Below are 55,644 nucleotides of genomic sequence, written 5' to 3' on the forward strand. Positions count from 1 at the left end.
TATTCCTTGACGGATGTTGTTTGTACTTACCAAGTCCCCTACCCCGCTAAAGGTAGAGGCTTGCTGTCTGTCAATATGTCAATGACCTTCCGGTAAACCCAGGACCTAAGCCCTCTCGTTACCTCACTCCCATATCCTCTCGGCCTGAAAGCGGCTGCAAATATATGATGGTTTTTTAGAAATCCCACCAAAAAAAACAGTAAAAATTTTTGACTTTTTTTCGGTCCAGAACCTAATCCGCTTAGAATTAGAATTTTGACCAAAGGTTCCTCAAAAAAAGGACATGGAAGATACAAAAAAATTTAAGTTCCGGCAATTATTCTGTCTTCTTTTTGGCTTTATTCCACCGGTTGGTCAGGGTGGCATAGTCAAAGTCAAGGGCCGATTTCTGGGGTTCTAACTGGCCGGCCGCAAAGGCCCGCTGCAGGATGTCCTCAATAAGGTAGTCCTCGTGGATATCGGCCGGGTGGAATTCCTCCTTGATGCTGATGTCGAACATCCGCGCTGTGGTCTGGTACCAAAACGCCCGCCAACCACTACGCAGTTCACGCACCAGTTCGAATGCGGTAATCCCCGTTTGCCTGTAGATGAGTTTTACCAGGATCTGCCCTTCGGTACGCGTGAGTTTTTTGAGTTCGGCCGAAAACTCCTCTTCAATATACCGCTGCACCACCTTGGTATAACGCCTGCGTTTCCCTTTGGATTTAATTTGTTCCAGCCTGCTGTTCAGTTCGGTTAAACGTTCGGAGGCCAGCTTGGCATACGGATATACTTTAAGGGTTTTGCGCCTGAGGATATAATACCGGAGTTTGTCCTGGTAAGAATCGAACTTGAGTTCCCCGAAAATATAGACCTGGTCCAATTCAATGGAACTGCGGAAAATGGAGTCGCCCTCCAGGATAATCATCTTCTCCTGGGTGGAATCCAGGGGCTGTTCCGGCACCTGCGCGGTAAGGGGGGCAGTCAGGCCCAGCCCGAATAGCATCAACAGATCAAACCTTTTCATCGGTTATGGTTTGGGGGCCTTCAAAAGTAGGTATATTGGCGAGCATGTGGTATTAAATAAGTGTGAAAATGGCTAATTTTGACCTAAACCTTTTTGAAATGAAAACCGATCAGATCCTCGATTCCAAAGCCCTGGAATTCTTTGAAGCCTACCTGAACAATGCCTCGCCTACCGGGCACGAATGGGAAGGCCAGAAACTCTGGATGTCTTACCTGAAGCCTTATGTGGACACCTTTATTACTGATACCTACGGCACAGCGGTAGGCGTAATCAACCCGGACGCCCCTTACAAGGTGGTCATCGAAGGGCACTCCGACGAGATTTCCTGGTATGTGAATTACATCACGGACAACGGACTGATCTATGTTATCCGCAACGGCGGGAGCGACCATCAGATTGCCCCTTCCAAGTGGGTGAACATCCATACGGAAAACGGGATTGTAAAAGGGGTGTTTGGCTGGCCGGCCATCCACACCAGGGACCGGGCCAAGGAGGAACCCCCGAAACTCGAGAATATCTTTATAGACATTGGCGCCAAAGACAAGGAAGAAGTGGAGAAGATGGGGGTCCACGTGGGCTGTGTCATCACCTACCCGGACAGTTTTCAGGTCCTAAATGGAGATAAATTTGTCTGCCGGGCCATCGACAACCGGGCCGGCGGCTTTATGATTGCCCAGGTAGCCCGCCTGCTTCATGAAAACAAGAAGAAATTGCCATTCGGATTGTACGTGACCAACTCGGTTCAGGAGGAAATCGGGCTACGGGGTGCGGAGATGATTACCAACCGCCTTAAGCCCAATGCCGCCATCATTACCGATGTCTGCCACGACACTACCACCCCCATGATCGAAAAGAAAAAGGAAGGGCATATCGAGATCGGCAAGGGGCCTGTTGTTTCCTACGCCCCGGCGGTGCAGCACAAGTTGCGGGATAGGATCCTGAAGGCCGCAAAAGAATCGGAAATCCCTTTCCAGAGGCTGGCCGCCTCCCGGATGACCGGGACGGATACAGACGCCTTTGCCTACAGCAATGGCGGTGTTGCCTCTGCCCTGATTTCCCTGCCGCTGCGCTACATGCATACCACCGTGGAAATGGTGCACAAGGAGGACGTAGCCAACGTTATACGGCTGATCTACGAAACCCTGCTCCGCATTGAGCCCGGGGAGTCTTTCAGTTATTTCGACTAAGTACTATGGAGGAGCGCATCGATATCTGGGATGAGCACGGCCGGCCTACCGGACGGACCGCCCTGAAATCGGAGGCGCACCAAAACGGGTGGTACCACCCAACCGTACATATCTGGTTCTACAGTCCCCGGGGGGAAATCCTCTTACAGAAAAGGGGGGACGATAAAGACACCTACCCGGGGCTGTGGGACGTTTCGGTAGCCGGTCACATCGGGGCCGGAGAATCCACCCACAGTGCAGCCCTCAGGGAAATCCAGGAAGAAATAGGCCTGGAGGTGCCTTTGGAACTCCTGCAATCTGTATTTGTGGATAAGGCCAGCCACCGGCACCCCAACGGGATTCTGGATAATGAGTTCCGCCACGTATACCTGTGCCCCTTACAAACGACCGTTAGCAAGCTTATTCCACAACAATCCGAAGTTTCGGAACTAAAGCTCCTGCCGCTGTTGCAATTTGCTGAAGAAACCTGGGGGCTGGCCCGGCCTGGGGTATACGTTCCGCACGGGGCCGATTATTACGGGAGGGTTGTCCGGGAGGTACGGTTACGCCTGTAGGCGGTCGGCAAAGGTGGTCCAGGCATTCAGGGCGTACTGATGCTGCTCCCCGCTGCGCATGTCCTTTACCATGAACTGCCCTGCCTTTAACTCCTCCTCCCCAATAGAAACTACAAAAGGTACGCCCCGCTTGTCTGCGTACTTAAACTGCTTCTGCAATTTGGCCGGACTTGGATAGAGGTCGGCTTTGAGGCCCCTGGACCGTAGCTGCATCACCAGACGCAGGGCCGCCCGGGCCTCCGCATCTCCGAAATTCACGCAGAAAACATCGAGGGATCGCTCCAGGGTTTCCGGGAAAAGCCCAAGCTGCTCCAGGACCAGGTAAATCCGGTCCAGGCCAAAGGAAATCCCAACCCCGCTCATATCTTTCAGCCCGAAGATGCTGGTGAGGTCGTCGTACCGGCCTCCACCTCCAATGGACCCCATCTGCACCCCTTCCGGTGCAGCTACCTCAAAAATGGCACCGGTATAATAATTAAGCCCGCGGGCCAGGGTAATATCCAGGGCAACAGCCGCTGCCGAAAGGCCCAGTTCATGGGTTTGTTCAAACAGGGCTTCAAGCTCCGCAACGCCTTCCAGCCCCACCTGGGATTCCGAAAGCAACGTCCTGAGGGCGCCGAGTTTTTCCGCAGGACTCCCAGACAGCTCAAACAAGGGGGCCGCCCGCTCTATGGAGCCGCGGGAGATCCCCCGGCCTTCCATCTCCTGTTCCACTTTTTCACGCCCGATCTTGTCCAGCTTGTCCAGGGCCACGGTAAACTCGGTGAGTTTTTCCCCCGCACCAATAACTTCCGCGATGCCGGAAAGGATCTTGCGGTGGTTGATTTTGATGGTAACCCCATGGAGTCCCAGGCTGTGGAACGCCTGATCGTAGAGCTGGACAAACTCCAGTTCCTGGACCAGCCCGCTGGCCCCCACCACGTCGGCATCACATTGGTAGAATTCGCGGAAGCGCCCTCTTTGCGGACGGTCTGCCCGCCATACAGGCTGTACCTGATAGCGCTTAAAGGGGAATTCAATCTCGTTCTGGTGCATCACCACATACCGGGCAAAGGGAACCGTCAGGTCGTAGCGCAGGGCCTTTTCGCTTATTTGTGGTGCCAATCCGCCGGCGTCCCGGGCATCGAGCAAGGCCGGATCTGCCTTGGAGAGGAAATCCCCGGAATTGAGCACCTTAAAAATCAACCGGTCCCCTTCCTCTCCATACTTCCCCATAAGGGTGTCGGTATTCTCCATGGCCGGCGTCTCTATGGGCTGGAAGCCAAAGCGCTCGAATTGTTCCCGGATCCGGGATATTATGTAATTCCTGCGCGCTACCTCTACAGGAGAAAAATCGCGGGTGCCTTTAGGGATGGAGGGTTTCTGGGCCATAGTGGGAAATCGTACTGCAAATATAAGGGTAGCGATCAGAATTCAATAACCTCCTCGAACCAGCGGTACAACTCCCCTTTGGTAATGACGGCGCCCTTCTCGATCAGCTCGAATTTATCCTTGTTGGGGTCGTCGGAATAGGCCTTGGAGGCGGTCAGGTATTCCACGTAATCCGATTGCCAGTTTATCCGAAACCACTCGAACCCTTCGCGGGTGGACAGGTCTATGGCCGGGTTGGCCACCTTTACGGAAATAAGTTTCATCTCCTTGGGGGGGAGGTAAAACAAATGCATCTGGGCAGGCCCGATATTCTCGAGGTATTCCACCCGCCCCAGCACGCCTTCCCATACCAGGTCGCTGAAAATGTCCAGCTCTTCCTCCGCTACGTGAGGTTTGTTGGTTTTGATCTCGTCCCACTCGGCCGCAGTAATGGACTGGGTGGCGAGGAAATTGATAAACTCCTGGTGGAGTTCCTCAAGCTGTTCTTTGGATAGCCTTCTGTACTTCATCCCTTTGCGTTTAAATAAAAAAATCCACCCTGCCAGGCAAGGTGGATTTCTATGTACCTGTTACAGGTCTCAGGCTTTTTCCGGAACCACTTCGAACCCGAAGTTCACCACCACCTCGCGGTGCAGGCGGATTTCGGCCTCATAGGGGCCGGCGCGCTTGATGGCGCCTCCTTTGATGCTGATATACTTCTTGTCGATTTCGTGGCCTTCCTTATCCAGGGCAGCAGCCAGGTCGATGTTGGTTACAGATCCGAAGAGCTTGTCTCCTTCTCCAACTTTGGCGGCGATTTTCACCTCAAGAGCCTTCAGGGCTTCTGCGGTTTTCTGGGCCGCATCCACGACTTGCTTCTCCTTGTGCGCCTTTTGCCTGAGGTTCTCAGCCAGTACCTTCTTCGCGGAAGGGGTAGCCAGGATGGCTTTCCCCTGGGGAATCAGGTAATTGCGTCCGTAACCGTTTTTAACTGTTACCACGTCGTCTTTGAACCCGAGGTTCTCAACGTCTTGTTTTAAGATCAATTCCATGCTTCCTTCCGATTATTTTAACAAATCTCCTACGTACGGCATAAGGGCCAGGTGGCGGGCCCGCTTAATAGCCTGGGCCGCCTTGCGCTGATATTTCAGTGAGGTACCGGTAAGCCTGCGGGGAAGGATCTTGCCCTGCTCGTTTACCAGCTTCATCAGAAAATCCGGGTCTTTGTAATCGATATACTTGATTCCGGATTTCTTGAAGCGGCAGTACTTCTTCTGTTTCGCCGTTTCGATATTCAGAGGGGTCAGATACCGGATCTCCCCGTCTTTCTTTCCTTTTGCCTGTTGTTGTAATGTGGCCATACCCTTTACGCTTTAGCTTTTAATTTGGTTCTGCGTTTCTCCGCCCATGCGATGGCGTGTTTGTCCAACTTCACGGTCAGGAAGCGCATGATGCGCTCGTCGCGTTTGAACTCCTGCTCGTAGGGGGCGATGACTTCGCCCGGGGCAGTAAATTCGAACAGATGGTAGAATCCGCTCTTTTTGTTCTGAATGGGATACGCCAGCTTCTTAAGCCCCCAGTCTTCTTTGGAGACCATCTTGGCACCATTCTTGGTCAAGAAATTTTCAAATTTCTTAACTGTTTCCTCTACCTGGGTGTCAGATAGAACGGGATTTAAAATGAAAACAGTTTCGTAATGGTTCATAAAATGAATGTTTAAAAAGGTGGGCAAAAGTAAGAAAACTTAAACGCATTCACAAGAAATCCAAAAAAACTTCGTTATAGCCTTAGAAATGCAAAAAGCAGGCTTAACCTAAACCCAAATCAAGTTATGCACAATCATTGCCAACCACACAGGATTGCATGCGATGTTTACAACTTTAGTTGTAATTCATCGGTAGTTTTGTGTACTTTGTCGATGATTTAACCCCACAAATCAACCCACTTATGAAACTCAGAAGTATTGTGGTTGATGATTCATCAATGCAGCGTATGGCGGTTGCGAAATTGGTGAATAATCATCCCAACCTTGCCCTGGTTGCCGAGTACAGCAATGCGATCGAAGCAAAAAATGGCATCAAAAACAATGAAATTGACCTGATTTTCCTCGATGTGGAAATGCCCATCATCAACGGATTCGACCTACTGGAATCCCTGGAAAATCCCCCGCAGGTAATCCTGATTACCGGAAAACCTGACTATGCCCTTAAGGCATTCGATTACGACGTTACCGATTACCTGCACAAACCCATTACGATGGCCCGTTTCGACGCCTCCGTAAAGCGTGCGGTAACCAAGTTCGAGCAACTCCACAAGGTAAATGAAGACGAGGAGCACATCTTCGTGAAAAGCAACCTGAAAAAGCGCAAGGTATTCCTCAACGAGATCAAATGGATCGAGGCTCTGGGGGATTATATCAAGCTGGTAACGGACGAAGCCAACATCGTGATCCTTAGCACTATGAAGGCTTTCGAACAGCAACTTCCCGCCGATAAATTCCTGCGCATTCACAAGTCCTACATTGTGAACCTGGAGAAGATCGAAAAGTTCAATAGCAAAAATGTGGAAGTGGGCGGACGTTCCATCCCGCTGAGCCGGAACAAGAAAACCGAGCTGGCCGAGGCATTGAGCAACGTTTAATCAGATATAGTCTACGTTATAGATTACACGAATACTCCTGTACTGGGAAATAGCATCGAAAGACCTGTGGATTCTTTTGATGCTATTTTTCGTTTGTGACAGGGGCTGGCCCTGTGCAATCTTGAGCAGGATATTCATATGGTACTGGTTGCGGATCCGGGCTACCGGTGGGAATTCAGGACCCAGGACGGCCTGCCCGAACTGCTGGCGCATGGCTTTGGCAAACCACCCCGCCCCTTCGCTTACCCGGTTGTAGTCCTTGTGCCGGAAGGTGATCTTGATGATACGTACCACGGGCGGGTATCGGAACTGCTCCCGTTCATACACCTGCTCCTTATACATCTCCTTGTAATCGCCCGTAGATACTTGTTTTAAAATCTGGTGGTAAGGGTTGTAGGTCTGGATCAGTACCCGACCCCGCTCCCGGGTCCGGCCCGAACGCCCGGCCACCTGGGTCAGGAGCTGGAAGCACCGTTCGTGCGCCCGGAAATGGGGGAAATGCAGCAGGGTGTCCGCATTCATAATCCCAACCAGGGCTACGTTCCTGAAATCCAAGCCTTTTGTCAGCATCTGCGTCCCTACCAGGATGTCCGTTTCCCGGGCTTCAAAGGCGCCGATGATTTTCTGGTATCCGTATTTCCCACGGGTCGTATCCAGGTCCATGCGGTCTACCCGGGCCTCCGGGAATAGTTCCTTGAGTTCCGCCTCTACCTGCTCCGTTCCAAAACCTTTGGTGTCCAGGGTGGTATTGCCACAGGCATCGCACTGGGGCTCCAGGGCCCTGTGGTATCCGCAATAATGGCACCGCAGCTCCCCCCGGTACTTATGGAAGGTAAGGCTCACATCGCAATTGGGGCATTGAGGGGCATGCCCGCAGGACTGGCACTCTACTATAGGGGCATACCCACGGCGGTTCTGGAAGAGGATGACCTGCTGCCGGGCTGCCAGCACTTCCCCGATGGCTTCATGCAAGGGCTCGGAAAACCGCCCTTTCATTTTCTTCTTACGGAACTGCTCGGAAAGGTCCACCAACTGGATATCGGGCAAAAGGACATCTCCATAGCGCCGGTCCATGCGGGCCAGGGCATATTTTCCGCGCCGGACATTGTACATGCTTTCAATACTGGGGGTGGCAGACCCCAGCAAAACATCTGCCCCGTGGAAGCCCGCCAGTACGATAGCTGTATCCCTACCATGATATCTCGGCGCCGGATCGAATTGTTTATAGGTGTTCTCGTGCTCCTCGTCTACCAAAATCAGCCCCAGGTCTGCGAAGGGCAGGAAAAGGGAGGAACGCGCCCCGAGGACAACAGCTGCTTTCTCGGTACCCGCCTGAACATGATACCAAAGCTCGGCGCGCTCCATTATATTGAGCCGGGAGTGGAATACCACCACCCGAGTACCAAAAACGCGTTGCAAGCGCCGGATAAGTTGTTCGGTAATGGCAATTTCTGGCACCAGGTAAAGCACCTGCCGGCCGGCACTGATAACCTCCTCAATGAGCCGGATATACACCTCGGTCTTTCCCGAAGAGGTAACCCCATGCAACAGGACGGGCTTTCCCGATTCGAAGCCTGTATGGATGGCTGTTAGCGCCTGCTCCTGGTGTGAGCTGAGTACAGGTAAACGGCTGTCCGGCGCCTCCTCCCCTACGGCTACCCGGTCTTCCTCCAGGTGGTACTCCTCCAGGACGTCCTTGTCTATAAGGGCCTTTAAGGCGGCCCGCGATGCCCCGGCCTTCTCTTCGAGGACCTTGCTTCGCACGGGCTTCCCGGCCCCCTCTTGTAACTGGAACAATTGCAGGATTATGGCGGATTGTCGGGGTGCCCGGGAAAGGGTTTCCAGCAAGGCCTCCAATGCGGCTTCCCCCCGGAATACCTCGCGCAACCGGATGTACCGGGCGGTTTTAGGGTTGTATTTTTCCTGTAGGCGCTCCTGCAGGCGGATCTGCCCCTTTGCCAGCATGCCGTGTAAGAGGGGGAGTACATTTTTGCGGTCTACTATATCGCTGATTTCCTGGACGGAAAGTACAGGTTGGTGCTCCAGGGCCTCTGCCACCAGGTATTCGGCGTCTGTAGCCTCCTCGGGGGAAGGGTTGAAATCCGGCCCCTTCAGCACCCGTGTTTCACTTTCCAGCAGGAACCCGGAAGGCACCGCGGTGCGGAACACCTCCCCCAGGGTACACATATAGTACTCCGCCACCCATTGCCAATGCCGGAGCTGCACAGCGCTTACCAGGGGTTCCGTATCCAGAACCCGGTATACGGGCTTGGGGTCGTACGCTTGTGGACGTTCCCCATGGAGGCGGATGGCCAGGCCCGTGTAAAGCTTGGATTTGCCAAAAGGCACGGCAACCCGGGTTCCCGTTACTACCTCACCCATCATCTCCTCCGGAAGGATATAGGTAAAATTCCGTTCCAGGGGGATGGGCAACAAAACTTCCACAAAGGTATCCATGGGCCGGAAGGGTTTATTCTTTGCCGATTTGCTTCCTGAGGTAGGTCAGGGTTGCATTTAATTCAAACCCCAAAAGGAGGATGTTGGCATTAAGCCAGATATATACCATGAGGATCAGCAGGCCGCTGAGGGCCCCGTACAATTCATTGTAGCGGGCAAAACTGTCGATATAGATCCCGAACAGATAGGAGGTCAGGATAATAAGCAGAGTGGTCATCAGGGCCCCGTAGGAAAAGAACTTGGCCTTTTTGCCCTCTGCCGTCCCGAAATAGTACAGGATGGCAGTGGTGAAATAGGTGAGCAGGATAAAGAAGAGCACCTTGCCCACCTGCACCCCTAAAATCTCCCCCTCGTCCAGGACCACCCCGCTGGTGCGGGCGGTAAAGTCTGTGAGATATCCCAGGATGTAGAATTCGAAATACACATAGGCCACGGCGCCAAGGATGAGTAACAGGGAGAGGATAAGCCCTACCATAAGGGCATAGGCGTACTGCTTGAAAAAATTCCGGGTCAGTTCTATATGGTAGCTGTTTTCGAACCCCCCGAAGATGGCATTAACGCCATTGGCCATCAGCAGGATGGAAATCAAAAAGGAGGAGGACAGCCAACCGCCCCTTTTCTGTTCCCGGATTTGCTGATAAACCTCGGTAAAATAATCGCCCGTGGAAGCCGGCAGGAAGGATTCGAGGAAGCTGAGGAACTGCACATCGAAATTACTGTCGCCCACGCTGGCGTACGGGATCAGGAACGGGATCAGGGTTATCAGGAAAATCAGGAGAGGGAAAATGGCCATAAAGAGACTAAAGGAAATCGCACTGGCCCGGGTGGAGAGGGCGCCCTGGATAATCCCCTTGACATACATGGCCACCAGGTCGTAAAGGGAAAGGCCTTCGAATGCGGTAAGCTGGATCCTCCTGAGCAGCGCAATCACCTCGCGGACAACCGGAACCCGGGTCAGGCGTTCTTCCAGAGTACCCCCCATCTAAAGCGCTTTTAAACTTAGGTCCAGGTTGTGGACCGAGTGGGTAAGGGCACCAGAGGAAATATAGTCCACCCCGCATTCGGCATAGGCGCGGAGGGTTTTTTCATTGATCCCCCCTGAGGATTCGGATTGGCAACGCCCGCCGATCAGGGCCACGGCCTCCCGGGTATCCTGGTAATTGAAGTTGTCGAGCAAAATACGGTGGATCCCGGGAGATTGAAGGATTTCACGCACTTCGTCCAGGTTACGGGCCTCCACAATGATCTTGAGGTCCCGCCCGGTTTGCTGGAGATAGTCCCGGGTTTTCCGGATAGCGCCGGTAATCCCCCCGGCAAAGTCGATGTGGTTGTCCTTGAGCATGATCATATCGTAGAGGGCAAACCGGTGGTTCTCCCCTCCCCCAATCCGCACGGCCCATTTCTCGAGGGCGCGAATACCCGGAGTGGTCTTGCGGGTATCCAGGATCCGTGCCCCGGTCCCTTCCAACAGCTTTACATAGCGGGCTGTTTTGGTGGCTATGGCGCTCATCCGTTGCATAGCATTGAGTACCAGGCGTTCTGCCTGTAGGATACTGCGGGAAGCCCCCATGACCCGGAAGGCCACGTCCCCGTGCGATACAGGCGTCCCATCCGGCAGCACCACTTCCATCTCCAGGCCAGGATCTACCTGGGCGAAAACCTGTTGGGCGAAAGCTACCCCAGCCAGGATGCCGGTATCTTTTATGAGCAATTGTGCGGCTCCTTGGGCACTTGCAGGAATGCAGGCCAGGGAACTATGGTCCCCGTCCCCTATATCTTCGCGGAGGGAAGTATCGATAATCCGGTCGATTTCCTTTTGGAATTGCTCGGCTGAAATCATGGCGTGGCTTTGGCTTACTAAAGTAGTAAAATGTTCGGTGAAAGCCGGTGGCGTAAGCCCATTTTCAGGTCTGGCCCCAAAGGTGTACCTTGGCGGTTGTGAAACTGGTATTGCTCGCTGTTGGCCCCACAGACAAGGGGGCACTCTCCGACCTCGTTGCGGATTTTTCCCAGCGGATTTCCCGCTATATCCCTTTCGAAATAAAGTGTATCCCGGATATCCGAAACCGGGGGCAGGCAGACCCCCAGGCCCTGAAACAAAAAGAAGCCGAACAGCTCCTGAAGCACCTGGATGAGCGGGACATGATCCTGCTGCTGGATGAAACCGGCAAAACCTTTACCTCCCGCCAGTTTGCTGCCTACCTGCAGAAATGCATGAATGCAGGCCCGAAGCGTGTGGTGTTGGTGATAGGCGGGGCCTATGGCATTGGGGAGCCGCTTCGCCAGCGTGCGGCAGGCAGCGTAAGCCTCTCCAAAATGACCTTTAACCACCAGGTGGTCCGGCTCATGGCTGTCGAGCAATTATACCGGGGGTTATCCATCCTCAGAGGGGATCCGTACCACAACGATTAGGGAAATAAGGGTGTTGAAAGGCCGGAGGCATCCGTAGGACATGTGCGGGAAGATTAAGGGAACTGCAAGGAAGTTTCAGGGTCAGCGCCGATTTTTGTAGCGGGTGGGCGGGTGGGTCCCTAAGGCAGAAACACCTCCCGAAACCCCAAAACAACCCTCAAACCACACGATCTAACCAAACCCTAATCAGGTAAGGCCTGGCAGCCCCAAAAGCAACTACTCACAAAAGAGGACTCAAGGCGATTAATACAGCACCCGGAACTTGATGGTGTGATCTATTTCCTTGAGCGCCTTAATTACCTTTTTGTTGTAATCCTTGTCCAGGTCCGTAATCACGTAACCCACCTCCGGATCTGTGGAGAGGTACTGCCCCGTAATGTTCATATCGAAGGAGGCCAGTACCTGGTTGATATGGGCCATTATACCCGGGACGTTCTTGTGGATGTGGAGAAACCGGTGGGCGTTGCGCTGCTTGGGCAGGCGGATATTGGGGAAATTCACGGCATCTACTGTGTTCCCGGAATTGATGTAATCCATGATCTTATTGGGGACAAAATCCGCAATATCCCGCTGGGCCTCTTCGGTGCTACCCCCAATGTGCGGGGTGAGGATGACGTTTTCCAGGCCGGCCAGCTCCGTATGGTAAGCGCCGTTGCTGCTGGGCTCTTCCGGGTATACGTCAATCGCCGCACCGGCGAGTTTACGGCTTTTCAGGGCTTCCACCAGTGCAGGGATGTCTACCACAAAGCCGCGGGAGAGGTTTATGAGGTACGCCCCTTCCCGCATCTGGCCAATTTCGCGTGCCCCGATAAAGTTGCGGTTTGCCGGGTTGTCGTCCACATGGAGGGTTACCACATCGGACACATTGAGCAAATCCTCCAGGGCGTCGCACTTTACGGCATTGCCCAGGGCCAGTTGCTCATCTACGTCGTAGTAATACACCCGCATCCCCATGGCCTCGGCCAGCACGGACAACTGCTTCCCGATATTACCGTACCCGACAATCCCCAGGTTTTTACCCCGGATCTCCCGGGAATTAGCGGCCGTTTTATTCCATTGCCCGCCATGAATTTCCGTGCTGCGGGGGAAAATACTCCGCATCAGGACAATGATCTCCCCAATGGCGAGTTCCACCACGGAGCGCGTATTGCTGTACGGGGCATTGAACACAACCACACCTTTGTTTTTGGCGTATTCCAGGTCTATCTGCGTGGTACCGATACAAAAAGCCCCCACCACCAGGAGTTTGTTCGCCGCGTCCAGAACCTTCCGGGTTACCTGGGTTTTGGAGCGTATCCCCAGCACATGCACGCCTTTTATCTTTTCTATCAGCTCCTCTTCGGACAGGCTGTGTTTGATCAGTTCTACCGTAAAGCCATCTTCGGTGAGGTTCTCAAAGGCGGCCGGGTGTACGTTTTCCAACAACAAGATCTTAATCCGGTTCTTGGGGTAAGACAGGTTTCTGGGTAAATCGTTCACAAATAAAAATTCATCGAGGTTAGGCGCCACGTGGTCTGCATGTCGCGTGGCCTTGGCGCGGTGTACATTTTCGGTGTAGGCGAAAAACTTATGGGCGATGCCCGCCTCCCGCATCACATAGTCGCTGTAGCCATCGCCTATGACCTGCACCTCCCCTTCCAGGTTCAGTGCGCGCAGGCAGTCTATTTTTCCGTTATGGGCGGCCAGGTAGTTCTCGGTATCGAAGCCGATGATGTTCCCCTCCGCATCGAATTCGAAGGTATTGGCATAGACCCGGTCTTCCGGAATGTTGTACTCCGACACTATGGGCACGATAAATTCCTTGAACCCGGCTGAAATCACATAAATATCGTCGGCATAAGTGGCGAAGAATTCCCGGTTGGAGGTGATGGATTTGGAGATTTTCTGACGCAGGGCACCAATTAGTGGCTCCAGGTCATTTCGGTGGGCTCCGAGGAGGCGGATGCGGCGCTCCAGGGATTCGGTAAATGAAATATCCCCATCTATCCCGAGGTTGGTGATTTCCTGAATCTCACGGATAATCTGCTCCCGGTCTTCCCGGTCTCCCAGGGTTATCTCTGCCAGGACATCCAGGGCTTCTACCTGTGTCAGGGTGCTGTCAAAATCGAAGACGAATTTCCGGCTCACGGTCTGGCTGTTTTCAGGGGGTGAAGATAATCAGAAAAACCATCTTGCGGTAGTGGTGCCGCCCAAAATCGGGCTGGTGTTACAAAGCCGTCCGGCATTGTTACAGTCCCAACCCAACCCCCCGGAAAGGATTCCCCCCGGATAGCGTGTATCAGTTCAAACCCGTCACTATAAGGCCGGCACCAATGGCCATACCAAAACTGAGAAGGGTGCCAATGAGGATATACTCCGTCCATTTTCGGTTGTTGCTCTCCCTCAGGTCATTGAACCGGAAAACCGACTTGGCGGCAATCAGTAGTCCAATGGCTTCCCACCGGTCCAGCAGAATAAAAAGGAACACCAGCAACCGTTCCAAAATCCCGATAAACATACCCGCGCCGGGCAGGGAGGTATGGTCGAGGGAAATCTGGCGGGAAAGTCCTTCGAGGAGTTTGGCATTGATGATGGCAGCCGGGTAGGTCACGAAAAGCAATCCCGTAACGACGCGCCAGTCGAGTCCTTCGAAAAACCCTTGAACATAGTCCCATGTTCCCGGCCAGGTAGCGACAACCACCAACACGGCAAGATGGGCTGCCTGGTCCCACAGGAAAGGCAACAGCGGATTGGATTCGCGTTTAACCGCGTAGAGTTTCACCAGGTCTATCAGACCGTGGGAAAGTGCTATTGCCAGGGCAGGCTTCCAGGCCTGTACATCCCAGAGCAGCAGCATAACCAGGCCAAAATGGATGGCCGTATGGAGGTAGAAAAACCAGGATGCCGCCTTTTTGGCTTGTTTGTGAACCAGCCAGCGGGTGGGCTGCAGCAGGAAATCTCCCAGCAGGTGTGCCAGCAACAACTTTACGAACATGCCTCCAGGTATTTGAGGTAATCCTTCCGGTAGTACTCCAGCAATTCGAGAATTAGGTCCAGGCGGGCCCGGGACATGCGCTGGCTTACCGCAGATTGCCTGATTCCCAAACCTTCTGCCAACTCTTTTTGGGACGCCTCCGGGGCATCCAGGGCCAGGGCAACAATCTCCGCGGAGACCTGGCTCCATTGATCCATAATATGCAGCGCAAATTTCAGCAGCAGGTTCAGGCTGCGGTCTGCCATATGGCAATGGCTGGCCACCTGCATCCGGAGTTTTTGTTCTCTTAAGGTCCCGAAAACACGGCCGGAATAGTGATAGGCCGGCCCATTGGATTCCGCAATTCGGTCTGCCCGGTATTCCTCCTCGCCCAGCCCCAGGCCAATGCGCACATCCATCCCGGGCCAGGATCTTACAAGTGCTTTCAGAGCAATGGCCTTTTCCAGTGCTATGGGATAGGGCAGGCGGACCTGGAATTCATCCCCGCGGTATATTTCCCAATCGGCAGGTTCCTGGCCTAAACCGGAAAGGAACCGCTTCAATTGCGGCATCCACTGTGTTACTGGCTGTGCCGAGGAATGAATCAGGTCTGCTGTGAGAACGGCTATCAAAATATTATCTTTTTAGCTTATTTTTTATATTATTATTAAATATACTTATATATCGGTAAATAAGCAAATTTAAAACCACCGCCGTACCGCCTTACAATACTGCCGGTACTTCTCCCCGAAACGACTCCCAAGAACCCGCTCTTCCGGGATGATCTGAAATCGGTTCATATAACTGACAAACAACCCCGCTGTTACCGCATTAAAAGCATTGCCCAAATACAACCCCCAGGCCAGCAGGACCAGGAGTAGCGCCAGGTACATAGGGTTGCGACTAAAGCGGTAGAGCCCCCCGGTTACCAGTGCCCGGGCTTCCCCGGGCCTATGGGGGTTAACGGAGGTCTTGCGCCATAGAAACTGCACCAGGGCCCACCCCCCTACAATCAATCCGGCCGCCCCAAGGACACGCTGGAGCCAAATCCGGCCGAAAAAGTCGAACTCCCCCGCAGGGAGTAACCGGGCCAGGGCATACATCACGGCCGCAAAGCCGAGGAATACCAAGGCAGGCGGGATTTTCAATTCCAGGTTTTGGCCGGCAGACATACCTCAAATGTACTATTTTTGGGGTTCCGATAAACCCAGGGCAGTCACCATGGAAAAAGAACTGGTATTTGCGACGCACAACCCCCATAAATTTGAAGAGGTACAGCAAATGATGCCGAAAGGACTCCGGTTGCTGTCCCTTTCGGACATCGGATGTACGGAAGAGATCCCGGAAACCGAGCAAACCCTGGAGGGAAATGCCCGCCTGAAGGCCCAGCACGTGCGCCAGCGTTATGGCTATGACTGCATTGCCGACGATACGGGGCTGGAAGTGGATGCTCTGAACGGGGCACCGGGGGTGTATTCCGCCAGATACGCCGGCCCAGGAGCCGATGCCCAGGCCAACACCGCAAAGCTACTGCAGGCCCTTTCCGGCAATGCCCGCAGAAATGCCCGCTTCAGGACCGTAATCGTCCTGACCGAAGGCAGTGCCTTTCGCTATTTCGAAGGCGTGGCCGAAGGTGAAATCCTGGAAGCCCCCAGGGGACATGGTGGGTTCGGATATGATCCCGTATTCCGGCCCTCGGGATACTCCTGCAGCTTTGCAGAACTTACCCCGGAGGAGAAAAATGCCATCAGCCACCGGGGCAAGGCCTTCCGCGCCCTGCAGGATTATATGGCCAGGTATTAGTCCGGGCGATTTCCCCGGGAACCCGCGGCGGAACACCTGTAAAAAAAGGACGTTATGTCGAATATTAGCGGTATCTTTGCCCGAGAATTTCCATCGCCCATCCCCGCACCCTGAAACGATCAGGTAGCCGAAGCGCGGTTGATCCACCACACCACATGTCTACATTTACCGACTTGGGGCTTAGTGCCCCCGTTTTGAAAGCCATAGCAGCGCTGGGCTTCGAACACCCAACTGAAATACAGCAAAAAGCCATCCCTCAACTCCTCAGCGGCGATTCCGACCTGGTAGCCCTGGCCCAGACCGGGACCGGAAAAACGGCCGCCTTCGGGCTGCCCCTGTTGGAACGAATAGCCCCGGAATCCCGTACTACCCAGGCCATTATCCTGGCTCCAACCCGGGAACTCTGCCTGCAAATCACAACTGAAATGCAGTCCTACGCCCGCTATCTGAAAGGCGTTTCCATAGTGGCCGTTTACGGTGGCGCTTCGATTCAGGAACAGGCACGTGCCCTGAAGCGCGGGGCCCAGGTTGTAGTTGCAACCCCCGGCCGTATCAAGGACATGATTTCCAGGGGTCTGGCCGATGTCTCCCGGGTGGAATACTGTGTATTGGATGAAGCCGATGAGATGCTTAATATGGGTTTTTACGAAGACCTGACCGATATCCTGTCGCATACCCCGGCAGATAAATCCACCTGGCTGTTTTCCGCCACCATGCCCGATGCGGTCGCGCGGATAGCCCGGGATTTTATGCACCACCCCTCCGAGGTAACCGTGGGGGGGCGTAATGAATCTACGGCCACGGTACGCCATGAATACTATGTGGTTGGCGGCCGTGAGCGGTATGCTGCCCTTAAGCGGTTGGCCGATGCCAACCCCGGGTTGTTTTCCGTCATTTTCTGCCGCACCAAACGGGATGCCCAAAAAGTAGCTGAGAAACTCATCGAAGACGGGTATAATGCCGGTGCCCTGCATGGCGATCTTAGTCAGAACCAACGGGACCTGGTTATGGGTGCCTTCCGCAAACGCCAGCTGCAGTTGCTGGTGGCCACGGATGTGGCCGCCCGGGGAATCGATGTGGACGATGTGACCCACGTAATCCACTACCAGCTCCCGGACGAAACGGAGACCTATACCCACCGCAGTGGCAGAACCGGAAGGGCCGGAAAATCCGGGATTTCCCTGATTATCCTCACCCGATCCGAACGCGGCCGCATCCGCGCCCTGGAGCGCATCACCGGAAGGCCTTTCGAAGAAAAACCACTTCCCTCCGGGATGGAAATCTGCGAAATACAGCTCTACCACCTGGCCGATTCCATCCGCAATACCGAAATCCACCCGGAAGTCAAGACCTTCCTCCCGGCCGTTAAGGACTTGCTGGAAGGCCTGGATCGGGATGCCCTTATTGCCAAAATGGTCTCCGTGGAATTCAGCCGGTTTGCCGAATTCTACGCCCGCAACGAGGACCCAAAGGGAAGTACCGAAGGCCAGAGGGGCGAAACGCCGCTACCTCACGGCGGGCAGGCGCGGTTCTTTATCAATGTGGGAGAACGCGACGGCCTGGACTGGATGATCCTCAAGGATATGCTCAAGGAAGCTACCGGCCTGGGCAAGGAGGATATCTTTAAAGTGGAAACCAAAGACAGCTTTTCTTTCTTCAGTACGGAAGCCGATGTCGCCCCGCTCATCCTGGAAAGCCTGAAGGGCGCCCATCTGGAAGGCAGGGCCATCAAGGTGGAACTCACAGACGGACCGCCTCCGGGAAAAGGGGGCAAAAAACCCTGGAAAAAAGGCGGAAAAAAAACCTACGGCAAAAAGGGGAAACCCTATAGCAAAGGCCCGGGTGCAAAAGGAAAAAAGCGCAAAAAAACCACTGGTAAGCGGTAGTTAATGCCGTCCTAAAATTTGGCAAAGACCCGGTTTTTTTACGTTCTTAGCGGGGACAATCCAAATGGTTCTATGAGGAAAGTTGCGGTCTTATCCATGCTTGTTCTGCTCTGTTTCTGGCAGGGGAATGCGCAGGATTCCTCCGGTGAAGTCTTTTCGGCTGTAGTGGTCAATGCCCAGACCCAGCGCCCCATGGAAAGCGTGCATGTTATCAACCTGAACCAGGTGGTGGGTACTATTACCAACCCCGAGGGGCAGTTCTCCATCCGGGCTGCTGTTAACGACACCCTTTATTTTTCCTACCTGGGTTTTAAATCCCAGAAAATCCGGGTAACCAACGACATGTTCCGATTCTCGGATACCAAAATTGCCCTTACCGAACTGGCCTATGCCCTGGAAGAGGTTATTGTGCGGCCCTACCAGCTTACCGGATATCTGGAAATAGATGTACGCAACCTCCCGATCAATACGGCCTACCAATACAGCATTTCAGGGCTCCCGGTGAGCTATGAGGCAGGCAGTAAAAACCCCGGGGCGGTAACCAAGGTGCTTGGGGCCATCTTAAACCCCGCAGACCTGCTGCGCAACCTCTTCGGAAAACAGCCCAACCAGATGCGAAAACTGCGTCAGATTAAGGAAGACGACCGTATCCGGGACCTGCTGGCTTCCAAGTTCGATCGGGAAACCCTTACCGAATTGCTTCAATTGGAGAAAGTGGACATCGAGGATATCCTGACCAACTGCAACTATTCCCGCTCCTTTATCCAGACTGCCAACGATTTACAAATCCTCGATGCCCTTAGCAGCTGCTACGAGGAATTCAAAGTGCTCAATCGGCAAAATTAGTTTTGTATTTGCGGCGCGTTTTATAGTTTTAAGCATAAAACCTGCCGAATGAAATATATCCTCCCGCTGCTCACCCTCTTTTTGTTTTGCCAATGCAGGGAAACCCCTCCCAGCGAGGGTCCGGTGGCCGCCAATGAGCCGCAAGTAGAAACCCTCCAGGCGGCAGACAGCGTCCTCTTTCTGTGGGAGGCTGCCAATGTCTACTTCCTGCTAACCGACCGGTTCAACAACGGGGATACGGAAAACGACCTGCAGTTTGACCGCAGCAACCCCACAGGCCCGCTTCGCGGATTTATGGGGGGAGATCTGGCAGGGATTACGCAAAAAATAGAATCCGGCTACTTTACGGATCTGGGTGTAAACGCCATCTGGTTCACCCCTGTGGTGGAACAGATTCACGGGGATACTGACGAAGGCACGGGAAACACCTACGGTTACCACGGCTACTGGGCTAAGGACTGGACCGCCCTGGACCCGAATTTCGGGACCCGGGAAGAACTCGAAACCCTGGTTGCAGCAGCCCACCAGCGCGGCATCCGCATCCTGATGGATGTAGTGCTCAACCACACGGGGCCGGTAACCGAAGAAGACCCGGCCTGGCCTGAGGACTGGGTGCGCCTGGAACCTACCTGCTCCTTCGAGTCTTACCAAACCACTACCGCATGTACCCTTGTGGATAACCTCCCGGATATCTTTACAGAGTCGGATACCCCGGTAGAACTTCCGGATGCTTTGCTCGCCAAGTGGAAGAATGAAGGCAGGCTAAGCGGTGAACTGGACGAACTTCAGGGCTTTTTTGAACGGACCGGTTACCCCAGGGCGCCCCGCTATTACATCATCAAATGGCTTACCGATTACGTCAATGATCTGGGCATAGATGGTTTCAGGGTAGATACGGCCAAGCACGCCGATGAAAAGGCTTGGGCGGAACTCTATGAGCAGGCGGCCTACGCCTTCGATACCTGGAAGAAACGCAACCCGGAACGGGTACTGGACAACCAGCCTTTCTTTATGGTTGGGGAGGTCTACAATTACGGCATTTCCGGGGGGCGCAGTTTCGATTTCGGGGATCGGAAGGTAGACTACTTCGACTATGGCTTCAAGAGCCTGATCAACTTTGAACTCAAAACAGATGCGGCCCTTCCGTACGAACAGATTTTCCGCAAATACAACCGGTTACTGCACTCAGACCTCAATGGCAAAAGTGTGATGAACTACCTCAGCTCCCACGACGACGGCAGTCCTTTCGACCCGGAGCGTGCCCAGCCCTACCGGGCCGCCAATGTCCTGTTGCTGACCCCGGGGGCATCGCAGATTTACTATGGGGATGAAACCTCCCGCCCCCTGGTTTTCGAAGGCGCGGTAGGGGATGCCAACTTAAGAACTTTTATGAACTGGGAGGAACTGGATAGCCTGCAAGCCAATCAGGAGGTACTGGCCCACTGGCAGAAGCTCGGACAATTCCGAAACAGGCACCCTGCGATCGGGGCCGGCAAACACCGGCGGTTAAGCGCCTCGCCTTATGTCTTCAGCCGGACGTATACCGATGGGGACTACAGGGATAAGGTGGTCGTCGGGCTAGACCTGCCCATTGGTGCCAAATCCCTAAGGGTACAAGGGTTCTTCGGAGACGGCACCACCTTGGTAGACACCTATTCAGGCACAGAAGCCGTAGTTAAAAACGGAAGGGTTGCCCTGGATACCCCCTTCGACACCGCCCTTCTGGAAGCCAAGGAATAATCCCGACAAGTAATGGTCGCCCATCAGGCGGGTATACCCATGGGGAGCCCCCTGAACAAGTGCTTATTTTTGGGAATACAGGGCAAGGCGGTTGCCCTCGGTATCGGTAAAGAGGGCCATATAGCCCATCCCTTCTGCAATGAGTTTTTTGGGTTGGAGGATTTCGCCCCCGGCACCGGGAATGCGGTCCAGTTGCTCCTGCAGGTCCGTACAGCTGAAATAGAGTACAGGCCCCTTTTCGCGGTCCGGATAATAAAACCCCTCGTGCTTTACCAGGGATCCGGCTGCCCCGGGTTTGCCCTGGGCTGAGGGGAACCAGCCCATTTCCAGCTGGTTCATCCTGTGCACCTGAATCTCAATCCCGAAAACGCGTTCATAAAAGGACCTGGCACGGGCCATATCCGTGACCGGTATCTCAAACCAGCCCACCATATTGGTTTCCATAGCCATACCTATTTTTCCTGCTCCAGGATTTCCTTTAAAGACGCGAGACCTTCCTCAAAATCCTTACCCACCATTTTGTCCATATTCATAAACAGCATAAAAAAGCGCATGGGGAAGCCGTTTTTACCTGCAAAACCCCAGCGCACCTCACTCCCCGAGCCCGAGGGTGCTACTTCTATAAAGGCATCGGAGGTAGATTTCCAGGGTTTTAAAAACCGCAGCTGGGTTTCGATTCGCTTTCCGGGTTCTATTCGGGTGATCTCCTGTTCCCCGGAGCCTACTTCCTTATTGCCTTCCCAGGCACTTACCGCACCCACTTCCCCGTCGGTTCCACGGAATTCCTGTTTCATATCGGGGTCGCGTTTCCCCCAGGGAGACCAGGCGTCCTGGTTTTTTAATAAACGTAGGTATTGGAAGACCTCAGCGGGTTGGCGGTTAATTTCGATGCTGCGCGAAACCTCATAGCGCGAAGGCGCCAGCACATAGAGCAGGAGCAGCAGGAGCAGTATTCCAGCCAGCACATACAGGGTGGTCATCATGGTTCTGGTTGTTTTAGTGGTTGCTTAACCTGTTGAGGTACACAGGTTCAGCTTTCTGAAGATACGAAAAATCAGGAACGCTCCTGGTATCGCGCAAGAATTTCATCGGCGGACTTCACTGTTTTCCGGGCCCAATCCCACCTTTTGGCCAGCTTATCGTCCTCTGTGAGCTGCCAGGGCCGGTCCGAAGCCCGCAACCTCCCGGTAAGGTGGTGCAACAGGATGGCAGCTGCTACCGAAATATTCAAACTCTCGGTAAACCCAACCATGGGGACATGTATGGTCGCATCCGCAAGCCCCAATAACTCTTCGCTGAGACCTTCCTTCTCGGTACCCATAAACAAGGCTAGCGGCTGGTCCAGGGGAAAGGTCTCCGGGGTATGGCTTTTCTGGTGGGGGGAGGTAGCAACTATGCGATATCCCCGGGCCCGAAGCATGTCCACACACCCCCGCGTTGTGCTGTGCCTCTGGATGTCTACCCATCGCTGGGCGCCCATGGCGATATTCTTATCCAGCCTGTGACCGTACCGGGCCTCTATTAGATGAGCCTCCTGCAACCCGAAGACATCGCAGGAACGAACCACGGCACTGGCGTTGTGCATCTGGTAAACATCCTCCAGGGCCACGGTAATGTAACGCGTACGGTTTTCCAGCACGGTTTTGAACCGTTCCAGGCGCCGGGCACTGACAAATCCCTCGAGATATTTCAGTAATTCCGCATCCATACCTATCTTTTACGGGAAATCGCTTTTCATCTGTTAATGATACAAAAACCCATTGAATTCCTCCTTTTGGCCCTGGCGCTGGTCCTGGCCTCCTGCGGGGGCGAAGCACCACAGTCTCCCACCCCGGAGAAGGCCTTGCTGATGCGGGAAACCCCGGAAAACGACTCCCTGGTCCAGGCCTTTGGGGTCCGTTTGGCAGAGGCCCTTTACGAAGAGGATGCCGATACCTTCAACGCCATGTTCCACTGGGACCGTTTCATGGACCTGGCCCTGGAACTCCCAAGGGAACACCAGGACCTGTCCAATTACAGGGAGCAGTTCAAAAAAGGCCTTACCGCTAAAATCAAAACCTTTCCCCAGGAACTGATCGAGAACCTGAATGAAGGGGGCTTCTACGATTTTCTGTACTTCTACTTCGACGAAGGGCTCCGAACCTACCGCCTGATGTACCGGTTGTACTCCGAATCCGGGATCAACTATCACGACTATATCCTGCGCAAGTCCGAAGACGCCCTTTACCTGGAAGATTTGTATATCTATGCAAGCGGGGAGACCCTAAGCACCTCCACGCGCAACCTATTCCTGGCGAGCCTTCCCTCCGGATTACTCGGGCGGATTATGAATCCGCAGGAACTCAAGGACACCAGCCGGATGCTGGAAGCCATGCGGGCTTATGAAAGCGGCTCCTTCGGGCAGGCGTATTATAAGCTCAGCATGCTGGAAGGCCCCATGCGCAACCTGAAATCCATCCTGGCACTGCGGATTCAGATGGCATCCCAACTGGACCAGGAAACCTATATGGAGGCCATGGCGTCTATGATGGAGATCCTCCCGGAAGACCCCACCATGGCCCTGCTGACTCTGGATTATTACGTCCTCAACCAGGACTTCGAGAGCGCCCTGCGCATCCTGGAGATCCTCGAAACGGAGACGGGGGATAGCTTCCTGAACCTCATGCGGGGGAATCTGTACTACCAGTCCGGGGATTATCCGGCTGCAGTAGCGCGTTTCCACACCCTGGTTGGGGAATATCCCGATTTTATGGAGGGACGCCTGAGTTATATGTCTGCCCTTGCCATGACAAAGGACTATTCCGCCCTGCTGGGGCAGCTGGACACCCTGAAAAACACCTATGCCGTGCCCCCGGAAGATTTACAGACCTATATAGAATCGGAGGAGGAGGGAATGGAAAACCCTTTTGCGGTGTTTATGGAAACCCCCGGATACCGCCAATGGAAAGACCGGCACCTGTAAGATGAAAAAGATCGTAGTCCTCAGCGGCGCCGGCATGAGCGCAGATAGTGGCATCAAGACCTTCCGGGATGCGGACGGGCTCTGGGAAGGGCACGATGTTATGGAAGTGGCGTCCCCCGGAGGGTTTGCACGCAACCCGGAGCTTGTCCTGGAATTTTACAACCAGCGCAGAAGGCAACTCCGGGAAGTAGCCCCCAATGCCGGCCACCTGGCCCTGGCCGGGCTGGAAGCTCATTTTGAGGTGGAAATCATTACCCAGAACGTAGACGATCTGCACGAACGGGCCGGGAGTACCCGGGTCACCCACCTGCATGGGGAGCTCATCAAAGCCCGGAGTACAGGGCCCTCACAGGACATATTTCTGCATCGGGGAGACATTTGCCTGGGGGATACCTGCCCCGCAGGCTATCAGCTCAGGCCACATATTGTCTGGTTTGGGGAGGAAGTTCCACTATTGGGTAAGGCGGCAGCCGTCACAGCCCAGGCCGATATCCTCATTATTGTGGGGACATCTATGCAGGTGTACCCCGCGGCAGGGCTGGTGCATTACAAACCAAAAGCAAGCCCACTATACTTTGTAGACCCCAGGCCCAATGTGATGCCCGGGGATTTTAGCGGCCTGGAAATCCTGGCCGAAAAGGCTTCCACAGGGCTGCCTACTCTTGTGAGGCAGCTGGTTCGTACAATGACCTAGATTGCTGGGCCCACGCGGCCACTGCCTCGCGCTGTTCCCGGGTCAGGCGCGCTCCTTCGTGGGTCCAGGTGTATTCCTTCAGGGGCATTTCCCCCTCCTTTACCGTTTCCACTACTTCCTCCAGTTTGTGCTCCTTCTTCTTGGCGTCATACGAAGTCCAGGCCGAAAAATTCAGGTGTCGCTTCCCGTCTTTTACGTGGTCCGCAAGCCAGTAGGATACCGGGGCCACCGCATTGTACCAGGGGTATTCGGTCTGGTTGCTGTGGCAGTCGTAACAGGCTGTTTTCAAAATTCCCCGCACGTCCTCGGGAGGGTTGGTTTCCTGCAGGAAGACCGCCATATGGTCTCCAGTGGCTTCGTTCTTTTCAGGACGGATAAACTGCATGCCGATAAAGACAATCAGTAGGGCCCAGGCTATTTTTTTTCCTATTTTCACAATGGTATACTTTTCACCTAAAGTACGGTTTTGGAGCTGAATTCCCAACTTCTATCGCGCCTGGATTATGTCACCTCCACCCGGGAGGCCCGGGCGGCCATGGCACGTGAAATCCTCGCACAACCGGAGACCCTGAAAGAGCTGCTGCAGATCGGGGTAGGGCGGCAGGATGCCATCGGCAGCCGGGCATTCTGGATCCTGGAATTTGTCTACAAGGCGTCCCCTACCCTCCTCCACGACCACCTCGATCCGTTTTGCGAAGGGCTGGGTGCACTCCGGGAAGAATCTTCTATTAGGCCGGCGGCTAAGGTCTGTGAACTGTTGGTGAAAGCCTATTACGGGAAGCAGAAAGCCCCCCCTTTAACCCTCCGGCACCGGGAACTAATCACAGCGGCCTGTTTCGACTGGCTCATTGGCCCGCATAAGGTGGCCCCCCAGGCCTACAGCATGGAAACGCTTTACCTGCTGGGGCAGGACATCCCCTGGGTACACCAGGAACTCAAGGCCATCCTGGACCAACATTACGCCCAGGGCAGCGCCGGGTACCAGGCGCGGGCGCGCAAGATCCTGGAGCGAATGGATAAATCCGGGTAATCCCTATCTTTGCCCTTTCTAAACTGACCACGCCTTATGGCTTCCGACCCGCTATTAGCCGTTTCGCCCATCGATGGGCGGTACCAGGGCAAAGTTGCTCCCTTGAGCGATTACTTCTCCGAGGCTGCCCTAATCCGCTACCGCCTCCGGGTAGAGGTGGAATACTTTATCGCCCTTTGTGAAATCCCTTTGCCGCAACTCCAGGGCATGGACCCGGCCCGCTTCCCGGAACTGAGGGCTATCTACACGGATTTTAAACTGGAAGATGCCCAGGCAGTCAAAACGATTGAAAGAACTACCAACCACGACGTAAAGGCCGTGGAATACTTCCTCAAGGAGCGCTTCGATGCCCTTGGCCTTTCGGCTTTTAAGGAATTCATCCATTTCGGGCTGACCTCCCAGGACATCAACAACACAGCTATCCCACTTTCGCTCAAGGAGGCCATTGGCGATGTATATATCCCGGCCTACCAGGCCGTGCTGGAAAAACTCGAGGCCCTTAGCCAGGAGTGGGAGGATATCCCGATGCTTGCCCGCACCCACGGCCAGCCCGCCTCCCCTACCCGCCTGGGTAAGGAGATTGCAGTGTTTACAGCCCGTCTGCGGGAACAGTTCGACCTGCTCAACGATGTGCCCTCCGCGGCCAAGTTTGGCGGGGCAACCGGCAACTTCAACGCCCATGCCGTTGCCTACCCCCAAACGGACTGGAAAGCCTTCGGCCGCAGCTTTGTGCAGGAGCGCCTCGGGTTGCACTACAGCTTCCCGACGACCCAGATAGAGCACTACGACCATATGGCGGCCCTTTTTGACGGTCTGCGACGGATTAATACCATCCTGATAGACCTGGACCGCGATATGTGGGCCTACATCTCCATGGATTATTTCAAGCAGCGCATCAAAGCCGGGGAAGTAGGGTCCTCTGCCATGCCGCATAAGGTAAACCCTATCGATTTTGAAAATTCCGAGGGGAACCTCGGCATTGCCAATGCCCTTTTCGGACACCTGGCCGGCAAACTCCCCGTTTCCCGCCTGCAGCGCGACCTTACCGACAGTACCGTGCTTCGGAATATCGGGGTCCCCCTGGCCCATACCCTTATCGCCTTCGAAGCCACCCTCAAAGGGCTGGGCAAACTCCTGCTGAACCCGGGCCGTATTGCCCAGGACCTGGAAGACAACTGGGCGGTGGTGGCAGAGGCTATCCAGACCATCCTGCGCCGGGAGGGGTACCCCAACCCCTACGAGGCCCTGAAAGGCCTTACCCGGACCAACGAGAAGATCACCGCGACCACCCTGGCCGCTTTTGTAGATACCCTGGAGGTATCCGAAGCTGTTAGGGAGGAGCTCCGGGCCATCCGTCCGGAATCCTATACCGGGATCTAATAAAAAAAAGGCCGCCTCCCGGCAGCCTTTTTCTCAGATTTCAGGACTTATCCCTGTTTGTGTATTTCCACGCTATGCGGATAGGGTATCTCAATACCGGCCTTGTCCAGGGCCAGTTTGCACCCCTCGTAGGTGGCAAAATAAACATCCCAGTAATCCTCGGGTTGGCAAAAGGGTCGCACCGCAAGGTTCACGGAACTGTCCGCCAGTTCCAGGACATTCACCGAAGGAGCTGGGTCCTGGAGTACCCTGGGGTTTGAGATGAGCACTTCCAGGAGTACCTCCTTGGCCTTTTTGATGTCCTCCCCATACCCGATCCCCACCACAGTGTCTACCCGGATTTTGCCCTGGGCCGTATAGTTTATAATATTCCCGTTGGCCATGGCCCCATTCGGGACAATGGCCAGTTTGTTCTGGGGCGTACTGAGTTTGGTGGTGAAAATCTCGATATCCCGGACAACACCCAGGACCCCCTGGGCTTCAATCAGGTCGCCGATGCGATAGGGCTTGAAGATCATAATGAGGACCCCCCCGGCAAAATTGGAGAGGGACCCCTGCAGCGCGAGGCCCACCGCCAGACCCGCAGCGGCTATTACCGCGGCAAAGGTGGTGACATCGACCCCGAGTTTCTGGATCACCACCAGGATCAGGACCACCCGGAGGGCCCAGGTGAGGAGGTTCAGCAGGAACCGTTGGAGGGATTCGTCGTAGGTGCTTTTGTTCATCATCCGGCGCAAGGCGCGGACCAGGCGCTTGATCACCCAGGCGCCGATAATCCAGATCAGCAGGGCTCCCAGGACCCTGGGGCCATAGTCGGCGGCAAAGTCAACAGCCTTGTCCCACCAGATTTGTGCTTCTTCCATAATGGTTTGTGTTTTTGAAAGGGGGATGGTTCGGGGGGGCGCCAACCCAAGGTTTATGGCTCAAAAGGTAGGCATTGGGACACAAAAAAAGAAATCCCGCTGCCTTAGAGGCAGCGGGATTTCTTTTTTCGGGTCGAGTTACCCTCCTTTTGGAAGGCATCTGTGTTTAGGCCTAACCTTTAAGCAAACCGGCGAGGTCGCCCAGCCCCTCCCCTTCCAGGTCGGAGTTCTGGATGGCCTGCATGACCTGCATAAAATGAGCCGGGTTCATTTTTTTGCCCAGCACGCGTACCAGGGCAAACCCTTTGTCTCGGCTGTCGCCGAATATAACCACCTCGTCGATGGCGTCTTCGGAGCCCAGGTATTTCACCACGCCTTTGCCGTATTGGGTATTGAGCTTCATCAGCTCTTTGAAATCCGGGTTCTTGAGGATGGCTTTGACCTTGGCGCTTTCCTCATCATAGGCGTCCTGGTTGGCCTCGGTTTTGCGGAATGCCAGGATATTGAGCTTACGCAGAGACCCGAGGGCTTCCCGCTCCGTTTCGTCCAGTTCCACCTGGTCCAGTTTCAGGATACTCGCAGGGATATCCAGGGAAAGGAAGTTGGGGTTTTCTGCATTGTCCACGTAGTATTCCTGCAGGCTTTGGGTAGAGGAACAACTCCCCAGGAGCATCAGCAGCCCCAGGGCTGCAAACATCCACGCTTTCAGGTCGTAAATTCGTTTCATGGTGGTTGGGTTTAAGCGGGCGGCGGTTACCCGCCGCCCGGCATTGTTGTTACTCAGACTTTTGTTTGCCTGCCTTGTTCAATTCCTCCGGCAGGTTCATCTTCTTGGTCAGGGAGCCGATCTTGGTCAGGTCGATATCGCCCGTAAGGGTAAGCAGTACGGTTTCCACCTGGCGGTCATTGACCTCTACGTCCATATTCTTGATCCCGGTCACGAACATGAGCAGTTCACTCACGTGGTCGCTGTCCTTGCCTTCGCGGATATAGAATTTCACGTTGGCATCCTTGTCCTTCACGCGCATCAGTTCGCTCAGGGAGGAGGACTTCAGGTAGCGGTCTACCGTGGCCTTCATGTCTGCAGAGATCTTGGAGTCTTCGGTAATAAAGACCTTGACCCCGCTCAGGCTCTTGGCGATCTCCATAAATTCCTTGGCTTCCGGCTCGTCCACATCCACATCCATCTTAACCAGGAGTTCGAACATGTTTTTATTGACGATCACCGAACTGACCTCATCCATATCCTCGTATTTGTCGAAGATGGACTGCGCGCCGGCCAACAGGGGGGTTACCAGCAAAAGGGTTAAGGCGACATACTTTTTCATTGTTTTGCGTTTTTTAATTGTTTTTGTAAATCTTTTGTTTTGCTTCTTCAAATTCACCCAGGTGCGCCACCTTGGCGGTGCCGCGGTCCAGGTTTTGGGCAATCATCCCGAGGGCTTTGCGGGTTTGTGCGTAAGCGTATTCCGCCCGCTGCTGCTCCCGGTACTCATACCCGAAATACAGGCCAAACATGAGGACTGCTGCGGCGGCGATGGATAACCACTGGTACGTGTACGTTCTGGGTTTTAGTGGTACCTGCCGTGTTGAGCGCTCTTTCCTGGCCTCGGAAAAGAAGGCGAACATGGGGGTGTATGCCTCCAGGTGGGGTGCTATGTCCCCGCCTGTGAAATACGCCCGGAGCTCGCGCTCCTCCGCTGCGGTAGTGGCCGCCTCGAAGTACTTCTCCAATAATTGTTCAATTCTATCCGATCCCATAACGGTGTTTTTCAATTAGTTTATCGCGGACGGCTTTTCGGGCCCTGGAAAGGGCAACCCTGATGGCCGTCGGTTTCATATCGAGCAATTTTTCAATCTCTTCGTAATCGTATTCTTCCACATCCCTGAGCTGCAGGATCATGCGCTGCTGTTCGGGCAACTCCTCCATGATGCGTTCCACCCATTCCACACTGTTGCGGGTTTCCACTTCGCGTTGCAGGGATGCCCCCTCCTCCGCGTAATTGCTGTGGACCAGCTTCAGGTTGCCGGACTGCTTGGATTTCAGGCGGTCCAGGCAGAAGTTCTTGGTCATGGTCATGGCAAAGGCCTCCACGTTCCGGTACCTTTCCATCTGCTTTTTCCCGGCCCAGAGCTTCATGAGCACTTCCTGGGTGGCATCCTCCGCTTCCTCCGAAGAGATCAGCAGGCGTTTGGCCAGCCGGTAGAGCTTGTCCTTGAACGGCATCACAATGTGTAAGAACTCAGATTGCGTCATTACAAGGGGTTGGGTCGTTTGTTTCACCTTCATTAGTGCGTTACAACAGGAAGACGAAACGCTAGGGATTTTGTTACAAAAAATTTTTTTTTAGGCCCGTATCCGCTAATTTAGGCCAAATAAAGCTATGGGATCGGAGCCCCGCAGCCGGTTTGTCCCCCGGCGAGGACCCATAAAACTGGAATGGTTTTTGCTCCCGATCCATAAAAAATTGACCATGAAAAAGTATGCCTACCCCCTGGCCCTGCTCGTCCTTGCAGGGTGCAGCAAAGATGACGATTCCATCATAGACCCCGGGGGGCCGAGCGCCTCGGGCGACCTCGATACCCAGGACTTCATGTGGAAGGCCATGAATATCTGGTATTTCTGGCAGGGCGATGTCCCGGATCTGGCAGACGACCGGTTTTCTGCGGATGCCGAATACACCGAATTTCTGGCTTCCGAATCGGATCCGGAAGCCTTTTTCTTCAACAAACTCCTTTTCTCCCAGGACCGCTTCAGTTTTCTCAGTGACGACTTTGTGGAACTGACCCAGAACCTCGCGGGGATCTCCAGGAGCAATGGCCTTGAATTTGGTCTGACCTACGACGATGATAATGACAACGGCCAATTGGATGCCTCCGACCCCGTATATGGGACTGTCCGCTACATCATTCCCAATTCGAGTGCCGCTGCCGCCGATATCTCCCGGGGCGAAGTATTTGTGGGTGTGGACGGGCAGATGCTCACGGGCGGGAATTACCGCGATCTGCTGTTCGGGGAGGCTACCTCTTACACCCTTATGATGGCCGATGTGGCCGGGGGTGTTCGTACCCCCAACGGAAAGGAAGTCCCCCTGGTCAAAGAAGAAGGGCTGGCTGAAAACCCGGTCTACATCGCCAAAACCTTCGAAATCCAGGGTCAGCGCATCGCCTACCTTATGTACAACGGCTTTACCAACGAATACGATGAAGACCTGAACGCCGCATTTGGTTCCTTTGTCCAGGAGGGTGCCACAGATCTGGTTCTGGACATGCGCTATAACAGCGGGGGCTCTGTAAATACCTCCCGCCTGCTTTCGAGCATGATTTTCGGAAAACGCACAGCAGATATCTACTTGCGCCAACGCTGGAACGACCGCATCCAAACCGCCTTTACCCAGGATGACCCGAATGCCCTGACGGAGTATTTCGCCTCGGAAACAGGAGCCGGGACCCCGATCAATACGCTAAACCTGAACCGGGTTTATATCCTTACCACCCGCAGCACGGCATCGGCCAGTGAGCTGGTGATCAATGGGCTGAACCCTTATATCGAGGTCATCACCATTGGCACCACCACCACTGGCAAAAATGAGTTCAGCCTCACCATGGTCGATGACCCGGGCAGACCGGGTGCGCCCTACATCTATTCAAAGACCCGGGAAAGCTCCATTAACCCGGATAACCGCTGGGCCATTCAGCCCCTGGTGGGCCGCAATGAAAATTCCGCAGGCTTCTCCGACTACACCTCCGGCTTCCCTCCCACCATTGAGTTACGGGAAGACATCGAAAACATGGGCGTCCTGGGCGATGAAAATGAGCCCCTGCTGGCCCGTGCCCTGCAGGAGATTACCGGCCTGGGCTCCAAACGGAGCTTTGAAGTTGGCACCCCTGATACCCCTTTCACCCACAGCGGGATGTTTACCCCCTTACGGGACAATATGTATCTGGATACGGATATCCGCCTCCCGGACCTGCTGCAATAATTCTGGTCAAAATAAACTTGTAAGCCCCTGCCATCCTGCAGGGGCTTTTTTCTTACCAGTTCAGGGAAAGTCCTGTCTGGACCGTGCGCCCGGGGGCCTGGAACCCGAGCACCTCGGTGAATTCCGTATTAAAGAGGTTCCCCAGGGCCAGGAATGCCCGCAGCCGGTCGGGGATTACCTGGTGGGAAATCCGGAGGTCCACCAGGGAAAAGGCCTCGAGTTCCACCGGGGTGAAAGTGGAAAAATCGGTATCCGGGCGCGCCCCGGTAAAGGAATAGGTCAACAGCCCTTCCCAGCGCTCCCCAAGGCGTGCTTCCAACCCCGCGTTGAATTTGTGTTTGGGGATCCGGATGGCAGCATCCCCCTTGCGCTCGGTAAAGGTGTAGTTCCCCGTAAGCCACCATCCTTTTGCTGCCCGAAAACGCACCTCTGCTTCAACTCCCGAAACCCGGATGGGGTCTGCCGCGTTGAAATACAGGGATTGGGCATTGTCGAAAATCACCGCTCCGGTCTCCTCCCGGTTGAAATAGAGCAGGGTCCAGCGCAGGGATTCCAGCCTACGGCCCTCCAGGCCAAACTCCAAGGTGCGGTTAGTTTCCGGCTCCAGATCCGGATTGGCCCCGAAAGCCCCGAACAATTGGTTGAGGGTGGGGGTAATATAGGCCGTAGACCAGGAGGCAAACACCTTGAGGTAGCCTGTATCGGTAGTCTTCCGCCAGGACGGGTTGAGCTGGTATACGCCCTTTGTCCCGTACTCCGAATGCAGGTTCAGGCGGGCCCCGCCGCTCAGGTTTAACCCGCCGGGGCCCTGCCATACCAGGTTAATAAAGGGATCTACAAAGGTGAAGGACTCCGGTTGCTGCAGGTCTGCCCGGTCCCGGTTAAAGCCTATGCCCCCTAAAAGAGTCGTGTTTTCGCCCAGGGACCGGCGCGCCAGGAGCTCCCCCGTCCAATTCCCCCCGGAAAAGGCAGACGGAAAATCGGACCGATTTTCGGAGGAGTAGGCCGCATAAGCCATGTGGCCCTCCAGCTTCAGGGCCGCAGCAGAATGCCGGAAGCGCACCCCCAGGCGCTCCTGGTCGGTCTGGAATTCAAAGGGGGCATCCAACCCGTTAAAGGCATCGTCGTAGTCTGCTACCACCCGGGTGCGGTCCGCAAAGATCCCGATCTCCGTTTTTTCCGAAAGGTCCCAACCCACCCGGGTGTTAAAACCGAGGTTCCGGTAAGGGTCCTTTTCATTTTCATCGGTATCCAGGGAGGAAAGTCCATTAGATAACTGGTAGGAGACGTTGGCCTGGTAGTGGAAGGCCCCCGACCTGCCACCTGCACCAACATGCGCGGTATAGCGGCCGAAGGTGACCAGGCGGTCTTCTGCGCTTCCCTGGGTACCGGCACTCAGGCGTACCTGCCCTTCCAGGGCCTTTTCCGAAGGTTTCCGGGTCCGGATATCGATTACTGCGGCAGCTGCATTGGTTCCGTAGAGGGTGCTGGAGGCCCCTTTGAGGATTTCAATGGAGGCCACCTGGTCCAGGGCAAGAAGCCTCAGGTCATACTCCTGGGAAAAGGAGGAAGGGTCGGTTACCCTAACCCCGTCAATCAACACCAGTACCTGACGGCCCCGTCCCCCGCGGGCGTAGACCCCGAGGACTTCCCCGGGACGCCCCCGGCCGCCGCCTATTTCGAATCCGGACTGCCGGTTGAGTACGTCGGCCACGCTTCCGCCTTGGTAGGCCTCCAGGGCCTTAGCATCGAGGCGGATGACTGCCTTACCGGACTGGGCCCGGGGCAGGGGAAGGCGGGTATCGGTTAGCACTACTTCGTCGAGCTGCGTTACCACGGTGGAATCGGGCCCGGTCTGGGCCAGGGAGGGGGCAACGGCCAACAATAGGGCCCCTACCGCCAATGGAATGGTTTTCATGCCTGTAGGAATTGAAAACGGGAAGGCATTTATGTATACGATGTACCTAAACTTTTATCCCGAAAGTTTAACTCTGCGTTTTGAAAAAGGCAGGTCTCCTGACTTGCGTACCCCCGGCCGGCCTTCCCACCCGTATTTCGGGCAGTGGCGTGAAGCGGGCCAGGGGCCACCCCGCCTGGCGGGGCTTAGCTTACAGTTGCGGGAACAGTTCCGGACTTGCACCGGATTCCCTTTTAATCCCGGCGCCTGATGGCTACCGGAAACCTAATTTCGGGGGTGAAGGTAGCACTATTTACCGGATTTTCCGGAGCGGATTTTTAAGGCTACTTTTGGCCTGATCGTACTTGGATGAACTGGAAATCCCTTTTACTGGCCATTTTACTGATATCCTGCGGGGGTCCCAACCCCGGGGCTACTTCTTCTGTTTCGGAGGGAGAACCCCTCCCGTTACACTATGCCAAGGGGTTTCGGGCGCGCACCCTGCCATCCGGGGTTACCCTGCTGACCATTACCCAACCCTGGCCGGGGGCAGACCGCCCCTACCATTACGCCCTGGTACCGCGGGATAAGGCCGGTCTTGTGCTGCCGGATACCCTGGATGCGGTAATCCCCGTCCCGGTGCGGCGGGTGGTGCTGACCTCCACAACACATATCCCCGCCCTGGAAATCCTGGATGCCGGTGAGACCCTGATCGGTTTTCCGGGGTTGTCCTATATCTCATCGCCACAGACAGCCCAGCGGATTGGCAGGGGCGAGATTGCCGAACTGGGGGCCAACGAGCAGTTGAATACCGAAAAAGTGCTGGAGGTCCGGCCCGACCTGGTGGTGGGCTTTGGCATAACCGATGCCCCCCGCGCCTACAGGGGCATCCTCGGGGCAGGGATCCCCGTCATTTACAATGGAGACTGGACGGAACAAGACCCACTCGGGAAAGCCGAGTGGCTCAAGTTTTTCGGCCTTCTGCTGGATAAAAGACAGGAGGCCGCAGCGGCTTTTAAACAGGTGGAGGCCGAATACCTCCGGGTCCGGGAACTGGCTGCCACCGCCGTGGAGAAACCAACAGTGCTGAGCGGGGCGCTCTACCGGGATGTCTGGTACCTGCCCGGCGGGCAAAGCTGGGCGGCCCGCTTCCTGGAAGATGCGCATGCAGCTTACCTGTGGCGCGATACCCCCGGGACCGGTAGCCTTTCACTGAGCCTGGAGGCCGTCCTGCAGGAGGCATCGGAGGCAGACTTCTGGGTATCGCCCTCCCAATATACCTCGTATTCGCAGATGCAGCAGGCCGATCCGCACTATGCGCGGTTTAAGGCCTTCCGGGAAAAAAAGGTCCTGACCTATGCCGCATCCAAAGGCCCGGGAGGCGGACTCACCTATTTTGAATTGGGTCCATCCCGACCAGACCTGATCCTCAAAGACCTCATCCATTACCTGCACCCCGGACTCCTTCCGGACCATGAACCTGTATTCTACAAACCCCTGGATCCTTGAACCCAAAGGCCTCCCATACCGTCCATTTTTCCCTGATGGGCCTCCTGTTGGCCGCGGCATTCCTGCTGAACCTCGGGCTGGGGTCTGCCAGCATCCCCTTTTCGGATACCCTCAGTATCTTGTTTGGGGGGGAGGGCAGCGGGGAATCCTGGCGCTATATCATTTGGGAGTACCGCCTGCCCAAGGCGCTTACGGCTGTCCTGGCCGGAGGCGGGCTCGCGCTGAGCGGGCTACTGATGCAGACCTTTTTCCGCAACCCCCTGGCAGGCCCCTTTGTGCTGGGCATCAGTTCCGGAGCCAGCCTGGGGGCTGCATTGTTAATCCTGGGGGCCTCCCTCCTTCCGTGGTCGGCCGCTTTCCTGCTTTCCGATGCCAGCCTGGCCGTGGCCAGCAGCCTGGGGAGTTTTGCCGTCCTGGCCGTGGTCCTGGCGGTCTCCGTCCGGCTGAAGGACGCCATGGCCCTTCTCATTGTAGGCCTGATGTTTGGCAGTATAACCGGGGCCCTGGTCACCGTACTGGCCTCGTTTTCCCAGGCGGAAGCCCTGCAGCAATTCGTGTTCTGGTCCTACGGGAGCGTGGGCAACCTCAGCTGGGAGCAACTGGGCCTGCTACTGGTCCTCTGCCTGGCCGGGGGAATCATGGCCCTTTCCCAGATCAAAGGCCTTAACGCCCTGTTGCTGGGGGAGAAATACGCCACCAGCATGGGGACTTCACTGCCCAGGCTGCGCTTCTGGGTAATCCTGGCCACGGGAATCCTGGCTGGGGGTATTACCGCCTTTACCGGCCCCATCGCCTTTATCGGCCTGGCAGTACCCCACCTGGCCCGCCTGTGGCTCACTACTTCGGACCACCGCCGCCTATTCCCCGCAGTCCTGATCGTAGGCGCCAGCCTGATGCTCATCTGCGATACGGTGGCCCAGCTCCCCTACTCCTCCTATGTGTTGCCCATCAACGCCATCACCTCCGTCATCGGGGCCCCGGTTGTAATCTGGCTCCTGCTACGACGCAGTAAAATGCTGTTCTGACCCGGGATTGGGAAATCTGCGCCGGAGCACCTACTTTCGTACCCGGAACCTATGAAACCACTGTCTGAAGAAATGGCCCTGGAGGTCCGGAACCTCCGGATTGGGTTTGCAGAAAGCAATCCCCCCATATCCCTGTCCGGGCCGGTAGACCTGAAACTCCCCCCGGGAACCCTGACCGCCATTGTCGGGGTCAATGGGGTCGGCAAGACCACCCTGCTGCGGACGCTTTGCGGCCTGCACCCGCCTTTAAGTGGCGATATCTTCTGGAAAGGGTTGTCCCTGGATGCGATCCCGGGATCCCGACGTGCCTCCCTGTTAAGCATTGTCCTGACCGAGCCGCCGGCATCCCGGAACCTGACCGTAGCGGAAATGGTAGGTCTGGGACGGCATCCCTACACCAATTGGGCCGGGCGGTTTTCGGAGGAGGACCGCAGGCAGGTGGCCGAGGTCCTCAGACGCATGGACCTGGAAACCCTGGCCCACCGGGCCTGCCACACCCTGAGCGACGGGCAGTTGCAACGCGCCCTGATTGCCCGGGCTTTGGCACAGGACACCCCCCTGATGCTCCTGGACGAACCCACTACCCACCTGGACCTCTACCACAAGGTCAAAATTTTGAAAACCCTGGGGCAGATTGCGCGCGATACCTCAAAAGCCGTGGTCTTTACCACCCACGAAATTGGCCTGGCCCTTCAACTCTGCGACCTGATGCTGATCCTCAAGGAAGAGCAGGCGCGCTTTGGCGCCCCTTGTGAACTCATAGAAGCTGGGGATTTCAACACGCTTTTCCCCGAGGATGCGATCCGCTTCGACTCCAAAACGGGAACGTTCCGGGTGCGGAAGTAATCGGCCCTTTCCTGCATACATTCTTCGGCCTTCTTGTTATCTTTACCCAAAAGACGCTTTATTCCCATGGATGTGATGTGGACAGTTGCCATTGCAGTGGTATGCCTCGGGGTGGGATTCCTGTTGGGGAGCTATATCCTCAGGCTGAAAACCCAATCCGCCCAAAGCGCCCTGGCCGAAAGGGAACGGCTTCTGGGGCAGAACCTGGAGCAATTGGGAGATTCCCTGGCACAGGAGCGCGAACGCGCCCAAACCTTACAACGGGAGCGCGAGGGCCTGCGGGAAACCCTTGTGCGCAAGGAATCGGAAATGGAAAGCCTGCAGGAAAAACACCGGGAACAGCGCAAGGCCCTGGATGAGATGCAGCAGACCTTTTCCAAGGAGTTCGAGAACCTGGCCAATAAGATCCTCGACGAGAAGAGCCTGAAATTCACGGAGCAAAACCAGAAGAACATCCGCAATATCCTGACCCCCTTACAGGAACGCATCCAGCTTTTCGAAAAGAAAGTGGAAGAAACGCGGAAGGAAAACTACGGCATCCATCAGGCCCTGCGGGAACAATTGCTCAACCTGCAGAATCAGAACCTGAAAATCAGCCAGGAGGCTGAGAACCTCACCCGGGCCCTCAAAGGAGACAGCAAGATGCAGGGGAACTGGGGCGAGTTGGTGCTGGAGCGCGTCCTGGAAAAATCCGGCCTGGAACGGGACCGGGAATATTCGGTACAGCAGAGCTTTACCCGTCCGGATGGTACCCGCCTGCTTCCGGATGTGATAATCCACCTGCCCAATGGCAATAAGATGGTGGTAGACTCCAAGGTGTCCCTTACGGACTATGAGCGCTATGTCAACGCGGAGGAAACCGAGCGGGAGCGGCACCTTAAAGACCACGTGAATTCCATCAAAAGGCATGTGGAGCAGCTTTCGGCCAAGAAATACGAGGACCTTTACGAGATGGAGAGCCCGGATTTCGTATTGATGTTCATTCCCATCGAGACGGCCTTTACCATAGCCATCAATTACGACAACGAGATTTACAATACGGCCTTTGCCAGGAATATCGTCATCGTGACCCCAAGTACCCTACTAGCCACCCTCAGGACCATCGACAGCATGTGGAGCAGCGAAAAACAGCGGCGCAATGCCCTGGAAATCGCCCGTCAGGCCGGCGCGCTTTACGATAAATTCGTAGGCTTTGCGGAGGACCTCACCGAGGTGGGCCGGAAAATGGACCTGGCCAAGAAAGACTACGAAGGGGCTATGAACAAACTCGTGGGCGGGCGGGGCAACCTGGTTACCCGTGTGGAAAACCTCAAAAAACTGGGAGCCAAAGCCAAAAAGAATATGCAGGAGCCGCTGCTCAGGCGCGCCGGCGATACCGAAGCGGACCCCCTTCCCGAATACGAATCACAGGACAACCCAAATGCCATCGGATCATGAAAAAAGCCCTGTTTACGACCTTGTTGATTATCCTGGCCCTCTTTTTTGCGGTCTATGCCTTCCTGTACTATGTCCCCTACAGCGACGGGGTTCGGTCCGGGGAGCTCATTAAATTCAGCCATAAAGGCTTTGTGGTCAAAACCTGGGAAGGGGAAATCAGCCAGGGCATCTCCGGGGCGCAGATCTTCTCCTTTTCGGTCCTGGACAAGGACCAGGAGGTGATCGATAATATGGTGGAATACCAGGGGGAATACGTCAAACTCTACTACCGGGAGCACTATGCCACCTTTCCCTGGTGGGGAGATACGAAATACTTTATTTACCGGGTAGAACGGGACCAGTCGCCACATGTGCGGCAATAAATTCCGGGGATAACCCACTGGCCGCCTCCTGGTCCAGCAACCAGATCAGTTCCCCGGATTCGGGGCGTACCCTGGCGGCCGGATACAGGGCTTCGGCCCCCTTACCTTCCAGGATTTCCTTTACTTTTTCGGCCTTGGCACCTCCGGTGACTAAAAACACGATCCGTCGGGCCCCGTTGATCCAACCCCCGGTAAGGGTAATACGCTGTTGCCCGGACACCGGGTGGGTGGCCACCTCACACCCGCGCGGAGAATCCCAAAGGGACATCTGGTGCGGGAAAACCGAGGCGGTATGCCCGTCATCCCCCATCCCCAGCAGAACCAGGTCAAAGCGGGGCATACCCCAAGCTTTGGGCAACCGATCCCGTATAAGGGCCTCGTAACGCCGCGCTTCCTGCTGCGGGTCCTCCTCCCCTCTGATGCGGTGGATGTTGGATGGGTCCGCGCTGATATGGTCAAAGAGGTGCTGCCGGGTCATTCCGTAGTTGCTTTCGGGGTCCCCGGGCCCCACGCAACGCTCGTCCCCCCAGAAAAATTCCAGACGATCCCACGGGACAGTCGCGGAGGCATCGGCAGCCCAATGGTCGAAGAGGATTTTAGGGGTACTACCCCCGGAGAGAGCCAGGTACCGGAAGGATTCTTCCCGGCACCAACCTTCAAAGCGACGGGCCATGTGGGCGGCGACCCCGGCTTGGGTATTCAGGATTCGGATTTCCATAGATCAGTCTATTATACAGAAGCCGGGGTCGTCGCGGAGGTGTTCCCCGGGGTTACGCCAGTAATACGGGCCGTCGAAAAGCTCATCTGCATTCCTGGGCCCCCACATCCCGGCGGTATAGCCATAGGTATCCACCCCTTCCCCCTTTTTCCAGAAGTCGAGGATGGGGTCCACGAATTCCCAGGCCGCCTCAACCTCATCGGCACGGGCATAAAGGGTGGCATCGCCCTGCATGGCATCGAGCAGGAGGCGCTCATAGGCGTCCATGACCCGGTTTTCCGACAGGTCGGAGTAGTAGAATTCCAGGTTGGCCCGCTCTACACTGAACCCCTGCCCGGGTACTTTGACCCCGAATTTGATCAGGATGCCCTCGTTGGGCTGGATCCGGATAATGAGTTTATTGTCTTTGCTGTCCATGCCGGACTCCCGGAAAATCTGGTGGTGGGGAGACTGGAAGTGGATTACGATTTCGGTTACGCGGGTAGGCATGCGCTTGGCCGTGCGGACATAGAAGGGGACACCAGCCCAGCGCCAGTTGTCCACATAGAATTTTAAGGCCGCATAGGTTTCCGTGGTACTGTGCGGGTCTACCCCGGGCTCTTCCCGGTACCCCGGGACCTCTTTCCCATCCACCTGCCCAGCCAGGTATTGCCCCCGGATGGTATTGCGGTGGAGGGTTTCGGCGTCGCGCATGATGCGCAGCGACTTCAGGGCCTTGACTTTCTCGTTGCGGATAGACTCCGCATCCGGGCCTATGGGCGGTTCCATCACTACCAGGGAAACGATCTGAAGCAAGTGGTTCTGGAACATATCCCGAAGTGCCCCGGCCGTATCGTAATACCCGCCGCGCTTGCCTACCCCTACACTTTCGGCATTGGTGATCTCCACATGGCGGATGTAATTCCGGTTCCAGAGGGGTTCAAAAATGGAATTTGAAAACCGGGTAACCAGCAGGTTTTGAACGGTTTCCTTCCCCAGGTAGTGGTCTATACGGTAGATCTGGGCTTCGTCAAAATACTGCTGCAGGCCGCGGTTCAGGGCCCTGGCCGTCTGCAGGTCGTACCCGAAGGGTTTTTCCACGATAAGCCTCCTGTGCCCTGTGCTGGTGTCGGCCAGGCCGCTGGCGTGCAGGTTCCGGGCCACGGACTCGTAGATTTTAGGGGGTACAGACAGGTAAAACATCGCATTCCCATCGGTTTGCTCGCTTTGGTGGAGGGCTTCGATCCGCTCCGCCAGCTTCACGTAGTCGGTATCATAACTCTCCCCCAACCCGAAATAAAAGAGCTTACGTGCAAATTCCCTGCGAAGGCCGTGGTTGCCAATGGTCTCGGGGATGTGGGGGTTGTCTACCGCCAGCCGATTGCGAAACGCTTCATCGTCCCCATTGCTGCGGCTAACCCCCAGCACGGCAAAGTGTTCCGGGAGGTGGCCCCCTTGATACAGGTCAAAGAGGGAGGGTATGAGCTTCCGCTCGGTAAGGTCACCGGAGGCGCCGAAAATAATGAGCAACTGGTTGGGTATTCGCTGCATGGTTCCCGGTTTATCTACCCCCGGAACGCAGGCCAGCAGCGTGTGTTCCCGGGCGTGAAATGGATAATTTGCCCTATTTTTGGAGGCGCAGCCAAAGATAGGGTTATTTTATGGGCGATTAAAGCCCGGCTGCACGTAAAAACGGACACCATGTCAACATCGGATCCCAGTGTTTTCGGACTTATCGGCCTTGGCGTAATGGGGCGCAACTTTATTCTCAATGTAGCGGAAAAGGGCTTTTCGGCCCTGGGGTACGACCTGGATCCGGAAAAAGTAGCAGCCCTGGAAGAAGCAGGCGCGCAAACAGGCCGTGTAAAGGCTACCACAGACCTCGCGACTTTCGTCTCAGGGCTGGAGCGCCCACGCAGGATCATGCTCCTGGTCCCGGCCGGAAACCCGGTGGATGCCGTAATAGAATCCTTGTTGCCACACCTGGAAAAGGGGGACATTGTTGTAGATGGCGGAAATTCACACTACAGGGATACCGACCGCAGGGAGGCTTCCCTGGCAACGGCCGGGATCCACTTTTTCGGGGCAGGGGTGTCCGGGGGTGCCGAAGGCGCCCGCAGGGGCCCGAGTATTATGCCCGGAGGCTCGCGGGACGCCTATGCCTACCTGAAACCTGTTTTTGAAGCCGTGGCGGCGCGATACGACGACACCCCATGCGTGGCCTACCTGGGGGCGAAATCGGCCGGGAATTACGTTAAAATGGTCCACAACGGGATTGAATACGCCCTGATGCAGGCCATAGCCGAGGTCTATGATGTACTTCGCCGTGCAGGCAAATGGGACAACCCGTCCCTGGCCCGGCTTTTCGATACCTGGAACCAGGGAAGGCTGCAGTCCTTCCTGGTCGAAATAACGGCAGAAATCTTCGCCCAGCCCGACCCCTATGGCACTGGCGAATTGCTGGACCACATCCTGGACAAGGCCAAACAAAAAGGAACCGGGAAATGGACTTCCCAGGATGCCCTGGACCTGGGCATCCCCGTGCCCGCACTGGATGCTTCGGTAAGCATGCGGCAGATTTCGGCCCTGAAAGCGCTGCGCGAAAAAGCGGAGCCCCTCTTCCCCGCCCCCGAGGGGTCGGTTCTGGAGGCGGATACCCTTGCCGCAGAAGCGGAAGCGGCCCTTTACTTTGCCTTTGTAATGGCCTATGCCCAGGGCATGCACCTGCTGGCGGAAGCCTCCGAAACCTATGGCTATGAGCTGGATCTGGCCGAAATCGCAACAATCTGGAGGGCCGGGTGTATTATCCGCGCCGGTCTTTTGGCCTCCATCACCGAAGCGTACCGGGAAAATGCCGACCTGGAAAACCTGATCCTGGCCCCGGGCTTTGCCCGCGACCTGAGAGAGAGCCTGCCGCGGGTACGGTCCTTTGTGTCCCTGGGCGTTCAAAGCGGGATCCCGTTATCTGTCATTGGCGGCAGCCTGTCCTACTTCGACGCCATGCGAAGCGGCAGACTACCCCTGAACCTGGTACAGGCCCAACGGGATTTTTTCGGGGCGCATACCTACGAGCGGACCGACCGCGATGGTACCTTCCACACCGAGTGGCAGTAAAAGCCTAGAAATTGAAGACCCGGCTAAGGTTAAACCCGAAATAGATATTCCCGTCTCCCCAGTCGCCCGCGGCGTTCCCCAGGAAACCGCTCTCGAAAGTGGGCTGGGCATTGGTAAAATGCAACTGGAACACGTGCCCTCCCGTCTCTATGTCCACCCCTATGGACAAGGGGTTTACAAAGGGGGACCCGTCGGCACGGTTCAGGTGCCACCCGTAATCTACATTCAGGCTCCAGCGTTTCCCTAGCTTATAGCGCCCGCCAAACCCCATCACAAACTGGGCGTTTTCCTGGGGAGCGTAATCCACGTAGCCCTCATGGAAGAAGGTAGGCATGAGCTGCAGGGAGAGTTTCTCGTTGAACTTCCGGGATATCAGCAGTTGCTGGGTAACCGAGAGCCGTTCCGCAAAACCGATGGGCTGCTGTACCAGGTCCTCGTCCAGGAAGGTGTTGACCGCCGCCTGGGAATACCCGACCAGGGTTACCGGAGAACCTGGCCCCTGTTGTATCAGGCGGTATTTCAACGAGGTTTCATAGGTCTTGTTAAAGGAATTCCGGGAAAAAGAAACGTCTACCCCGTCGGAGATCCCATAGAGAAATTGCAGGCGGGTATTGGCGGCATCCAGGCCGAAGAAATCGTCGATCCCGTTTTTGATGCTGCCAAAGCGGTGGGAAATGATAAAATAAAACTCCCGCTTATAGAGCATTTTGGTCGATTCGAAATTGACAATCTTCAGGCCCTTAAAGGCGAAGTCCGTGACCCGGGCGGTGTCTTTCCGCTCCAGGGAAGCCAGGAGATCGTCCTGGGAAAACAGAAGAAAGGGCATGCATAACAACAGCAGGGCAATGGTCTTTTTCATAGCTGGATTTTTGTTTAAGGGTTTTGGCAAAAACCGGCAGAAGCCCCCGGTTTTTCCGGTTGATTCAATTAAACATACAAATTCTTTGGAAACCCATATGGCTGATAATAAAATATTTAAACCCTTTGATGATTTTGTTTAAGCTTTGCGCAACCATCGGGCTTACTCGCCATCTATTCAAAAAACCATCCCGTTCCCAAATACCCTGCAAAGCAGCCTTTTTTGCCGCTCTGCCCCGGGTTAAGGCCACGGACAAATCAACTCAGAACCGCTATGAAAAGAATTGCCACCACAGGTGTTTTATGCCTCCTCCTTATTGGGATGTCCTGTTCCGGAGGAGACAACGAGGAAGGGGTACCCCCGGAAAACAACAACACCAACAACCCAACACCCAACCCAGACCCGGACACCTCTGCAGACCTTTCCTATGCAGACGATATTCGCCCTATCTTTACGGCCAATTGCAACTCGTGCCATGGGGACCCACCTACCCAGCAGGCCCCCATGTCCTTAACCACGCTTCAGGAAGTGATTAGTGCCGTAAACGACAGGAACCTGCTGACCCGACTCAACAGCGCCAGCAGCCCGATGCCTCCCGCAGGACGCCTCCCCCTGGCCACCCGGCAACTCATCGCGGACTGGGTAGACCAAGGTTTCCCGGAATGAAAAGACTCCTGTTTGTATTGCTGTTATTACTGGCGCAGCCCATTTTTGCACAGGGCAGACTCTCGGCCACTTCCGGGGAGGTTCGGCTGAATGCTTCCACCCCCCTGGAGGATATCAATGCCGTCAATACCCAAATCAGCGCCGCACTGGATGCCTCCACTGGCGAGATAGCTGTCCTGCTGCTTATCCGGGAGTTTGAATTCCGCAAACGCCTGATGCAGGAACACTTCAACGAGAACTACATGGAGTCCGACAAATACCCCAGGGCCACTATAAAAGGTACCCTGGGGGCAACCCTGCAACTGGCAGACGGCGCATCGGAAACCTTCACCCTGTCCGGGGCGCTGGATATCCACGGGGTCACCCGGGATGTGGAAATCCCCGTGCTGATCAGCCGGCAGGGCGATAGCTATACGCTCAGTTGTGATTTCATCGTGGACTCGGAAGCCCACGAGATTGAGGTACCCCGAATGCTTTTCAAGAAAATAGCGCGGGAAGTTCAGGTAACGGTGACCCTGGTGCTGGAACCCGCCCGGTAAGGGCTTTAAAACGGTTTTTTGTGCGACCGCAGGGAACACCGAATCGCATAGCCGAAAAAATGTGCGTACCGGGTTGCGAATCTCTGCGGAGGCGGATACAACCGAACCCTTGATGGTGTACCTTTGGTGCCTTGTTCATATTGCTTGTCGATATACACTAAAGTCCGGGCGGTGGAGCGGGAGTTCCGCCACCTGGAGAAGGAGGTAGCCGCCTTCCAACAGGCTACGGGACTGTCTTGCCTGGCGCGGTGTGGCCGCTGTTGCCACTATCCGGATATTTCTGCCACCCCCCTGGAATTTTTACCCCTAGCCTACCACCTGTATAAAACCGGGCAGGCCGAAACCTGGCTGGAACGCATTACTTTGGAAAGCACCGGGTTATGCCCACTCTTCAAACCGGTGTTGCGAGAAACAGACCCTGGGTTCTGCGGTTCGTACCCCCATCGCGGTCTGGTGTGCCGCCTTTTCGGGTTTTCAGCTATCCGGGACAAACAGGGTGTGGCACGGCTGGCCACCTGCAAACCGCTCAAGGAAGAACGGGGGTACGATGTACAACGGGCCGACCAACATGTTGCAGAAGGCAGGGAGGTACCGGTTATGCACGACTACTATTTCCGCCTAATGGCCATAGACCCGGCCTTATCCCGCCAACTGGTTCCCATCCGGGAAGCCATCCGTCAGGCCTTGCTGGCCGTACTGGCCTACTACAGCTTCCGCCGGCCGCGCAAAAGTGGTTAATGGAGGCCGGGCAAAAAAAACCAGCCTCAGGAAAACCGTGGCTGGTAAAGTATACCTAACCGGGAAATGCCGCGCTGGCCTGGCTCCCGGGATACGATCAAACAACCGGATTCCCATCGCGTAGGGAAGGGAATCCGGGATCTCAGTTATTTACTCAGGTACATGGTCCTGCGGGCGTAGAGGTTGTAGAACTCATCGTCCTTCAGGCTGTCTATAAACAGGATGCTCTCCCCGGTACTCTTCATCTCCGGACCGAGGTTCTTGTTGACATTCGGGAACTTGTTGAAGCTGAAGACCGGTTGCTTGATGGCATACCCCTCCAGTTTGGGGTTAAAGGTAAAGTCCTTGAGAGTCTTCTCCCCCAGCATCACCTTTGTGGCATAGTTCACATAAGGCTCCCCATAAGCCTTGGCGATAAAGGGTACCGTACGGGAGGCGCGGGGGTTGGCCTCAATCACATACACCTTGTCGTCCTTGATGGCAAACTGGATGTTGATAAGACCTACCGTGTTGAGGGCCAGGGCAATCTTGCGGGTATGGTCCTTGATCTGCTGCATCACAAACTCGCCCAGGTTAAAGGGCGGCAGGGTGGCGTTGGAATCCCCGGAGTGAATCCCGCAGGGTTCGATATGCTCCATGATACCGATAATATACACATCCTCCCCGTCGCAGATGGCATCGGCCTCGGCCTCGATAGCCCCGTCCAGGTAGTGGTCCAGCAGGAGTTTGTTATTCGGGATTTTACGAAGCAAATCCACCACGTGGGCCTCCAGCTCCTTCTTGTTGATCACAATCTTCATCCCCTGACCTCCAAGCACATAGGAAGGGCGTACCAGCAAGGGGAATTTAAGCTCGTCTGCCAGGGCCAGGGCCTCGTCGGCGCTTTCGGCCACCCCGAATTGCGGGTACGGGATGTCGTTTTGCTTGAGCAGGGTCGAGAAGCTGCCCCGGTCCTCGGCAAGGTCCAGACTTTCGAAGCTGGTTCCGATGATGCGGATCCCGTATTTATCCAGTTTTTCGGCAAGCTTCAGGGCTGTTTGCCCCCCGAGCTGCACAATGACGCCTTCCGGCTTCTCGTGCAGGATAATGTCATAGATATGTTCCCAGAAAACGGGTTCGAAGTAGAGCTTATCGGCCGTATCAAAATCCGTGGAAACCGTTTCCGGGTTACAGTTGATCATAATGGTCTCATACCCGCATTCCGCGGAGGCGAGTACCCCGTGCACGCAGCAGTAATCGAACTCAATCCCCTGCCCGATCCGGTTGGGGCCCGAGCCCAGGACCACGATCTTTTTGCGGTCGGTGACCTCGCTGTCATTGGCCACATAGCGCTCCCCATCCGGGGTTTCGATTTCCTCTTCGAAGGTGGAATAGTAATAGGGGGTCATGGCGCGGAACTCGGCGGCGCAGGTATCCACCAGCTTGTAGACCCGCTTGATGCCCAGGGCCATTCGCTTTTTGTGGACCTCGCTCTCCCAGCACTCCAGCATATGGGCAATCTGCCGGTCTGCAAACCCTTTTTGTTTGGCTTCCAGCAGGAGGGCTTTCGGGAGGGATTCCACGGAGTATTTACTGATTTCCTTTTCCAGCTGATAGAGTTCCTCGTATTGCTTGAGGAACCACATATCGATTTTGGTGATCTCGTGGATCCTACTGAGCGGGATACCCAGCTGGATGGCGTCGTAGATCACAAATACCCGGTCCCAGCTGGCGTAGGTGAGCTTCTGGATAATGGTATCGTAGTCGGTATACCCTTTGCCATCGGCTCCCAGGCCATTGCGTTTGATCTCCAGGGACTGGGTGGCCTTGTGGAGGGCCTCCTGGAAGGACCGGCCAATGCCCATCACCTCCCCTACGGCTTTCATCTGCAGGCCCAGGGTACGGTCTGCCCCCTCGAACTTATCGAAGTTCCAGCGGGGGATTTTTACGATGACGTAGTCCAGGGTGGGTTCGAACAGGGCCGAGGTAGACTTGGTGATCTGGTTTTCCAGCTCGTCCAGATGGTAGCCTATGGCCAGTTTGGCCGCAACCTTGGCAATGGGGTACCCCGTAGCTTTCGAGGCCAGGGCAGAGGAGCGTGAAACCCGGGGGTTGATCTCAATGGCGATGATGTCTTCCTTCTCGTCCGGACTAACCGCAAACTGCACGTTACACCCGCCGGCAAAATCCCCGATGCTGCGCATCATCTTGATGGCCATATCCCGCATCCGCTGGAAGGTGCGGTCCGAGAGGGTCATGGCCGGGGCCACGGTAATGGAGTCCCCGGTGTGGATCCCCATAGGGTCCATATTCTCGATAGTACAGATAATGACCACGTTGTCGTTCTTGTCCCGAAGGAGCTCCAGCTCGTATTCCTTCCACCCCATCATGGCCTTGTCTATCATCACCTCGTGGATGGGCGAAATTTCGAGGCCGCGGCTCAGCAATTCGTCAAAATCCTCCGGCTTATACACAATGGAGGCACCCGCGCCCCCAAGGGTATAGCTTGCCCGGATCACCAGGGGGAAGCCGAACTCCTGGGCGATTTCCTTCCCCTGCAAAAAGGAGGTGGCGGTGGCCTGCGGGGCCATGGGAATCCCGATACGCTCCATAAGGTCGCGGAATTTCTCCCGGTCTTCCGTTATGTTGATGGCATCGATATCGACCCCGATAATCTCAATGTCAAAGTCTTCCCAGATGCCCTTATCGCCGGCCTCAATACAGAGGTTTAGGGCGGTCTGACCTCCCATGGTGGGGAGCACTGCATCGATTTCCGGGTGGTCTTTGAGCACCTTCACGATAGATTTGGTGTTCAGGGGCAACAGGTATACGTGGTCCGCCATGGAAGGGTCCGTCATAATGGTGGCGGGGTTGCTGTTGATCAGGACCGTTTTGATCCCGTCCTCGCGGAGGGATCTCAGGGCCTGGGAGCCGGAATAGTCGAATTCGCAGGCCTGGCCGATGATAATGGGGCCCGAGCCTATAATCAGGATGCAGTTGATGTCTTTTCTTCTTGGCATGCTTAGGGATTGGGTTTTCGGGGTTCAAGGATAAAAAAAAGGTGTTACTTTCGGAAAGCAACACCTTTAAAGTTGTTAACAGGATATCCCATTTATTTTTTGTGCCTCGGCTCTGAAGATACACTGAGTTTCTTACGACCTTTGGCTCTTCTGCGGGCCAGCACCTTCCGACCATTGGCCGACGCCATGCGCTCACGGAAACCGTGCTTGTTTCTCCTCTTTCTCTTGGATGGCTGAAATGTTCTCTTCATCTTGAAAAATTTTCCCGGGAATGCGGCCCGAAGGCTTCGAATTTTCTGGGCGCAAATATACGAAGAGTTTTGGCAATCCCAAATGCAGTGCCATTTTTTTTCGAAGAGTTTTTACTACTTTTGTGCTCTGGGTCCGGGCCAGCCCCCATGGCCGGAACAAGTGGCCTGAGCGGGTCGGAAACCAGCCGAAATTGACCCATCCAAATAATCCTAAGACGCATGTTCAACAAGAATATAAAAATGATCCTGGCAGCCGCCCTGGTTGGCTTTGCCGGATACCAGTTTGTAGAAGGCGAGATCGGAAACGGCATTGCCCTGATCCTGCTGGCGGGCATCTTTGTTTTTCTCTATTACCGCAATGAGATTATCCTGCTGGCCTTCCTGCGCATGCGCAAACAAGACCTGGAGGGCACGGAAAAATGGCTGGCGAAAATCAAAAGCCCCAAAGCTGCACTTACCACCAAGCAGCGGGGGTACTACAATTACCTGCACGGGATTATCTACTCCCAGAAGAACCTCACCCAGGCCGAGAAATACTTTCGCAAAGCGCTGAAGCTTGGCCTGAATATGGACTACGACGTGGCTATGGCCAAGTTGAGCCTGGCCGGGATCGCCATGCAGAAACGGCGCAAGCGGGAGGCTACCACCCTGCTGTCCGAAGCCAAGAAACTGGACAAAAACAACATGCTTACCGATCAGATCCGGATGATGCAGCAGCAGATGAAGCGCATCTGATCAGGCAGGAACTTCGATCCCTTCTTTTTGCAGCATGCCGATCAGGGCCTCAGCCTGCTTCCGGTTGGGCAGACCGTGAAGGTCCCTGGTTTTCCCGTTCTTCAGTTTAAGGCTGTACCGGTCGCGGCCAAAAGCACGGCTGCGCTTCAGGCTCCGGATCTCCTGCAGCGGCACCTCCTTACGCCAGTCCTTGCGGAAGATCACCAGATAAAGGCATAAGACGCTGACGGCCCCCAGCACATACCACAGGGGTAGTCGTTTACACCCTTTTTTTCAATCGTGGCAGGGGTTTGAGGGGGTTCCCTTTTTCAGTTTTACGACAGCTTATATGTAAAAGAACGTATGTTATCGGACTAAAGATAACGGTTTAATCAATTGGCTTATTACTAATTTTCCTACATTTTCTAGCCCTAGCAATCGCCTCAAGTGCCTTTGTAATTGGCAGGACACCTAGAACGGTCTTTAGGAAGTATCCAAAGTTTCGTAATCGCTGCCCTGGAAGCAGAGTCAGGTAGATCAGGAAGATCAAAATAGATAACAGATTTAAGTTCATGGTTCCTCCTATTTTAAGATTCATAGCCCTTAAGCGTCAAGTCGGATGAATCGAGCGGAACCAAGCTATATTTTTCTGTTTTCGTTTAAAAGGACAGCCCGGGGAGGCCCTTGCCTGGCCTGTGGCCACCTGCTCCCAAAGCAGGTAATAAAACGTTTCGGACGCGGCCGGAACTTGCCTTCCGGTCGGGGGCGAAGCGCTAGGCCGAGCGCCGATTGAGCGTCACGGCCATGTAAAGTGTTTGTCATGACACGCACACATCTTGAATAATGCCCTATTGCTCCTCTTTGGTTGGGGTCTGCGTGCGGGGGATAGCGGCTATTTTACATAATGTGATTACGGCCCCCGACAGGGAGAGCCGTAATGCCACGTTATGTAAACATAGCTTTGGAAAGGGCCTTTAGGCCCGTAGCATGGGAGGCGTGAGGGGTAAAAAAGACCGGGCGAGCCGCGAGGGTCCGAGCGGCGGGGGTTTTTTACCCTGGGGAGTTATTTCTTGTAGCCTACAGGCTTGCGGGGAGGATCCTTTGGTTTTTCAATCAGCCGTTGCAAGACCTGATAGATTTCCTGGAACTGCTGGCTGTATTGGGATTCCATCTTTTCGATCTTCTTCATGATCTCCTGGTAATTGTTGGCCAGCTTGCGCAGCTCCACAAAGGTCTTTATGATCTGGATGTTCACTGCAATGGCCTTGTCGCTTCCCAGTACGCTGGAGAGCATCAGGATGCCGTATTCGGTAAAACAGAACGGTGGATAGCGCAGTCCCATCTTATCCGATGGATTGGAGGACGCAATTTGCGACCTCCAATGGGCCAGCTCTTCCTTAGTCATTTCAAACATAAAGTCCTCCGGGAAGCGATCTATATTTCTCCTTACAGCCTCTTTGAGTCGTTTGGTTTCCACCCCATAGAGCTCGGCCAGGTCCCTGTCCAACATAACCTTTTGACCTCTTACGGCGTGGATTCTTTTGATGATAACCTCATTGGGGATGCTCAGTTCTTTACTCATAACAGGGGTGGGTATTTCAGTTTTAAAAGTATCTCATTTGTCTTGATATCACAATCAGTGATCGCTAGTTCCCCCGATCGGATGGAAGCGGTCTACCATCTCATGCAGGCCCTCCAGATCGTCCTGCAGATACTTCTCGGTAGAGCTGATATAGCGGTGGCCGGCGCGGTACTGCACTTCCCGAAGGTTATATTGGCTGAGCCAATGGGTGATCACTGAGGCCCGCAGCTGGTGTACGTTTACCACCTTTTGATTGGTGGCGCGTAGTTTCTTTACAATGTGCAAGAGCGTATTGCCCAGCCGGGCATTGCCGGGGATAAAGAGCCGATCACTTGTAACCTTTCTCCTCTCAACTATGGATTCCCGGGTCTGGCCCACGTATTCCTGTAGTTCGAGCACCTGCCAGGGTTTGAGCTCCAGGGTACGGGCATTGCTTTTACGGCTTCCTCGGATGTAGATTTTCCCTTTATGAGGCAGGGCGTCCTCCACCTCCAGGCGGATCAGCTCCGAGGTTTTGAGTCCCTGGTAGACCAGCAGTCCTACCATCACCCGGTTGCGCTGGGCGGTAAGCTGATGGTAAGGATCTTTGATATTCCGGGTAGGGAACGAGTAATAAAGGTCTTCCAGCTCGTCGGGCTCCAACAGGTTGTGATGCACTTTGCGCACTACGCCCTTTACACTTACATCCTCCAGGGGATTGTCGCTTCGCCGGGCCTCACTGATCAGGTACTTAAAATAGGTTTTAAGGCTCCCCAACTTGTGGTTGATCGTCCTTTTGGTATTGCCTTTCCGCTGGAGGTATTGGATGTATTTAAGGCACAGTTTGTAATCGATAGCCTCGGGGGGCGTGGCTTGCCTTTTGCACCACTTTTTAAAAAGCTCCCCCGCTCGCAGCTTGCCCTCGATGGTTTTAAGGGTATAGCCCTCCCCTTTTAGGTACTGCTCATAATCCATCTTCCATCTTCTCTAACAGGTGGGTATAGATCTGGGTGGACTCCAGCGAGCTATGACCCAAAAAGGTTTTGATTTTCTCTAACGGTACCTCCTGCTCTAAAAGGTGGGTGGCAATGGAGTGGCGCAGGGTATGCAGGGTGATTTGCTTCTCTGAGATTTCCGGATCGTTGGCCGCCTGTACCATCGCTTGCAGGCGGTGAGCCAGGCTCATCCCTAGAAGGCGCGTACCATGATGGTTGAGCAAAAAGGCTTCCGTATCGCATTTGATATTGAACCGGGGGCGGGATGCGTACAAGTAATCCTGTAAGATATCCAGGTTATAGGCATTCACCGGAACAAAGCGCTCTTTGTAGTTCTTGCCCTTTCTTACGTAGATGCGCTGCCTGTCAAAAAGGATGTCCGATACATCCAGGCTAACCGCCTCATTCCTTCGGAGTCCCGCGCTGTAGAGCAAGACCAGTATGGCCCGGTCCCGCTTGCGGTACTGTGATTTCGGATGGCTGCTTCGGGTGGCTTTAAAAAGGCGTTTGATTTCTGCTTGGGTGAGTACGTGGCTACGCGCCTGGCCGGGATCTCGCTCCGCCTTTAGGTGCACCTGCAGGGCGCTTTGCACCCCGTGCTGGCGCAGGTATTCCCTAAACTTCTTTAAAGCCTGCTGGTGTTTGTTTAAATACGCTTTGCTAAGAGCCCCAGCCCGCCGCTCGTTGGCCCGCTGTTGCAGCTGCTCGTAATAGGCTCTGATTGTTTTTGAGGTGATTTGCCCTATCCCGGTGATCCCAGCCTGCTCCATCGCGTAAAAAAACTCCTGTAGGTGATTGGGCAGGTAATACACCGTACTCTCTGCATAACCCAGTACATCCAACCAGTCCCTAAAGCTGGAGACTAGCACCCGGTAGCTCTCATTCTGTAGGCGGAGTTTTTTCATCGCAATCGCAGGGCTTTTTCTTTTATGGTGGTTCATTTTTAAAAATCAGTGGCGCGTTGCCTTTAAACCCCTCACCCTCTTCGGCTTATCCTCGCCATTTTCGCAGTGGCGAGCTCCTGGCGAGGTGGCGCACCGCAGTGCGGTGAGACAAGAATTTAATGCCTGTTCGATTTGGGCTTTAAGGCTGTCGTATTCCCGCGTATCGAGGATCTCATAGCAGTAGCTCTTGGTATCACCCTCCCGCACCCTGCCGATGTAGCCCTCGCCTAATAATTGCTTGTTGTAGCGCCTAAGGGTGGTCTCCTTCACACGAAGGTTACGCCGTATCTCCGCACTGGTAAAGGAGCGCTGTTTGTTCTTTTCTAAATATGCCTTTAGGCATTCCAGGTGGTTGCGGGTGGCACCGTTTAAGGCATCGCTCTTTCGAAGCAGGACCTCAGTGATCAGCCTATTTGCCGCTTTAATATCCTCCAGGGTGGTCTCGATGTATTCTTCTCCGGTCGCCGCATCGTACTGCTTCTCGCGCTGCCACTGGCAGTAAAAGGTGATGGCCTCTATAAATTGCAGGTAGTGTGCATTGGTGCGCCGGGGCTTAAACACGCTTTTGGGCAGTTCCAGGTGCAAGGCAAAGGGGTTAATTACCTTAACTGGGCGCAGCATCATTTGTGCTTCTCGCAGCTGGCGGATGGCTTTTTCTTGGGCATGCTCATTGATCTGTCCCGCAGATACGGCCCGCTGGTACTGCATAATACGCTGATCCTGGGCCTCGCTCTCATCGATATATAATAGGAAGCTACGGTTGCTGTTATCCTCATAGATGCTCTCCTGGGTGGTACACCCCGCTACGCATACCGGGCCCTCGACGGTGAGTTTAATTGTCTTGGTATTGCCGCTGCGGTCCTTATGGCTCACCCGTTTGGTGATACTGCGTTTGGATTGCAGTTCCCGCAATGGGTATAAAGCCCCTTCCGCCCCGTCCATGTCTTCGATCAAAATCAGTTTGTGGCGCAGCTCCGTGCGATTGAAGTAGTAAAAAGCGTTTTCTGAGAGTACCGTCATGTCGATGATCTCATGGGGTGGGATCAGCTCGGCCACCTTGCTCTGCAGGTGGGTCTTGCCTGCCCCGGAGCTTCCCAGGCTGATGCAATGCAGCGGATTGGCGCTCTTGCGGCTGGTAAAGATCAGGTACATCAGCAGGCGATTGGTTTCCTCACCGATCACTCCCGACTGCCCGATAAGCTCATTGGTCCTTTCAAGTAAGTCTTTTGACCTTAAAAAACGGATGGCGGCTTTCTCCTGGGAACCGGTAAGCTCCGGGATCGGAACCTGGACCTGCTCCTTGTCCAGTTGGCTCAGGCGATACTGTTCCAACCCATCGGTGAGTTCCTGGAGCGCTTTGCGAATGATGCTGGTGCCTATCTCCAGGCGCTCAGCGGTTTTTCGCACCAGCTTCTCCACCTGGTTGTCATTGTATAAATCCAGGTTGTGGCGCAGTTTTATATGATCGCCGGTTTTATTTAAGGAAAGGGTCGTACGCAGGGCTTCGAGGTGACTCAGCCGAACCCCGCCCAGTACGTGGATCTCCAGGTGGGTGGTTGTAAACCGGTAGTGGTTCGGGTGGCTGGTGTCCAGCATGGTGAATAAAAAAGTTTTGTGTGTACGATTGGACACAAAACTATAAAATCATAAACATATCACCAACCACTATCAGCTATATTTACCTACTTTTTTACCGTATCTTTGACTAAAGAGCGTATAATCATACATTTTAGCTTAGGATTATGACCAAAATAGGTAGTAGAATCACGGAGCTTCGCAAGACAAAAGGGTGGTCACAGGGAGAACTGGCCGGTAAGATCAGTGCCTCCCGGGAGGCTATCGGTAAGTACGAGCGAGGCGAGGCTATTCCTTCAGTGGAGACCGCTAAAAATATCGCGGATGTCTTTGACGTTTCCCTGGACTACCTGGTGGGTGATGTAATTAATCCCTCCTTTGATAAACGCATGGTAGAGCGCCTACAGGATTTTGAACTGCTCACCGAAAAAGACCGGGCCCACCTCTTTGCCCTACTCGATGCCTTCCTGAGAGACGCTAAGGCTAAAAAGGCCTATGCTTCGTGAAAGGGCATAATAAAACCGCCTCGGCGGGCGGTTTTATTATTACTGTCTAGTTTCTAATAGCCGGGATCTGGCTTCCGTTAGTGCACTTAAAAAATCATCACAATCCATTCTTTTTATTGCATGCTCAAAAAATTCTATCTCCAAATTGTCTTTTTCAGCATTTATTTCGCACAACTGATTATCTCCCATCCATATTTCAGCTACTAAATTTTCTCTGTCCGGTAAATCAACTATTTGTACTTGAAAGGCGCTCATATTCTTATCTATTAATTAAACCTAGAAATTCTTTACCATCCTTTGAAAATCTTGCACCTTGTCCATTAGGAGCTACAACTTCAAGAACATCACCAAATCGACCAGTATGTCTAACTGTAGCTTTAGAACCAGGATTATTCAAAATATTACTGAGAACTTTTTCACCTTGCGCATTAATGCTTGCAGGATTCCCAACGGCTTGAGGAAATCTCGATCCAGGGCGGCTCCCATGCTTTTGAAGGGCTCTGCCTATTTTGGTTAATCCCCCTCTATCTAATGCCTTAGCAATTCTTAATAAATCTTTTGGGTTATATGCTCCTCCTATTAAGCCAATTGCTCCGAGTCCTCCGAGTGGTTGTAGTCCTGTTATTTCCCCACTGGCATCAACTCTATAGGTAAATCCATTTAA

59 protein-coding genes and 1 riboswitch (1 of these 60 only partly in view) are annotated in these 55,644 nt (G+C 54.8%); of the genes, 24 read left to right on the forward strand and 35 right to left on the reverse strand.

Annotated elements, in window-relative coordinates:
- Positions 1-316 precede the first annotated feature (316 nt).
- Positions 317-1,006 carry a DUF4294 domain-containing protein gene (locus CA832_RS14510; RefSeq protein WP_088342371.1) on the reverse strand — a complete coding sequence of 230 codons (690 nt, stop codon included), beginning with the start codon at positions 1,004-1,006 and terminating at the stop codon, positions 317-319.
- A gap of 98 nt (positions 1,007-1,104) precedes the next feature.
- On the opposite strand from CA832_RS14510, the gene CA832_RS14515 reads away from it, so the two are divergent.
- Both CA832_RS14515 and CA832_RS14520 read left to right on the forward strand, forming a co-directional pair.
- The gene (locus CA832_RS14515; protein ID WP_088342372.1) at positions 1,105-2,193 is read left to right on the forward strand and encodes a M42 family metallopeptidase; all 1,089 of its coding nucleotides are present in this window, start codon (positions 1,105-1,107) and stop codon (positions 2,191-2,193) included.
- A gap of 5 nt (positions 2,194-2,198) precedes the next feature.
- The gene (locus CA832_RS14520) at positions 2,199-2,747 is read left to right on the forward strand and encodes an NUDIX hydrolase (protein ID WP_088342373.1); all 549 of its coding nucleotides are present in this window, start codon (positions 2,199-2,201) and stop codon (positions 2,745-2,747) included.
- On the opposite strand, the gene hisS is transcribed toward CA832_RS14520, so the two are convergent.
- From hisS to rpsF, 5 genes are all read right to left on the reverse strand, one after another.
- Entirely contained in the window at positions 2,736-4,118 is a 1,383-nt protein-coding gene (gene hisS / locus CA832_RS14525; RefSeq protein WP_088342374.1) for a histidine--tRNA ligase, read from the reverse strand. The genes CA832_RS14520 and hisS overlap by 12 nt on opposite strands.
- A 35-nt stretch (positions 4,119-4,153) precedes the next feature.
- The gene (locus CA832_RS14530; protein WP_088342375.1) at positions 4,154-4,627 is read right to left on the reverse strand and encodes a DUF6495 family protein; all 474 of its coding nucleotides are present in this window, start codon (positions 4,625-4,627) and stop codon (positions 4,154-4,156) included.
- A 69-nt stretch (positions 4,628-4,696) separates the two neighbouring features.
- Entirely contained in the window at positions 4,697-5,149 is a 453-nt protein-coding gene (rplI, locus tag CA832_RS14535) for a 50S ribosomal protein L9 (RefSeq protein ID WP_088342376.1), read from the reverse strand.
- Positions 5,150-5,161: 12 nt separating this feature from the next.
- Positions 5,162-5,458 carry a 30S ribosomal protein S18 gene (rpsR, locus tag CA832_RS14540; protein WP_088342377.1) on the reverse strand — a complete coding sequence of 99 codons (297 nt, stop codon included), beginning with the start codon at positions 5,456-5,458 and terminating at the stop codon, positions 5,162-5,164.
- Between the two features lie 5 nt (positions 5,459-5,463).
- A complete protein-coding gene (gene rpsF, locus CA832_RS14545; protein ID WP_088342378.1) occupies positions 5,464-5,802 on the reverse strand; it encodes a 30S ribosomal protein S6 in 339 nt (112 codons plus the stop codon).
- Positions 5,803-6,044: 242 nt separating this feature from the next.
- Here rpsF and CA832_RS14550 point away from each other — a divergent pair, with 242 nt between their 5' ends.
- Positions 6,045-6,737 (forward strand): LytR/AlgR family response regulator transcription factor, encoded by a 693-nt coding sequence (locus CA832_RS14550; protein ID WP_088342379.1) that lies wholly within the window; start codon positions 6,045-6,047, stop codon positions 6,735-6,737.
- Here the strand turns inward: CA832_RS14550 and priA are convergent, their stop codons facing one another.
- Genes priA through nadC form a run of 3 tightly spaced genes read right to left on the reverse strand, consistent with a single transcriptional unit; the run spans position 6,738 to position 11,034 of the window.
- Entirely contained in the window at positions 6,738-9,194 is a 2,457-nt protein-coding gene (priA, locus tag CA832_RS14555) for a replication restart helicase PriA (protein ID WP_088342380.1), read from the reverse strand.
- Positions 9,195-9,207: 13 nt separating this feature from the next.
- Positions 9,208-10,176, reverse strand: a complete 969-nt coding sequence (locus tag CA832_RS14560; RefSeq protein WP_088342381.1) for a YihY/virulence factor BrkB family protein — start codon at positions 10,174-10,176, stop codon at positions 9,208-9,210.
- A complete protein-coding gene (gene nadC, locus CA832_RS14565; protein ID WP_088342382.1) occupies positions 10,177-11,034 on the reverse strand; it encodes a carboxylating nicotinate-nucleotide diphosphorylase in 858 nt (285 codons plus the stop codon).
- 98 nt (positions 11,035-11,132) lie between these two features.
- On the opposite strand from nadC, the gene CA832_RS14570 reads away from it, so the two are divergent.
- Positions 11,133-11,606, forward strand: a complete 474-nt coding sequence (locus CA832_RS14570) for a 23S rRNA (pseudouridine(1915)-N(3))-methyltransferase RlmH (RefSeq protein ID WP_088342422.1) — start codon at positions 11,133-11,135, stop codon at positions 11,604-11,606.
- Between the two features lie 243 nt (positions 11,607-11,849).
- On the opposite strand, the gene serA is transcribed toward CA832_RS14570, so the two are convergent.
- The 4 genes from serA to CA832_RS14590 form a co-directional block, all read right to left on the reverse strand.
- Entirely contained in the window at positions 11,850-13,733 is a 1,884-nt protein-coding gene (serA, locus tag CA832_RS14575) for a phosphoglycerate dehydrogenase (RefSeq protein ID WP_088342383.1), read from the reverse strand.
- A gap of 151 nt (positions 13,734-13,884) precedes the next feature.
- Positions 13,885-14,580 (reverse strand): DUF3307 domain-containing protein, encoded by a 696-nt coding sequence (locus CA832_RS14580; RefSeq protein WP_088342384.1) that lies wholly within the window; start codon positions 14,578-14,580, stop codon positions 13,885-13,887.
- Positions 14,571-15,191 (reverse strand): hypothetical protein, encoded by a 621-nt coding sequence (locus CA832_RS14585; protein WP_088342385.1) that lies wholly within the window; start codon positions 15,189-15,191, stop codon positions 14,571-14,573. Before CA832_RS14585 ends, CA832_RS14580 begins: the two co-directional genes overlap by 10 nt.
- Before the next feature lie 69 nt (positions 15,192-15,260).
- Positions 15,261-15,731: a methyltransferase family protein gene (locus tag CA832_RS14590; protein WP_233131866.1), complete on the reverse strand. Its 471-nt coding sequence runs from the start codon at positions 15,729-15,731 to the stop codon at positions 15,261-15,263.
- 49 nt (positions 15,732-15,780) lie between these two features.
- Between CA832_RS14590 and CA832_RS14595 the strand changes: the two genes are divergently transcribed.
- The 4 genes from CA832_RS14595 to CA832_RS14610 all read left to right on the forward strand — a co-directional run bounded on the left by CA832_RS14595 (position 15,781) and on the right by CA832_RS14610 (position 20,834).
- The gene (locus CA832_RS14595; protein WP_088342424.1) at positions 15,781-16,362 is read left to right on the forward strand and encodes a non-canonical purine NTP diphosphatase; all 582 of its coding nucleotides are present in this window, start codon (positions 15,781-15,783) and stop codon (positions 16,360-16,362) included.
- Between the two features lie 155 nt (positions 16,363-16,517).
- Complete coding sequence (locus CA832_RS14600; RefSeq protein WP_088342386.1) at positions 16,518-18,248, forward strand: DEAD/DEAH box helicase; 1,731 nt, start codon at positions 16,518-16,520, stop codon at positions 18,246-18,248.
- A gap of 72 nt (positions 18,249-18,320) precedes the next feature.
- Positions 18,321-19,094 carry a carboxypeptidase-like regulatory domain-containing protein gene (locus CA832_RS14605; protein ID WP_088342387.1) on the forward strand — a complete coding sequence of 258 codons (774 nt, stop codon included), beginning with the start codon at positions 18,321-18,323 and terminating at the stop codon, positions 19,092-19,094.
- Between the two features lie 48 nt (positions 19,095-19,142).
- Complete coding sequence (locus CA832_RS14610) at positions 19,143-20,834, forward strand: alpha-amylase family glycosyl hydrolase (RefSeq protein WP_088342388.1); 1,692 nt, start codon at positions 19,143-19,145, stop codon at positions 20,832-20,834.
- Between the two features lie 63 nt (positions 20,835-20,897).
- Here CA832_RS14610 and CA832_RS14615 read toward each other — a convergent pair whose 3' ends face one another.
- From CA832_RS14615 to CA832_RS14625, 3 genes are all read right to left on the reverse strand, one after another.
- The gene (locus tag CA832_RS14615) at positions 20,898-21,278 is read right to left on the reverse strand and encodes a VOC family protein (RefSeq protein ID WP_088342425.1); all 381 of its coding nucleotides are present in this window, start codon (positions 21,276-21,278) and stop codon (positions 20,898-20,900) included.
- 8 nt (positions 21,279-21,286) lie between these two features.
- Positions 21,287-21,817 (reverse strand): SRPBCC family protein, encoded by a 531-nt coding sequence (locus CA832_RS14620; RefSeq protein ID WP_317042292.1) that lies wholly within the window; start codon positions 21,815-21,817, stop codon positions 21,287-21,289.
- A 71-nt stretch (positions 21,818-21,888) separates the two neighbouring features.
- Positions 21,889-22,542, reverse strand: coding sequence for a TrmH family RNA methyltransferase (locus tag CA832_RS14625; protein WP_088342389.1), 654 nt, complete (start codon positions 22,540-22,542; stop codon positions 21,889-21,891).
- A gap of 36 nt (positions 22,543-22,578) precedes the next feature.
- Here CA832_RS14625 and CA832_RS14630 point away from each other — a divergent pair, with 36 nt between their 5' ends.
- Together CA832_RS14630 and CA832_RS14635 are read left to right on the forward strand one after the other, a co-directional pair.
- Positions 22,579-23,796 (forward strand): tetratricopeptide repeat protein, encoded by a 1,218-nt coding sequence (locus CA832_RS14630; RefSeq protein WP_088342390.1) that lies wholly within the window; start codon positions 22,579-22,581, stop codon positions 23,794-23,796.
- Between the two features lies 1 nt (position 23,797).
- The gene (locus tag CA832_RS14635; RefSeq protein ID WP_088342391.1) at positions 23,798-24,490 is read left to right on the forward strand and encodes an SIR2 family NAD-dependent protein deacylase; all 693 of its coding nucleotides are present in this window, start codon (positions 23,798-23,800) and stop codon (positions 24,488-24,490) included.
- Here CA832_RS14635 and CA832_RS14640 read toward each other — a convergent pair.
- On the reverse strand, positions 24,453-24,926 hold the full coding sequence (locus CA832_RS14640; RefSeq protein ID WP_088342392.1) for a heme-binding domain-containing protein: 474 nt from the start codon (positions 24,924-24,926) through the stop codon (positions 24,453-24,455). The two genes, CA832_RS14635 and CA832_RS14640, sit on opposite strands and share 38 nt — an antisense overlap.
- Positions 24,927-24,956: 30 nt before the next feature.
- Between CA832_RS14640 and CA832_RS14645 the strand changes: the two genes are divergently transcribed.
- Both CA832_RS14645 and purB read left to right on the forward strand, forming a co-directional pair.
- On the forward strand, positions 24,957-25,520 hold the full coding sequence (locus CA832_RS14645) for an adenylosuccinate lyase (protein WP_088342393.1): 564 nt from the start codon (positions 24,957-24,959) through the stop codon (positions 25,518-25,520).
- A gap of 36 nt (positions 25,521-25,556) precedes the next feature.
- On the forward strand, positions 25,557-26,900 hold the full coding sequence (purB, locus tag CA832_RS14650) for an adenylosuccinate lyase (protein ID WP_088342394.1): 1,344 nt from the start codon (positions 25,557-25,559) through the stop codon (positions 26,898-26,900).
- Positions 26,901-26,947: 47 nt separating this feature from the next.
- Here purB and CA832_RS14655 read toward each other — a convergent pair whose 3' ends face one another.
- The 5 genes from CA832_RS14655 to CA832_RS14675 form a co-directional block, all read right to left on the reverse strand.
- Positions 26,948-27,763, reverse strand: a complete 816-nt coding sequence (locus CA832_RS14655; protein ID WP_088342427.1) for a mechanosensitive ion channel family protein — start codon at positions 27,761-27,763, stop codon at positions 26,948-26,950.
- A gap of 172 nt (positions 27,764-27,935) precedes the next feature.
- On the reverse strand, positions 27,936-28,490 hold the full coding sequence (locus tag CA832_RS14660; protein WP_088342395.1) for a DUF4252 domain-containing protein: 555 nt from the start codon (positions 28,488-28,490) through the stop codon (positions 27,936-27,938).
- A 49-nt stretch (positions 28,491-28,539) separates the two neighbouring features.
- Complete coding sequence (locus CA832_RS14665; RefSeq protein WP_088342396.1) at positions 28,540-29,091, reverse strand: DUF4252 domain-containing protein; 552 nt, start codon at positions 29,089-29,091, stop codon at positions 28,540-28,542.
- Positions 29,092-29,104: 13 nt separating this feature from the next.
- A complete protein-coding gene (locus CA832_RS14670) occupies positions 29,105-29,524 on the reverse strand; it encodes a hypothetical protein (protein WP_088342397.1) in 420 nt (139 codons plus the stop codon).
- Positions 29,511-30,020, reverse strand: a complete 510-nt coding sequence (locus tag CA832_RS14675) for an RNA polymerase sigma factor (RefSeq protein WP_088342428.1) — start codon at positions 30,018-30,020, stop codon at positions 29,511-29,513. Before CA832_RS14675 ends, CA832_RS14670 begins: the two co-directional genes overlap by 14 nt.
- Positions 30,021-30,237: 217 nt before the next feature.
- On the opposite strand from CA832_RS14675, the gene CA832_RS14680 reads away from it, so the two are divergent.
- Positions 30,238-31,746: a S41 family peptidase gene (locus CA832_RS14680; protein ID WP_088342429.1), complete on the forward strand. Its 1,509-nt coding sequence runs from the start codon at positions 30,238-30,240 to the stop codon at positions 31,744-31,746.
- Between the two features lie 52 nt (positions 31,747-31,798).
- On the opposite strand, the gene CA832_RS14685 is transcribed toward CA832_RS14680, so the two are convergent.
- Positions 31,799-33,664, reverse strand: coding sequence for a TonB-dependent receptor plug domain-containing protein (locus CA832_RS14685; RefSeq protein ID WP_088342398.1), 1,866 nt, complete (start codon positions 33,662-33,664; stop codon positions 31,799-31,801).
- Positions 33,665-33,735: 71 nt separating this feature from the next.
- Positions 33,736-33,947: riboswitch (cobalamin riboswitch) on the reverse strand.
- Between the two features lie 65 nt (positions 33,948-34,012).
- Between CA832_RS14685 and CA832_RS14690 the strand changes: the two genes are divergently transcribed.
- From CA832_RS14690 to CA832_RS14710, 5 genes are all read left to right on the forward strand, one after another.
- Positions 34,013-35,152: an ABC transporter substrate-binding protein gene (locus CA832_RS14690; protein WP_088342399.1), complete on the forward strand. Its 1,140-nt coding sequence runs from the start codon at positions 34,013-34,015 to the stop codon at positions 35,150-35,152.
- Positions 35,149-36,177: an iron chelate uptake ABC transporter family permease subunit gene (locus tag CA832_RS14695; RefSeq protein ID WP_394335760.1), complete on the forward strand. Its 1,029-nt coding sequence runs from the start codon at positions 35,149-35,151 to the stop codon at positions 36,175-36,177. Before CA832_RS14690 ends, CA832_RS14695 begins: the two co-directional genes overlap by 4 nt.
- Before the next feature lie 51 nt (positions 36,178-36,228).
- Positions 36,229-37,023 (forward strand): ABC transporter ATP-binding protein, encoded by a 795-nt coding sequence (locus CA832_RS14700; protein ID WP_088342400.1) that lies wholly within the window; start codon positions 36,229-36,231, stop codon positions 37,021-37,023.
- A gap of 66 nt (positions 37,024-37,089) precedes the next feature.
- Positions 37,090-38,460 (forward strand): DNA recombination protein RmuC, encoded by a 1,371-nt coding sequence (gene rmuC, locus CA832_RS14705; RefSeq protein WP_088342401.1) that lies wholly within the window; start codon positions 37,090-37,092, stop codon positions 38,458-38,460.
- Positions 38,457-38,822, forward strand: coding sequence for a 6-phosphogluconate dehydrogenase (locus CA832_RS14710; RefSeq protein ID WP_088342402.1), 366 nt, complete (start codon positions 38,457-38,459; stop codon positions 38,820-38,822). The genes rmuC and CA832_RS14710 overlap by 4 nt, the downstream gene beginning before the upstream one ends.
- On the opposite strand, the gene pgl is transcribed toward CA832_RS14710, so the two are convergent.
- Both pgl and zwf read right to left on the reverse strand, forming a co-directional pair.
- Complete coding sequence (gene pgl / locus CA832_RS14715) at positions 38,776-39,540, reverse strand: 6-phosphogluconolactonase (protein WP_088342403.1); 765 nt, start codon at positions 39,538-39,540, stop codon at positions 38,776-38,778. The genes CA832_RS14710 and pgl overlap by 47 nt on opposite strands.
- A gap of 3 nt (positions 39,541-39,543) precedes the next feature.
- Positions 39,544-41,070, reverse strand: a complete 1,527-nt coding sequence (zwf, locus tag CA832_RS14720) for a glucose-6-phosphate dehydrogenase (protein ID WP_088342404.1) — start codon at positions 41,068-41,070, stop codon at positions 39,544-39,546.
- A gap of 150 nt (positions 41,071-41,220) precedes the next feature.
- Between zwf and gndA the strand changes: the two genes are divergently transcribed.
- Entirely contained in the window at positions 41,221-42,633 is a 1,413-nt protein-coding gene (gene gndA, locus CA832_RS14725; protein WP_088342431.1) for an NADP-dependent phosphogluconate dehydrogenase, read from the forward strand.
- Between the two features lie 4 nt (positions 42,634-42,637).
- Here the strand turns inward: gndA and CA832_RS14730 are convergent, their stop codons facing one another.
- Positions 42,638-43,492, reverse strand: coding sequence for a DUF5777 family beta-barrel protein (locus tag CA832_RS14730; RefSeq protein WP_088342405.1), 855 nt, complete (start codon positions 43,490-43,492; stop codon positions 42,638-42,640).
- 273 nt (positions 43,493-43,765) lie between these two features.
- On the opposite strand from CA832_RS14730, the gene CA832_RS14735 reads away from it, so the two are divergent.
- The 3 genes from CA832_RS14735 (at position 43,766) to CA832_RS14745 (ending at position 45,435) form a co-directional block, all read left to right on the forward strand.
- Entirely contained in the window at positions 43,766-44,158 is a 393-nt protein-coding gene (locus CA832_RS14735; RefSeq protein ID WP_143542407.1) for a hypothetical protein, read from the forward strand.
- Complete coding sequence (locus CA832_RS14740) at positions 44,155-44,697, forward strand: YceI family protein (protein WP_088342407.1); 543 nt, start codon at positions 44,155-44,157, stop codon at positions 44,695-44,697. Before CA832_RS14735 ends, CA832_RS14740 begins: the two co-directional genes overlap by 4 nt.
- Positions 44,698-44,868: 171 nt before the next feature.
- The gene (locus tag CA832_RS14745; RefSeq protein ID WP_158211946.1) at positions 44,869-45,435 is read left to right on the forward strand and encodes a YkgJ family cysteine cluster protein; all 567 of its coding nucleotides are present in this window, start codon (positions 44,869-44,871) and stop codon (positions 45,433-45,435) included.
- A 146-nt stretch (positions 45,436-45,581) separates the two neighbouring features.
- Here CA832_RS14745 and carB read toward each other — a convergent pair whose 3' ends face one another.
- Together carB and rpmH are read right to left on the reverse strand one after the other, a co-directional pair.
- Positions 45,582-48,434 carry a carbamoyl-phosphate synthase large subunit gene (gene carB, locus CA832_RS14750; protein WP_088342409.1) on the reverse strand — a complete coding sequence of 951 codons (2,853 nt, stop codon included), beginning with the start codon at positions 48,432-48,434 and terminating at the stop codon, positions 45,582-45,584.
- 92 nt (positions 48,435-48,526) lie between these two features.
- Entirely contained in the window at positions 48,527-48,685 is a 159-nt protein-coding gene (gene rpmH / locus CA832_RS14755) for a 50S ribosomal protein L34 (RefSeq protein ID WP_088342410.1), read from the reverse strand.
- A 219-nt stretch (positions 48,686-48,904) separates the two neighbouring features.
- On the opposite strand from rpmH, the gene CA832_RS14765 reads away from it, so the two are divergent.
- Positions 48,905-49,420, forward strand: coding sequence for a hypothetical protein (locus CA832_RS14765; RefSeq protein ID WP_088342412.1), 516 nt, complete (start codon positions 48,905-48,907; stop codon positions 49,418-49,420).
- Here the strand turns inward: CA832_RS14765 and CA832_RS14770 are convergent, their stop codons facing one another.
- The 5 genes from CA832_RS14770 to CA832_RS14790 all read right to left on the reverse strand — a co-directional run bounded on the left by CA832_RS14770 (position 49,421) and on the right by CA832_RS14790 (position 54,495).
- Complete coding sequence (locus CA832_RS14770) at positions 49,421-49,624, reverse strand: hypothetical protein (protein WP_088342413.1); 204 nt, start codon at positions 49,622-49,624, stop codon at positions 49,421-49,423.
- A gap of 838 nt (positions 49,625-50,462) precedes the next feature.
- A complete protein-coding gene (locus tag CA832_RS14775) occupies positions 50,463-50,981 on the reverse strand; it encodes an ORF6N domain-containing protein (RefSeq protein ID WP_198944496.1) in 519 nt (172 codons plus the stop codon).
- Positions 50,982-51,035: 54 nt separating this feature from the next.
- The gene (locus CA832_RS14780; protein WP_088342414.1) at positions 51,036-51,935 is read right to left on the reverse strand and encodes a tyrosine-type recombinase/integrase; all 900 of its coding nucleotides are present in this window, start codon (positions 51,933-51,935) and stop codon (positions 51,036-51,038) included.
- Positions 51,925-52,860 (reverse strand): tyrosine-type recombinase/integrase, encoded by a 936-nt coding sequence (locus CA832_RS14785; protein WP_158211947.1) that lies wholly within the window; start codon positions 52,858-52,860, stop codon positions 51,925-51,927. Before CA832_RS14785 ends, CA832_RS14780 begins: the two co-directional genes overlap by 11 nt.
- 45 nt (positions 52,861-52,905) lie before the next feature.
- A complete protein-coding gene (locus tag CA832_RS14790; protein ID WP_088342416.1) occupies positions 52,906-54,495 on the reverse strand; it encodes a hypothetical protein in 1,590 nt (529 codons plus the stop codon).
- A 146-nt stretch (positions 54,496-54,641) separates the two neighbouring features.
- Between CA832_RS14790 and CA832_RS14795 the strand changes: the two genes are divergently transcribed.
- Entirely contained in the window at positions 54,642-54,980 is a 339-nt protein-coding gene (locus CA832_RS14795) for a helix-turn-helix domain-containing protein (protein WP_088342417.1), read from the forward strand.
- 39 nt (positions 54,981-55,019) lie between these two features.
- Here CA832_RS14795 and CA832_RS14960 read toward each other — a convergent pair whose 3' ends face one another.
- Positions 55,020-55,235, reverse strand: a complete 216-nt coding sequence (locus CA832_RS14960; protein ID WP_143542408.1) for a hypothetical protein — start codon at positions 55,233-55,235, stop codon at positions 55,020-55,022.
- A 4-nt stretch (positions 55,236-55,239) separates the two neighbouring features.
- Positions 55,240-55,644, reverse strand: the 3' end of a protein-coding gene (locus tag CA832_RS14800) for an RHS repeat-associated core domain-containing protein (protein ID WP_317042294.1). 525 nt of this gene lie beyond the right edge of the window; 405 of the gene's 930 nt are visible here — the last part of the coding sequence; its start codon lies off the right edge, out of view — the gene reads right to left on this strand; its stop codon occupies positions 55,240-55,242.

The organism is Robiginitalea sediminis, from assembly GCF_002198115.1.
In the GTDB taxonomy this organism is placed as follows: domain Bacteria; phylum Bacteroidota; class Bacteroidia; order Flavobacteriales; family Flavobacteriaceae; genus Robiginitalea; species Robiginitalea sediminis.

What these genes read in the sequence shown, in the direction of transcription:
- CA832_RS14510 (WP_088342371.1), bottom strand. Translation starts at nt 1,006, where the DNA reads ATGAAAAGGTTTGATCTGTTGATGCTATTCGGGCTGGGCCTGACTGCC.
- CA832_RS14515 (WP_088342372.1), top strand. Translation starts at nt 1,105, where the DNA reads ATGAAAACCGATCAGATCCTCGATTCCAAAGCCCTGGAATTCTTTGAA.
- CA832_RS14520 (WP_088342373.1), top strand. Translation starts at nt 2,199, where the DNA reads ATGGAGGAGCGCATCGATATCTGGGATGAGCACGGCCGGCCTACCGGA.
- hisS (WP_088342374.1), bottom strand. Translation starts at nt 4,118, where the DNA reads ATGGCCCAGAAACCCTCCATCCCTAAAGGCACCCGCGATTTTTCTCCT.
- CA832_RS14530 (WP_088342375.1), bottom strand. Translation starts at nt 4,627, where the DNA reads ATGAAGTACAGAAGGCTATCCAAAGAACAGCTTGAGGAACTCCACCAG.
- rplI (WP_088342376.1), bottom strand. Translation starts at nt 5,149, where the DNA reads ATGGAATTGATCTTAAAACAAGACGTTGAGAACCTCGGGTTCAAAGAC.
- rpsR (WP_088342377.1), bottom strand. Translation starts at nt 5,458, where the DNA reads ATGGCCACATTACAACAACAGGCAAAAGGAAAGAAAGACGGGGAGATC.
- rpsF (WP_088342378.1), bottom strand. Translation starts at nt 5,802, where the DNA reads ATGAACCATTACGAAACTGTTTTCATTTTAAATCCCGTTCTATCTGAC.
- CA832_RS14550 (WP_088342379.1), top strand. Translation starts at nt 6,045, where the DNA reads ATGAAACTCAGAAGTATTGTGGTTGATGATTCATCAATGCAGCGTATG.
- priA (WP_088342380.1), bottom strand. Translation starts at nt 9,194, where the DNA reads ATGGATACCTTTGTGGAAGTTTTGTTGCCCATCCCCCTGGAACGGAAT.
- CA832_RS14560 (WP_088342381.1), bottom strand. Translation starts at nt 10,176, where the DNA reads ATGGGGGGTACTCTGGAAGAACGCCTGACCCGGGTTCCGGTTGTCCGC.
- nadC (WP_088342382.1), bottom strand. Translation starts at nt 11,034, where the DNA reads ATGATTTCAGCCGAGCAATTCCAAAAGGAAATCGACCGGATTATCGAT.
- CA832_RS14580 (WP_088342384.1), bottom strand. Translation starts at nt 14,580, where the DNA reads ATGTTCGTAAAGTTGTTGCTGGCACACCTGCTGGGAGATTTCCTGCTG.
- CA832_RS14590 (WP_233131866.1), bottom strand. Translation starts at nt 15,731, where the DNA reads ATGTCTGCCGGCCAAAACCTGGAATTGAAAATCCCGCCTGCCTTGGTA.
- CA832_RS14595 (WP_088342424.1), top strand. Translation starts at nt 15,781, where the DNA reads ATGGAAAAAGAACTGGTATTTGCGACGCACAACCCCCATAAATTTGAA.
- CA832_RS14600 (WP_088342386.1), top strand. Translation starts at nt 16,518, where the DNA reads ATGTCTACATTTACCGACTTGGGGCTTAGTGCCCCCGTTTTGAAAGCC.
- CA832_RS14605 (WP_088342387.1), top strand. Translation starts at nt 18,321, where the DNA reads ATGAGGAAAGTTGCGGTCTTATCCATGCTTGTTCTGCTCTGTTTCTGG.
- CA832_RS14610 (WP_088342388.1), top strand. Translation starts at nt 19,143, where the DNA reads ATGAAATATATCCTCCCGCTGCTCACCCTCTTTTTGTTTTGCCAATGC.
- CA832_RS14615 (WP_088342425.1), bottom strand. Translation starts at nt 21,278, where the DNA reads ATGGAAACCAATATGGTGGGCTGGTTTGAGATACCGGTCACGGATATG.
- CA832_RS14620 (WP_317042292.1), bottom strand. Translation starts at nt 21,817, where the DNA reads ATGATGACCACCCTGTATGTGCTGGCTGGAATACTGCTCCTGCTGCTC.
- CA832_RS14625 (WP_088342389.1), bottom strand. Translation starts at nt 22,542, where the DNA reads ATGGATGCGGAATTACTGAAATATCTCGAGGGATTTGTCAGTGCCCGG.
- CA832_RS14630 (WP_088342390.1), top strand. Translation starts at nt 22,579, where the DNA reads ATGATACAAAAACCCATTGAATTCCTCCTTTTGGCCCTGGCGCTGGTC.
- CA832_RS14635 (WP_088342391.1), top strand. Translation starts at nt 23,798, where the DNA reads ATGAAAAAGATCGTAGTCCTCAGCGGCGCCGGCATGAGCGCAGATAGT.
- purB (WP_088342394.1), top strand. Translation starts at nt 25,557, where the DNA reads ATGGCTTCCGACCCGCTATTAGCCGTTTCGCCCATCGATGGGCGGTAC.
- CA832_RS14655 (WP_088342427.1), bottom strand. Translation starts at nt 27,763, where the DNA reads ATGGAAGAAGCACAAATCTGGTGGGACAAGGCTGTTGACTTTGCCGCC.
- CA832_RS14660 (WP_088342395.1), bottom strand. Translation starts at nt 28,490, where the DNA reads ATGAAACGAATTTACGACCTGAAAGCGTGGATGTTTGCAGCCCTGGGG.
- CA832_RS14665 (WP_088342396.1), bottom strand. Translation starts at nt 29,091, where the DNA reads ATGAAAAAGTATGTCGCCTTAACCCTTTTGCTGGTAACCCCCCTGTTG.
- CA832_RS14670 (WP_088342397.1), bottom strand. Translation starts at nt 29,524, where the DNA reads ATGGGATCGGATAGAATTGAACAATTATTGGAGAAGTACTTCGAGGCG.
- CA832_RS14675 (WP_088342428.1), bottom strand. Translation starts at nt 30,020, where the DNA reads ATGACGCAATCTGAGTTCTTACACATTGTGATGCCGTTCAAGGACAAG.
- CA832_RS14680 (WP_088342429.1), top strand. Translation starts at nt 30,238, where the DNA reads ATGAAAAAGTATGCCTACCCCCTGGCCCTGCTCGTCCTTGCAGGGTGC.
- CA832_RS14685 (WP_088342398.1), bottom strand. Translation starts at nt 33,664, where the DNA reads ATGAAAACCATTCCATTGGCGGTAGGGGCCCTATTGTTGGCCGTTGCC.
- CA832_RS14690 (WP_088342399.1), top strand. Translation starts at nt 34,013, where the DNA reads ATGAACTGGAAATCCCTTTTACTGGCCATTTTACTGATATCCTGCGGG.
- CA832_RS14700 (WP_088342400.1), top strand. Translation starts at nt 36,229, where the DNA reads ATGAAACCACTGTCTGAAGAAATGGCCCTGGAGGTCCGGAACCTCCGG.
- rmuC (WP_088342401.1), top strand. Translation starts at nt 37,090, where the DNA reads ATGGATGTGATGTGGACAGTTGCCATTGCAGTGGTATGCCTCGGGGTG.
- CA832_RS14710 (WP_088342402.1), top strand. Translation starts at nt 38,457, where the DNA reads ATGAAAAAAGCCCTGTTTACGACCTTGTTGATTATCCTGGCCCTCTTT.
- pgl (WP_088342403.1), bottom strand. Translation starts at nt 39,540, where the DNA reads ATGGAAATCCGAATCCTGAATACCCAAGCCGGGGTCGCCGCCCACATG.
- zwf (WP_088342404.1), bottom strand. Translation starts at nt 41,070, where the DNA reads ATGCAGCGAATACCCAACCAGTTGCTCATTATTTTCGGCGCCTCCGGT.
- gndA (WP_088342431.1), top strand. Translation starts at nt 41,221, where the DNA reads ATGTCAACATCGGATCCCAGTGTTTTCGGACTTATCGGCCTTGGCGTA.
- CA832_RS14730 (WP_088342405.1), bottom strand. Translation starts at nt 43,492, where the DNA reads ATGAAAAAGACCATTGCCCTGCTGTTGTTATGCATGCCCTTTCTTCTG.
- CA832_RS14735 (WP_143542407.1), top strand. Translation starts at nt 43,766, where the DNA reads ATGAAAAGAATTGCCACCACAGGTGTTTTATGCCTCCTCCTTATTGGG.
- CA832_RS14740 (WP_088342407.1), top strand. Translation starts at nt 44,155, where the DNA reads ATGAAAAGACTCCTGTTTGTATTGCTGTTATTACTGGCGCAGCCCATT.
- carB (WP_088342409.1), bottom strand. Translation starts at nt 48,434, where the DNA reads ATGCCAAGAAGAAAAGACATCAACTGCATCCTGATTATAGGCTCGGGC.
- rpmH (WP_088342410.1), bottom strand. Translation starts at nt 48,685, where the DNA reads ATGAAGAGAACATTTCAGCCATCCAAGAGAAAGAGGAGAAACAAGCAC.
- CA832_RS14765 (WP_088342412.1), top strand. Translation starts at nt 48,905, where the DNA reads ATGTTCAACAAGAATATAAAAATGATCCTGGCAGCCGCCCTGGTTGGC.
- CA832_RS14775 (WP_198944496.1), bottom strand. Translation starts at nt 50,981, where the DNA reads ATGAGTAAAGAACTGAGCATCCCCAATGAGGTTATCATCAAAAGAATC.
- CA832_RS14780 (WP_088342414.1), bottom strand. Translation starts at nt 51,935, where the DNA reads ATGGATTATGAGCAGTACCTAAAAGGGGAGGGCTATACCCTTAAAACC.
- CA832_RS14785 (WP_158211947.1), bottom strand. Translation starts at nt 52,860, where the DNA reads ATGAAAAAACTCCGCCTACAGAATGAGAGCTACCGGGTGCTAGTCTCC.
- CA832_RS14790 (WP_088342416.1), bottom strand. Translation starts at nt 54,495, where the DNA reads ATGCTGGACACCAGCCACCCGAACCACTACCGGTTTACAACCACCCAC.
- CA832_RS14795 (WP_088342417.1), top strand. Translation starts at nt 54,642, where the DNA reads ATGACCAAAATAGGTAGTAGAATCACGGAGCTTCGCAAGACAAAAGGG.
- CA832_RS14960 (WP_143542408.1), bottom strand. Translation starts at nt 55,235, where the DNA reads ATGAGCGCCTTTCAAGTACAAATAGTTGATTTACCGGACAGAGAAAAT.